We start from the raw sequence: 55616 nt of genomic DNA, 5'->3' as shown, positions 1-55616 counted from the left end.
GCTGTCGAGCCAGGTCTGGATGTTACTGGTGGTCAGGGAACCCAGTTCCTGCATTGAAGACTCGGTGTTGCTGCGCAGGGTCTAGCGCTGGCGGTAGTCGTTGCAGTGAGTTGAGCGACTGCCAGCAAGATAAAGCACGGCAGGGCGGGAACCGGGCGGACATTTTTACTTCTAAGCTCCCAGTAGGCGTCCGTGCCTTGTTCCTGTCCTGGAGTGACTTTCAATGTCGTTGCGTTCCCTCGCCCTGTTGTCGTTGTGTGTATTGCTGACCGCCTGCAACAAAATCAATCAGGAAAACTATGCCAAGCTCAAGACCGGCCAGACCAAGGCTGAAGTCGAGCAGATGCTGGGCGCCCCGAGTGATTGCTCCGGTGCCTTGGGCATATCCAGTTGCACCTGGGGCGACAAGAACAGCTTTATCAGCGTGCAGTACGCCGGTGACAAAGTGTTGATGTATTCGGGGCAGGGCCTGAAATGAAAACAGGCGCGAGCATGGTGCGTTGGCTGGCGGTGGCGTTCGCAAGCGTTGTACTGGTGGGGTGTGCCCATTCGGACGGCGAGCTGATACCGCCCAAAACCGTCGACAGTGTTGACCTCAAACGCTACCAGGGTACCTGGTACGAGCTGGCGCGCATGCCGATGTTATTTCAGCGCAACTGTGCGCAATCCGAAGCCCACTACAGCCTCAAGCTTGACGGCTCGGTGGGTGTGCTGAATCGCTGCCAGACCTTGCAGGGCGAGTGGGAACAAGCCACTGGCACGGCCACCCCGCAAGTGCCGGGCAAGACCGACAAGCTCTGGGTGGTGTTCGATAACTGGTTTTCCTGGGTGCTTCCGGGTGTCGCCAAGGGCGAATACTGGGTGATCTACCTGGGCGACGAATACCAGACGGCGCTGGTCGGCAACCCGAATCGCAAATACCTCTGGCTGCTGTCGCGCAAGCCGCAGGTGCCGGCGCTGGTGCGCGAAGAGCTGCTGGCCAAGGCGCGGCAGCAGGGGTATGACACCACGCGGCTGATCTGGCGGGTGTCGGATCGGGATATTGGCAAGAAGCCGTGATTTTTCCCGCCCGACTGGCTCGGTTGGCACGACTGGCATGACCGTAGGAGCCGGCTTTAGCCGCGATGGGGCGCGTAGCGGCCCCAATCGATGGGCCTGCTTGCGCAGGCCTTCGCGGCTAAAGCCGGCTCCTACAGGATGGGTGGGTGTCAGCCGAGTAGTTGGCGTAGTACTTGGGTAAAGGCTTGGGCGCTTTCCTGCTCACCGGCATGCCGCCCCTCGCGCACCACCCACACACCATTGACCATCACATCCCGCACCTGACGATCCCCACCGGCAAACAACCAGCGGTTCAGGATCGCATCGTCGCTGGCGGTGGCGAGATAGGGGTCGTTGCCATCGAGCACCAGCCAGTCCGCCCGCTTGCCCACTTCCAGCGCACCGACCGGCTGCCCCATCGCCTGTGCGCCACCGGCCAGCGCAGCGTCGAACAAGGTGCGGCCAACCATCGGCTGGTCCTGGCGATAGAGCCGGTTACGGCGCTGGTCGCGCAGGCGCTGGCCGTATTCCAGCCAGCGCAGTTCTTCCACCACGCTCAACGACACATGGCTGTCCGAGCCGATGCCAAGGCGACCACCCTGGGCGATGAAATCCACGGCCGGGAAAATCCCGTCGCCCAGGTTGGCCTCGGTGGTCAGGCACAGCCCGGCCACGGCCCGGCTGCGGGCCATCAGGCTGACTTCTTCGGGGTTGGCGTGAGTGGCATGGACCAGGCACCAGCGCTCATTCACCTCGACATGCTCGTACAGCCACTGCAGCGGCCGGCGACCACTCCAGCTCAGGCAGTCATCGACTTCCTTCTGCTGTTCGGCGATGTGGATATGAACCGGGCAGTGGCGATCACTGTCAGCTAATACCTGACTGATTTGTTCAGGTGTAACGGCGCGCAGCGAGTGGAAGCACAGCCCCAGTTGCTGGGCCGGTTGTGCGGCGATCAGCGGGGCCAGTCGGGCCTGCAACGCCAGGTAGCTTTCAGTGCTGTTGATAAAGCGCCGCTGCCCCTCATTCGGGGTCTGGCCGCCAAAGCCCGAGTGACTGTAAAGCACCGGCAAAAGCGTCAGGCCGATGCCCGCGTCAACGGCCGCCTGGCTGACTCGGTGTGATAGCTCGGCCGGGTCGGCGTAGGCCTTGCCGTGGGTGTCATGGTGCACGTAGTGGAATTCTGCGACCGAGGTGTAGCCGGCCTTGAGCATTTCGATGTACAGCTGGCGGGCGATGACGCCCATCTGCTCCGGGCTGATCTTGCCGACCAGGCGGTACATCAAATCGCGCCAGGTCCAGAAGCTGTCGTTGGGGTTGCCAGCCACTTCCGCCAGCCCTGCCATGGCCCGCTGGAAAGCGTGGGAGTGTAGGTTGGGCATGCCCGGCAGCAGCGGGCCGCTCACACGTTCGGCGCCGTCGGCGCTGGCGTTGGCCTGGATGGCGGTCAAGCGTCCATCGGCGCTGACCTCAAGTCTTACATCATTCGCCCATCCACTAGGCAACAACGCGCGTTCGGCAAAGAAAGCGGGCATCGGTCGGCACCTCATCGTGTTTATTTGTATATACATATACAGACGTTTGCCTGCTGGGTAAACTCCGGCAAGCTATCGATCAAACTTTTCGAACAAGGAATTACCGTGCCGACTCCGCCTGTCGTTTCAGCGCTGGTTGCCCAAATGGGCGATAGTCCGGCGCCCCTGTATGCGCGCGTGAAACAGATGATTGCCCTGCAGATCCAGAACGGCACCTGGCCGCCGCACCACCGTGTGCCGTCAGAGAGCGAACTGGTCAGCCAGCTGGGTTTCAGTCGCATGACCATCAACCGTGCCCTGCGCGAACTCACCGCCGAAGGCTTGCTGGTGCGGATGCAAGGCGTCGGCACCTTCGTGGCCGAGCCCAAGACCCAGTCGGCATTGTTCGAGGTGCACAACATCGCCGACGAGATCGCCTCGCGCGGCCACCGGCATACTTGCAAGGTGGTGCACCTGGGTGAAGAGCCGGCCGGCTCCGAGCGCGCCGTGGCGCTGGACATGCGCGAAGGCCAGAAGGTTTATCACTCCTTGATCGTGCATTACGAAAACGACATCGCCGTGCAAATCGAAGACCGCTACGTCAACGCTCAAGTCGCGCCGGACTACCTCAAGCAGGACTTCACCCTGCAAACGCCGTACGCCTACCTGTCCCAGGTCGCGCCATTGACCGAAGGCGAGCACGTGGTCGAGGCGATCCTGGCCGATCCCGAGGAGTGCAAGCTGCTGCAGATCGAGCGCGGCGAGCCGTGCCTGCTGATCAAGCGGCGCACCTGGTCGGGCCGTCAGCCGGTGATGGTCGCCCGTTTGATCCACCCTGGTTCCCGTCATCGTTTGGAAGGACGATTCAGTAAATGAGCAAATTGAACGTGTTGCGCGCGGCCGATTACCCGCGCATGCCGTGGAAAAACGGCGGTGGCAGTACCGAGGAAATCACCCGCGATGCGGGGCAGGGGCTGGACGGCTTCGGCTGGCGCCTGTCGATTGCCGACATTGCCGAGTCGGGTGGGTTTTCAAGTTTTGCCGGTTACCAGCGGTTGATCACCGTGCTTCAGGGCGACGGCATGACCTTGACTGTCGACGGCCAGGATTCTCGGCCGTTGTTACCCTTTGATGCCTTTGCCTTCAGGGGTGAAAGCGTTGTGTCCAGTACGTTGCTGGGTGGGCCGATTCGGGATTTCAATCTGATTTATTCGCCTGAGCGTTACCGTGCGCGGTTGCAGTGGTTGGACGGTCCGGCGCGGCTGTTCAGCTCGGCGCAGACGGTGCTGGTGTTTGCTGCAGGGGATCAGGTCACCGTCGGCGGTACTTTTGAAGCGCAGCTGGGTAAGCATGATTGTGTGCAGGTCAGCGGTAATGAGCAGTTGATCGAGCTGGTGCTGGATGGGCGTTGCTGCCTGATTGAGTTGTCGCCGCTGTAATCGCTATCGCGAGCAGGCTTTGCTCCCACAGGGTGAACCCCCACAATATTTGTGTGGAGATGTGGGAGCAAAGCTTGCTCGCGATGGGGTCCATACAATCTTCGAAAGATGTACCCGTTTTTCGCACCAACCCCACGCACACTGTTACCGAACGCCCCAATTCAGCGCAATACCCCCCGCTGTCTCTCTGCCGATTCAACTCCACCGATTTTTCTCCTCCCCCGCAAAGCCCTGAAACAAAAGCCCCGAGCCCTTTTCCCCCTGCCAAAACCCTCAAGCGTTTCAAAGTTGGCCGCCCGATTGCATATGCTTGTATGTACAAGTAAAGATGTGTTCGTATGAGTGGCCAGGACAGCCCGCTGTTACCCCCGAATTCGCCTGCGTTGGCAGGCACCACTTGCCCACTGCCTGGGTTGGTTTGGATTGATCGCTGAGGAGTCTTATTCGTGACTGACAATGCCCAACACCTGAACAAATTCCGTGATGTCGAAATCCGTGCCGCTCGCGGTAACACGCTGACCGCCAAAAGCTGGCTGACTGAAGCGCCGCTGCGCATGCTGATGAACAACCTCGATCCGGAAGTGGCTGAAAACCCGAAAGAGCTGGTGGTCTACGGTGGCATTGGCCGCGCGGCGCGCAACTGGGAATGCTACGACAAGATCGTCGAGAGCCTGACCAACCTGAATGATGACGAAACCCTGCTGGTACAGTCGGGCAAGCCGGTCGGCGTGTTCAAGACCCACAGCAACGCCCCGCGGGTGCTGATCGCCAACTCCAACCTGGTGCCGCACTGGGCCACCTGGGAACACTTCAACGAACTGGATGCCAAGGGCCTGGCCATGTACGGCCAGATGACTGCCGGCAGCTGGATCTACATTGGCAGCCAGGGCATCGTCCAGGGCACCTATGAAACCTTCGTCGAAGCCGGTCGCCAGCACTACAACGGCAACCTGCAAGGCAAGTGGGTGCTGACCGCGGGCCTCGGCGGCATGGGCGGCGCCCAGCCACTGGCCGCGACCCTGGCCGGCGCCTGCTCGCTGAACATCGAATGCCAGCAGAGCCGCATCGACTTCCGCCTGAGCAGCCGTTACGTCGACGAGCAAGCCAAGGACCTCGACGACGCCCTGGCGCGCATCGCCCAGTACACCCAGGAAGGCAAGGCCATCTCCATCGCCTTGCTGGGCAACGCCGCCGAGATCCTGCCGGAACTGGTCAAGCGCGGTGTGCGCCCGGACATGGTGACCGACCAGACCAGCGCCCACGACCCGCTGAACGGCTACCTGCCCGCCGGCTGGACCTGGGAGCAATACCGCGACCGCGCCCAGACCGAACCTGCCGCCGTGGTCAAGGCCGCCAAGCAATCCATGGCCGTCCACGTGAAAGCCATGCTCGACTTCCAGAAACAAGGTATCCCGACCTTCGACTACGGCAACAACATCCGTCAGATGGCCAAGGAAGAAGGCGTCACCAACGCCTTCGACTTCCCGGGTTTCGTACCGGCCTATATCCGTCCGCTGTTCTGCCGTGGCATCGGCCCGTTCCGCTGGGCGGCGCTGTCGGGCAACGCTGAAGACATCTACAAGACCGACGCCAAGGTCAAGGAGCTGATTGCGGACGACGCCCACCTGCACAAATGGCTGGACATGGCCCGCGAGCGCATCAGCTTCCAGGGCCTGCCAGCGCGGATCTGCTGGGTTGGCCTGGGCCAGCGCGCCAAGCTGGGGCTGGCCTTCAACGAAATGGTGCGTAGCGGCGAGCTGTCGGCCCCGATCGTGATCGGCCGCGACCACCTCGATTCCGGCTCGGTGTCGAGCCCGAACCGCGAAACCGAAGCCATGCAGGACGGCTCCGACGCCGTGTCCGACTGGCCACTGCTCAACGCCCTGCTGAACACCGCCAGCGGCGCGACCTGGGTCTCGCTGCACCACGGCGGCGGCGTGGGCATGGGCTTCTCCCAGCACTCGGGCATGGTCATCGTCTGCGACGGTACCGACGAAGCCGCGGCGCGGATCGCTCGCGTACTGACCAACGATCCGGCCACCGGTGTCATGCGCCATGCCGATGCCGGTTACCAGATCGCCATCGACTGCGCCAAGGAACAGGGTCTTAACTTACCGATGATCAAAGGCTGAACCCTTTGAATCTCTGCTGATAACGGTGACCGCCGCCACCCCAGGTGGCGGTGCTCGAGGGTAGTTTCATGGCGGATACAACTGACCGTGTTGCAAGCGTTCGATCGAATGCATCCCCGAGGCTAATCCACGTTCATGTTTAGGAGCGTCACAATGAAAATGACAAAGACCCTGCTGACCTTGATGGTTTCCTTCGGGCTGTTGGCAAGTGCTGGCGCCAGTCAGGCGGCAGGCTGGTGCGAGTCTGGCAAACCGGTGAAGTTTGCCGGGCTGAATTGGGAAAGCGGCATGCTGCTCACCGACGTGATGCAGTTTGTGCTGAAAAACGGCTACGGCTGCGAAACCGACAGCCTGCCCGGTAACTCCATCACCATGGAAAACGCCTTGGGCACCAACGATATCCAAGTGTTCGCCGAGGAGTGGGTCGGCCGCAGCGAGGTCTGGAAAAAGGCCGAGGCCGCCGGCAAGGTGGTCGGTGTCGGCTCACCGGTGGTGGGCGCTGTCGAAGGCTGGTACGTGCCCCGTTACGTGATCGAAGGCGATGCCAAGCGCAAGCTCGAAGCCAAGGCACCGAACCTCAAGGCGATTGCTGACCTTGGCCAATACGCCCAGGTGTTCAAGGACCAGGAAGAGCCGAGCAAAGGCCGCTTCTATAACTGCCCGGCCGGCTGGACCTGCGAGCTGGACAACAGCGAAATGCTCAAGAGCTACGGCCTGGACAGCACCTACACCAACTTCCGCCCAGGCACGGGACCTGCGCTGGATGCCGCCGTGCTGTCGAGCTACAAGCGTGGCGAACCCATCCTGTTCTACTACTGGTCGCCGACGCCGCTGATGGGCCAGGTCGATCTGGTCAAGCTGGACGAGAAGCCTGGCGTGGATAAGTCGGTGACCATCAAGGTGGGCTTGTCCAAGACCTTTCACGAGCAGGCGCCAGAACTGGTCGCCGTGCTGGAAAAGGTCAGCCTGCCCATCGACCTGCTTAACCAGAACCTGGCGCGCATGACCAAAGAGCGGATCGAATCGCCCAAGCTGGCCAAGCTGTTCCTCAAGGAGCACCCTGAAGTCTGGCATGCCTGGGTCAGCGAAGAGGCCGCCAAAAAGATCGAAGCAGCACTTTGATTCACGAGGTGGCCCCAGACAGTGAGCAGGGGCCACACCGGTATCTCACTTGATCGAGAGTTTCCTATGTTTCCCGAAAACTTCACGTTCTCCATCGCTGACTGGGTCAACAGCTGGGTCGATGCGCTGGTGACCAACTACGGCGATGTGTTCCGGCAGATATCCGACACGTTGCTGTGGGCCATCGTCAACCTGGAAGGCCTGCTGCGCATGACGCCCTGGTGGCTGATGCTGGCAATCATCGGCGGCATCGCCTGGCACGCCACCCGGCGCGTGCTGCCTACCGTCATCATCGTCGGTTTGCTGTTCCTGGTCGGTGCGGTGGGGCTGTGGGACAAGCTCATGCAAACCCTGGCGCTGATGCTGGTGGCGACCATCATTTCGGTGCTGGTGGGCATTCCGCTGGGCATTCTGTCGGCGCGAAGCAATCGCCTGCGTTCGGTGTTGATGCCGTTGCTCGACATCATGCAAACCATGCCCAGCTTCGTGTACCTGATCCCGGTGCTGATGCTGTTCGGTTTGGGCAAGGTCCCGGCGATTTTCGCCACCGTGATCTACGCGGCGCCGCCGCTGATCCGCCTGACTGACCTGGGCATCCGCCAGGTGGACGGCGAAGTGATGGAGGCCATTAACGCCTTTGGTGCCAACCGCATGCAGCAGCTGTTCGGCGTGCAACTGCCGCTGGCCCTGCCGAGCATCATGGCCGGCATCAACCAGACCACCATGATGGCCCTGTCGATGGTGGTGATCGCCTCGATGATCGGTGCCCGTGGCTTGGGTGAAGACGTGCTGGTGGGCATCCAGACCCTGAACGTCGGCCGCGGCCTGGAAGCGGGCCTGGCCATTGTGATTCTCGCCGTCGTGATCGACCGCATTACCCAGGCGTATGGCCGGCCACGCCATGAGGTGAGCAAATGAGCAGCGCAACCATGAACAAGATCGTCGTCAAGAACGTCTTCAAGATCTTCGGTGCCCGCGCCGACGACGCTCTGGCGATGATTCGCCAGAGCAAGAGCAAAGAGCAGGTATTGGCCGAGACCGGTTGCGTGGTCGGGGTCAATGACTTGTCGCTGTCGATCGGCAGCGGTGAAATCTTTGTGATCATGGGCTTGTCCGGCTCGGGCAAGTCCACCCTGGTGCGTCACTTCAACCGCCTGATCGATCCCACCAGCGGCGAGATCCTGGTCGATGGTGAAGACATCCTGCGCTACGACATGCAGGCCCTGCGCGAATTCCGCCGGCGCAAGATCAGCATGGTGTTCCAGAGCTTCGGCCTGCTGCCGCACAAAAACGTACTGGATAACGTCGCCTACGGCCTCAAGGTGCGTGGCGAAGACAAGGCCCTGTGCACCGAGCGCGCCCTGCACTGGATCAACACGGTGGGCTTGAAGGGCTACGAGAAGTCCTACCCGCATCAGTTGTCCGGTGGCATGCGCCAGCGTGTGGGCCTGGCCCGTGCGCTGGCCGCCGACACCGACATCATCCTGATGGACGAAGCCTTCAGCGCCCTCGACCCGCTGATCCGCGCCGAAATGCAGGACCAGTTGCTGGAACTGCAAAAGACGCTGCACAAGACCATCGTCTTTATCACCCATGACCTGGACGAGGCGGTCCGTATCGGCAATCGCATCGCCATTCTCAAGGACGGCCGCCTGATCCAGGTCGGGACGCCGAAGGAAATTCTTCACCAGCCTGCCGACGACTATGTCGATCGTTTCGTGCAGCGTCGGGTAGCCACTCTATAAGGAAACGCGCGGATGTCGTTTGCCAAGAAAGTCGTGATCGCCGATGCATCGGTGCGTTGGCAGGATGTGGTAGCGGTGGCCCGGCACGGGGCCCTGCTTGAGTTGTCCGCCTCGACCTGGGCGCGGATCGAGAATGCCCAGGCGATCGTGCAGCGCATTGTCGCCAGCGGTGAGCGTGCTTATGGCGTCAACACCGGGCTGGGTGCGCTGTGCAACGTGTCGCTGGAAGATGAACAGCTGAGCCAGCTGTCGCGCAACACGCTGCTCAGTCACGCTTGCGGCGTTGGCCCTGCGCTTGCGGTCGAGCAGACCCGGGCGATTATCTGTGCAGCCATCGTCAACTTCAGCCACGGCCGCTCCGGCGTGCACCGTCGAGTGGTCGAGGCGCTGCTGGCCTTGCTGACCCACGGGATTACACCGCAAGTGCCGTCCCAGGGCTCGGTCGGCTACCTCACCCATATGGCCCACATCAGCATCTGCCTGCTCGGCGTGGGCCAGGTCAGTTATCGCGGTCAGATCGTTTCGGCCCAGCAGGCCTTGGCCGAAGCCGGCCTTGCGCCGGTGCAACTGGGCGCCAAGGACGGGCTCTGCCTGGTCAATGGCACACCGTGCATGACCGGCCTCAGCTGCCTGGCCCTGGCCGACGCTACACGCCTGACCCAATGGGCCGACATCACCGGTGCCATGAGCTTCGAGGCCCTGCGCGGCCAGCTCGATGCCTTTGATGCCGAGATCATCGCGCTCAAGCCGCATCCGGGCATGCAACGGGTCGGCCATAACCTGCGCAGCCTGCTCGACGGTAGTGAGGTGATCGCCAGCAGCCGCGGCATCCGCACCCAGGACGCCTTGAGCATCCGCTCGATCCCGCAGGTGCACGGCGCCGCGCGCGACCAACTGGAGCATGCCGCCCGGCAGATCGAGACCGAGCTCAACTCGGCCACCGACAACCCCTTGCTGCTCGGCACCCCGGATGCCTGGCGGGTGGTGTCCCAGGCCAACCCGCACGGTCAGTCGGTGGCCATGGCAGCCGACCTTTTGGCGATTGCGGTGGCGGAGCTGGGTTCGATTGCCGAACGGCGCCTCGACCGCTTGATCAACCCGTTGGTCAGCGGTTTGCCGGCCTTTCTGGTCAGCGCCCCGGGCGTCAACTCGGGGATGATGATCGTCCAGTACGTGGCCGCCTCCCTGTGCGCCGAAAACCGCCAACTGGCACAACCGGCGGTCATCGACAACTACGTCACCTCGGGCTTGCAGGAGGATCATCTGAGCATGGGCACCAACGCCGCGCTCAAACTCCACCGCGTGCTGGAAAACTGCACCCAGATCCTGGCCATCGAATACCTGCTGGCCGCCCAGGCCTTCGAGTTCCTCAAGGACCGACGCTTCGGCCAGGGCACCGCCCGCGCGTGGCGACTGCTGCGCGAGCGCGTGCCGGCTTACGACCAGGACCGCTGGCTGGCGCCGGACATCGCCAGCAGCGTGAATATTCTCAAGGACGAATCGCTGCTGCACGCGACTTTCGCAAGCCTGCAGTAGCCATCACACCATTCTCGACGGAGCACGAACGTGATTGATTTGACTCTCAAGCCCGGCACCCTGACCCTGGCCCAACTGCGCGCCATCTACCGTCAGCCGGTACAGCTCAAGCTCGATGCCAGCGCCGATCAGCCGATCGATGACAGCGTCGCCTGCGTTGAGCAGATCCTCGCCGAAAACCGCACGGCCTACGGCATCAACACCGGGTTCGGCCTGCTGGCTTCGACCCGCATTGCCAGCAGCGACCTGGAAAACCTTCAGCGCTCGCTGGTGCTGTCTCACGCCGCGGGCGTGGGTGTTCCGATTGATGACGCGCTGGTGCGCTTGATCATGGTGCTCAAGGTCAACAGCCTGAGCCGTGGCTTCTCCGGCATCCGCCGCCAGGTCATCGATGCCTTGATCGCGCTGATCAATGCACAGGTGTACCCGCACATCCCGCTCAAGGGCTCGGTGGGGGCCTCGGGTGATCTGGCGCCGCTGGCGCACATGTCGCTGGTGCTGCTGGGGGAGGGCAAGGCGCGCTATCAGGGCCAATGGTTGCCGGCCACCGAAGCGCTGGCGGTGGCGGGCCTCAAGCCCCTGACCCTGGCGGCGAAGGAAGGCCTGGCGCTGCTCAACGGCACTCAGGTGTCCACCGCCTATACCTTGCGCGGCCTGTTCGAAGGCGAAGACCTGTTTGCCGGCGCGCTGGCCTGCGGTGCGCTGACGGTTGAAGCCGTACTGGGTTCGCGCTCGCCCTTCGATGCGCGCATCCATGCCGCCCGCGGCCAGCGTGGCCAGATCGACGCTGCTGCCTGCTACCGAGACCTGCTGGGTGAGCGCAGCGAAGTGTCCGAGTCGCACCGCAACTGCGACAAGGTCCAGGACCCGTACTCGCTGCGCTGCCAGCCGCAAGTCATGGGCGCCTGCCTGACCCAGTTCCGCCAGGCCGCCGAGGTGCTGGCGATCGAGGCCAACGCGGTGTCCGATAACCCGTTGGTCTTCGCCGCCGAAGGCGACGTGATTTCCGGCGGCAACTTCCACGCGGAACCGGTGGCCATGGCCGCCGATAACCTGGCCCTGGCCATCGCCGAGATCGGCTCGCTGAGCGAGCGCCGTATCTCTTTGATGATGGACAAGCATATGTCCCAGTTGCCGCCGTTTCTGGTCGCCAACGGCGGGGTCAACTCGGGCTTCATGATCGCCCAGGTCACCGCTGCGGCCCTGGCCAGCGAGAACAAGGCCCTGGCCCACCCTCACAGCGTCGACAGCCTGCCGACTTCGGCCAACCAGGAAGATCACGTTTCCATGGCACCGGCAGCCGGTAAGCGGCTGTGGGAGATGGCTGAGAACGTGCGCGGCATCCTTGCCGTCGAGTGGCTGGCAGCCTGCCAGGGGCTGGACCTGCGCGAGGGCCTGAAAACCTCGCCCAAGCTTGAGCAGGCCCGTCAGGCCTTGCGTGCCAAGGTGCCTTACTATGAGAAAGACCGCTTTTTCGCACCGGATATTGAAGCCGCGAGCCAATTGCTGGCCGCTGGCGTATTGAACACGTTGGTGCCGGCACAGGTTCTGCCGAGCCTGTGACCGACACCCTTTTAACAGCGAGAAACCATGGAGCCCCGAATGAAAACGCTCTGGCAAAACTGCCACGTCGCGACCATGGCCAACGGCAGCTACTCGATCATCGAGGATGCGGTCATCGTGACCAGTGGCATCTTCATCGAGTGGATCGGCCCGCGTGGTGGCCTGCCGGCTCTTGAAACCGACGAAAGCATCGACCTGGGTGGCGCCTGGGTCACGCCGGGCCTCATCGATTGCCACACCCACACGGTGTTCGGTGGCAATCGCAGCGGTGAATTCGAACAGCGCCTGCAGGGCGTCAGTTACGCCGAGATCGCCGCCGCCGGTGGCGGTATTGCCAGCACCGTGCGTGCAACCCGGGCGGCCAGTGAGGATGAACTGTTCAGCAGCGCCTCACGGCGTTTGCGCAGCTTGCTCAATGATGGCGTGACCACGGTCGAGATCAAGTCCGGGTACGGGCTGGACCTGGCCAACGAGCGCAAGATGCTCAAGGTCATCCGTCGCCTGGGTGCCGAACTGCCGGTGACCGTGCGCAGCACCTGCCTGGCGGCGCATGCCATGCCGCCGGAGTTCGCCAATCGTGCCGACGACTATATAAGCCACATCTGCAGCGAGATGCTGCCGGCACTGGCCGAAGAAGGGCTGGTGGATGCGGTCGATGCCTTCTGCGAGTACCTGGCGTTTTCGCCGGAGCAGGTCGAGCGCGTGTTCGTCGCGGCCCGCGAGCTGGGCTTGCCGGTCAAGCTGCACGCCGAGCAACTGTCGTCGCTGGCCGGTTCCAGCCTGGCGGCGCGTTACCACGCGCTGTCGGCCGATCACCTTGAATTCATGACCGAAGACGACGCCATCGCCATGGGCGCGGCGGGCACCGTGGCGGTGCTGTTGCCGGGGGCGTTCTATTTCCTGCGTGAAACCCAGCTGCCGCCGATGGATGCCTTGCGCAGGCACGGCGTTAAAATCGCCATCGCCAGTGACCTGAACCCCGGCACCTCGCCGGTGCTTTCGCTACGCCTGATGCTCAACATGGCCTGTACCCTGTTCCGCATGACCCCGGAAGAAGCCCTGGCCGGGGTTACACTGCACGCCGCCACCGCTTTGGGGCTGGGCAACAGCCACGGCTCGCTGGAAGTCGGCAAGGTGGCGGACTTCGTCGCCTGGGACATCGAGCGGCCGGCCGACCTGGCCTACTGGCTGGGCGGCGACGTGCAAAAACGCGTGGTCCAACATGGCGTCACAGTACTGAATCAGGAGGTAATGCGTGGATAAGGTATTCAACTTTCATCAAGGCCGGCTGCCGCTGCTGATCAGCATGCCCCACGCCGGCCTGCGCCTGACGCCGGCAGTCAAGGCCGGGCTGATCGATGAGGCCCAGAGCCTGCCGGACACCGACTGGCATATTCCAGAGCTGTACGATTTCGCCAGGGACCTGGGCGCGAGCATTCTCTCGGCGGACTATTCGCGCTTCGTGATCGATCTCAACCGCCCTGATGACGACAAGCCGATGTACGCAGGCGCAACGACTGGCCTGTTCCCGGCCACGCTGTTTGACGGCGTGCCGCTGTTCCGCGAAGGGCAGGCGCCATCCGCTGAAGAGCGTGCCAACTACCTGAAATACATCTGGGGCCCGTACCACCAAACCCTGCGCGATGAGCTGGACCGCCTGCGCAACCAGTTCGGCTACGCGCTGCTGTGGGATGCCCACTCGATCCGGGCCAACATCCCGCACCTGTTCGACGGCACCTTGCCGGACTTCAATCTGGGCACCTTCAACGGTGCCAGCTGCGACGGGCTACTGGCTGAGCAACTGGAAGCCATCTGCGCCCAGGCACAGGGCTATACCAGCGTGCTCAACGGTCGCTTCAAGGGCGGCCACATCACCCGCCACTATGGCGACCCGGCCCAGCACATCCATGCTGTGCAGCTGGAGCTGGCGCAGAGCACCTACATGGAAGAAGTCGAGCCGTTCTGCTATCGCGAAGACCTGGCGAAGCCGACGCAGGAAGTGCTCAAGACGCTCCTCAAGGCGGTGCTTGAGTGGGGCCAACAACGCTACCCCGGCTGAACAAAAAAACATCAGGCTGAGCAGAGAACCCTGTGGCAGAGAGCCCTGTGGGAGCGGATTTATCCGCGAATGAAGGCACCGCGGTGCATCAGGCAAACCGCGGTGTCTCCATTCGCGGATAAATCCGCTCCCACAAAAAATCCCACTCCCACAAAAAATCCCACTCCACAAAAAATCCCACTCCACAAAAAATCTCACCCCACAAAAGCTGTTCCACTATTGCCCCTGCCCACAAGGGGGGCAGTTTTGCCTTGTGTCGATGCATTCACCGCGTATTCGGGTTTATCATGCCCAACGGCAGAAATAATCCCCCTACGGAGCGCGTAATGCAGACTTTGTACCCGCAGATCAAACCCTACGCCCGGCACGATCTGGCCGTGGAAGAGCCGCATGTGCTGTACGTCGACGAGAGCGGTTCGCCCGAAGGTCTGCCAGTGGTGTTCATTCACGGTGGCCCGGGTGCCGGCTGTGATGCGCAAAGCCGCTGCTATTTCGATCCGAACCTTTACCGCATCATCACCTTCGATCAGCGCGGCTGTGGTCGTTCCACCCCCCACGCCAACCTCGAGAACAACACCACCTGGCGCCTGGTCGACGACCTGGAGCGGATCCGCAAGCACCTGGGGATCGAGAAATGGGTGCTGTTCGGCGGCTCCTGGGGTTCGACCCTGGCGCTGGCCTACGCACAAACCCACCCTGAGCGCGTCCATGGTTTGATCCTGCGGGGCATCTTCCTGTGCCGCCCGCAGGAAATCGAATGGTTCTACCAGGCTGGCGCCAGCCGCATGTTCCCCGATTACTGGCAGGACTATATCGCGCCGATCCCGCAGGACGAGCGCCATGACCTGGTCCAGGCCTTCCACAAGCGCCTGACCGGCAACGACCAGATCGCCCAGATGCACGCCGCCAAGGCCTGGTCGACCTGGGAAGGCCGTACCGCCACCCTGCGGCCCAACCCGCTGGTGGTCGACCGCTTCTCCGAACCGCAACGGGCGCTGTCGATTGCCCGTATCGAGTGCCACTACTTCGTCAACAATGCCTTCCTTGAGGCGGACCAGCTGATTCGCGATATGCCGAAGATCGCCCATTTGCCGGCGGTGATCGTGCACGGCCGCTACGACGTGATCTGCCCACTGGACAACGCCTGGGAACTGCACCAGGCCTGGCCGAACAGCGAGTTGAAAGTGATCCGTGACGCCGGTCACGCCGCGTCCGAGCCTGGCATCACCGATGCCCTGGTACGCGCCGCCGACCAGATGGCACGCCGCCTGCTCGACCTGCCGCTCGAAGAAGCATGAAGGGTTTGTTGCAGCGCGTGCGGGGCGCGCGAGTCGAAGTCGCCGGCAAGATCGTCGGCGCCGTGGACCAGGGGTTGCTGGTGCTGGTCGCCGTCGAACCCGACGATACGCATGCCAGCGCCGACAAACTTCTGAATAAGCTGCTTAACTACCGGGTGTTCTCCGATGAGCAGGGCAAGATGAATCGCTCGCTCAAGGACATCGGCGGCGGTTTGCTGCTGGTGTCCCAGTTCACCCTGGCTGCCGATACCCAGAACGGTTTGCGCCCGAGCTTTTCAACGGCTGCACCGCCGGCACTCGGTGCCGAGCTGTTCGATTACCTGCTGAGTCAGGCTCGATTACTGCATGACCCCGTCGCCAGTGGCGAATTTGGCGCTGACATGCAGGTGCATTTGGTCAACGATGGTCCGGTAACATTTTTGTTACAAACATAAGTGTCGGAAAAACCCCTAAAACCCCAGAAATCGGGGTTTTTTCGTACAAATACTTGGTTGCCCCTGATGCGTTGTAACGCGACCTACTAGATAATCGCGCGCCATGGGGATCGGCGTTCGTTGATCCGTTTTGTTGACACTCGAGCCTTGTCTGGATCCGTATGGGGAATCATTGTGCCCTTTCGGAGTCCGAACAATGCTCGCCAACCCGGCAAACGATAGCTGGCCGTTGGTTCTTTGATCTGTTTTCGGCGAGGGTTGCTCGTGATTGTAAGTCCCTGTAATGCACCAAGAACCCCCGGTAATCGCCTGCGTAACGCCTTGCTGGCGGGGTCCGCACTGTTTTGCCTGTTCGGCGCTGGCCAGCTCTGGGCATTCAACCTCGATGACGTCGCGGCCAAGGCCAAAGACCTCGCCGGGCAGAAGTACGAAGCGCCCAAAAGCAATCTGCCGAGCGAATTTCGTGACATGAAATTCGCCGACTACCAGAAAATCCGCTTCCTGCAGGAAAAGGCCGAGTGGGCCAACGACAAGACGCCGTTCAAACTGTCGTTCTACCATCAGGGCATGCACTTCGACACGCCGGTGAAAATCAACGAAATCACCGCCAGCAAGGTCGAGGAAATCAAGTACGACCCGAGCCGCTTTGACTTCGGCGACGTCAAGTTCGACGCCAAGGCCACCGAAAAGCTCGGCTACGCGGGTTTTCGCGTGCTGTACCCGATCAACAAGGCAGACAAGCAAGACGAAATCCTGACCTTGCTCGGCGCCAGCTACTTCCGCGTGATCGGCAAGGGCCATGTGTATGGCCTGTCCGCCCGTGGCCTGGCCATCGACACCGCGCTGCCGTCGGGTGAAGAGTTCCCGCGCTTCACCGAATTCTGGATCGAGAAGCCCAAGCCTGCCGACAAGCACCTGGTGATCTACGCACTGCTGGATTCGCCGCGCTCCACCGGCGCCTACCGCCTGACCCTGCGCCCTGGTAGCGACGCCATCGTCGACGTCAAATCCAAGGTCTACCTGCGTGACCACGTCAGCCGCCTGGGCATCGCGCCGCTGACCAGCATGTTCCTGTTCGGCACCAACCAGCCGTCCAAGGTGCTGAACTACCGTCACGAGCTGCACGACTCCGAAGGCCTGTCGATCCACGCCGGCAATGGCGAGTGGATCTGGCGCCCGCTGAACAACCCCAAACACCTGGCCGTGAGCCACTTCAGCGTCGAGAACCCGCGTGGTTTCGGCCTGCTGCAGCGTAACCGCGACTTTGGCCGCTTCGAAGACCTCGACGACCGCTACGACAAGCGCCCAAGCGCCTGGATCGAACCGCGTGGCGACTGGGGCCGTGGCACCGTCGATCTGGTCGAGATTCCGACTGCTGACGAAACCAACGACAACATCGTGGCCTTCTGGAGCCCTGAAAAGCTGCCCGAGCCCGGCCAGGAAGTGGAATTCAGCTACCGCTTGCACTGGACCATCGACGAGGCAGCCCTGCACGCGCCTGATCTGGGCTGGGTCAAGCAGACCCTGCGCTCGACCGGTGACGTCAAGCAGTCCAACCTGATCCGTCAGCCGGACGGCAGCGTGGCGTTCCTGGTCGACTTCGAAGGCCCGGTGCTCAAGGCCTTGCCGGAAGACACCGCGGTGCGTAGCCAGGTCAGTGTTGGCGACAACGCCGAGCTGGTTGAAAACAACCTGCGCTACAACCCTGAGACCCAGGGCTGGCGCCTGACCTTGCGTTTGAAGGTCAAGGACCCGAGCAAATCGGTGGAAATGCGCGCTGCACTGGTCAAGGACTTGCCACCGGCAGAGCCTGCCAAGGCAGCTCCGTCCAAGCAGGACAAGGCCGCGGCCAAGCAGGTGGCGGCCAAGGCCGACAAGGCCGAGAAGCCAACCCAGCAGCCTGCCGCCGAGGCTGCGCCAACTTCTGGGGAACCGACGAAGACCGAACAGGTTCTAACCGAGACCTGGAGCTATCAGTTGTCTGCCGATGAGTAATTCTCAAGCACAGCCAGTGTCTCTCAACGAGTACCTGGCACACCTGCCACTGAGCGAAGAGCAGCGGGCGGAACTCGCCAGCTGCAAGTCGTTCAGCGAGCTGCACGCACGGCTGTCTTCACAGCCGTTCAGTGACGAAGCCGACGCCGCCCAAGCGTCGGTGGGCACCCGTCTGACGCTTAACAGCGCTGCCGAACTGGAAGAGGCCGAGATGCTCGACCTCGACGCCAGCGGCCGCGTGCGCCTGAAGGCCGCGCCACCGATTCACCGCACCCGGGTCATCCCGGAGCCATGGCGTACCAACGTCCTGGTCCGCATCTGGCGCCGCCTGACCGGCCGCACCAACGCCCCGGTACCCGAGCGCGACCGCGAGCTGCCGCCAGCACGCTGGCGCTGGGTCGGTTCGGTGCGCCGTTATATCCTGCTGGCCCTGATGATCGGCCAGACCATCGTCGCCGGCTGGTACATGAAAGGCATCATGCCGTACCAGGGCTGGTCGTTCGTCGACCTCGACGAAGTGCTGCATCAGCCGCTGCTGCAAACGGCCCAGCAAGTGCTGCCGTATGCACTGCAAACCAGCATCCTGATCATGTTCGGTATCCTGTTCTGCTGGGTCTCCGCAGGTTTCTGGACGGCCCTGATGGGCTTTCTCGAACTGCTGACCGGGCGAGACAAATACCGTATCTCCGGCGCCAGCGCGGGTGACGAGCCGATCGCGCCGAATGCGCGCACGGCCATCGTCATGCCAATCTGCAACGAAGACGTGCCGCGGGTATTCGCCGGTTTGCGCGCAACCTTCGAGTCGGTAGCCGCCACCGGCGATCTGGACCGCTTCGACTTCTTCGTGCTCAGCGACACCAACGACTCCGATATCGCCGTGGCCGAACAACAGGCCTGGCTGGAGGTCTGCCGCGAGAGCAAGGGCTTCGGGCGTATCTTCTATCGCCGCCGTCGTCGCCGGGTGAAACGCAAGAGCGGTAACCTGGACGACTTCTGCCGCCGTTGGGGCAGTGAATACCGCTACATGGTGGTGCTCGACGCCGACAGCGTCATGAGCGGCGAATGCCTGACCAGCCTGGTCCGCCTGATGGAAGCGACCCCGGACGCCGGGATCATCCAGACCGCGCCCAAAGCTTCGGGCATGGATACCCTGTATGCACGCATGCAGCAGTTCGCCACCCGCGTCTACGGCCCGCTGTTCACCGCTGGCCTGCACTTCTGGCAGCTGGGTGAATCCCACTACTGGGGCCACAACGCGATCATCCGCATGAAGCCGTTCATCGAGCACTGCGCCCTGGCGCCGCTGCCGGGTAAAGGTGCTTTTGCCGGTGCGATCCTGTCCCACGACTTCGTTGAAGCGGCGCTGATGCGCCGGGCCGGCTGGGGTGTGTGGATTGCCTACGACCTGCCGGGCAGCTACGAAGAGTTGCCACCCAACCTGCTTGACGAGCTCAAGCGCGACCGGCGCTGGTGCCACGGCAACCTGATGAACTTCCGCCTGTTCCTGGTCAAGGGCATGCACCCGGTGCACCGTGCGGTGTTCCTGACCGGGGTGATGTCTTACCTGTCGGCGCCGTTGTGGTTCTTCTTCCTGGTGCTGTCGACGGCGCTGCTGGCGGTCAACACGCTGATGGAGCCGCAGTACTTCCTGGAGCCGCGCCAGCTGTATCCGCTGTGGCCACAATGGCACCCGGACAAAGCGATTGCGTTGTTCTCCACCACCATCGTGCTGCTGTTCCTGCCCAAGCTGCTCAGTGTGATTCTGATCTGGGTCAAGGGCGCGACCGAGTTTGGCGGGCGGATCAAGGTGGCCGTGTCGATGCTGCTGGAGATGCTCTTCTCCGTGCTGCTGGCGCCGGTGCGCATGCTGTTCCACACCCGATTCGTGCTGGCCGCGTTCCTGGGTTGGGCTGCGACCTGGAACTCGCCGCAGCGTGACGATGACTCCACCTCCTGGGGTGAAGCAGTGCGTCGCCATGGCCCGCAAACCCTGCTGGGTGCGGCCTGGGCGATTCTGGTCGCGGCGCTGAACCCAAGCTTCCTGTGGTGGCTGGCGCCGATCGTCGGCTCGCTGATGCTGTCGATCCCGGTCTCGGTGATCTCCAGTCGCGTCAACCTCGGCCTGCGAGCCAAGGACGAGAAGCTGTTCCTGATCCCTGAGGAGTACGCAACGCCTCACGAGCTGCTGGCGACCGACCAATACACCCACGAAAACCGTTGGCATGCGCTTAATGACGGGTTCGTCCGGGCCGTGGTCGATCCACAGCAGAACGCCCTGGCGTGCGCCCTGGCCACCGCCCGTCACGGTCAGGCGGAACCGGTGGAATGGCTGCGCGCCGAGCGCATCCGTCATGCTCTGACAGTCGGCCCGCAACAGCTGGAAGGGCCGATTCGCCTGGCCCTGCTCAGCGACCCGGTGGCACTGGCGCGTTTGCACGCGTTGGTCTGGAGCGAAGGGCACGAGGCCTGGCTGAGTGTCTGGCGGCAGTCGATCGAGGAGGACCCGCATTCGCCTCTGTTGCCGCTGCACCCTGAGCCGATGAGATTGCCACCCAAGTTGGTAAACGCCTGAAACCAGCGCCCTTGAGCCTTCGGCCAAGGGCGCTGTGGTTTTTAGGTGATTTTTCCCACTCGGGTTTGGGAAAAATTCCGCTACGAATAAGTAACAAAGTCCCCTCCAGCCCTTGTACTGCTCGGCGAGTACGTTAGCATCGCACCCCGAAACGATGCGCCTGGCGTCTTTGCGCCGGGCCTTTGGCTCTGGCGCCGAGTGGCGGGGAGGCGCGTCCACGATTAGCGCAGTTTTTGCTGGGGATCTGGTGATGATGAAAAAATATCTGTCGATGCTGCTGATGGGCGTGTCCGCCCTGGTCGCCGTGAGCACCGCACAAGCGGGCGCCATTGATGACGCAGTCAAGCGCGGTACCCTGCGGGTGGGCATGGACCCAACCTACATGCCATTCGAAATGACCAACAAGCGCGGTGAAATCATCGGCTTCGAAGTCGACCTGCTCAAGGCCATGGCCAAGTCCATGGGCGTCAAGCTGGAGCTGGTCTCCACCAGCTACGACGGTATTATTCCGGCCCTGCTGACCGACAAGTTCGACATGATCGGCAGCGGCATGACCCTGACCCAGGAGCGCAACCTGCGCGTCAACTTCAGCGACCCCTTCATCGTGGTCGGCCAGACCCTGCTGATCCGCAAGGAGCTGGCAGACAAGGTCAAATCCTATAAAGACCTGAACAGCGAAGAATACCGCATCACCTCCAAGCTGGGCACCACCGGCGAGATGGTCGCCAAAAAGCTGATCGCAAAAGCCAAATACCACGGCTATGACAACGAGCAGGAAGCGGTCATGGACGTGGTCAACGGCAAGGCTGATGCCTTTATCTACGACGCCCCTTACAACGTCGTGGCAGTCAACAAGGTCGGCAACGGCAAGCTGCTGTTCCTCGACAAGCCATTCACCTACGAGCCGCTGGCGTTCGGCCTGAAGAAAGGCGACTACGACAGCCTCAACTGGATCAACAACTTCCTGCACCAGGCCCGTGAAGACGGCACCTACGATCGTATCCATGACAAGTGGTTCAAAGACACCGCCTGGCTCAAGGAAATGGAATAAGGCTCACGCCTGACGCCATGCATTGACGGAAGCTCCCAGTGATCAAACACAAAAAAGCCCAGTGGCCCTGGCACGCGCTGACCGCGCTGGTCCTGATCGGTCTGGCCTTCAGCCTGTATATCGCGACCACCTCGATTTCCTATGAGTGGCGCTGGAACCGTGTCCCGCAGTACTTCGCCTACCAGGCGGAGGAGGCCCAGCGGGCCGTGGGTTACGGAACGGTCGAAGCCATCGTTCAGAAGGGCGCTACCAGCACGGTCACGCTGCGTGACGAAGACGGCGCCCAACAGGTGCTCGACGTCGACACCGCCAGCCTGCAGCTGGCCAAGGGCGACGACGTGGCCGAAGGCGATGTCATCGGTGTGACCCACCACTGGGCTGCCGGCCCGTTGGCCTGGGGCTTGTGGACCACAGTGTGGATTTCCGTCGCCTCCGGCGTGATCGGCTTGCTGATCGGGTTATTTGCCGGCCTTTGCCGGCTCTCCAATAACCCGACGCTGCGAGACCTGTCGACGGTCTACGTCGAACTGGTGCGCGGCACGCCGCTGCTGGTACAGATTTTCATTTTCTACTTCTTCATCGGCACGGTGCTGAACCTGTCCCGTGAGTTCGCCGGGGTGGCGGCGCTGGCGCTGTTCACCGGCGCTTACGTGGCCGAGATCGTCCGCGCCGGGGTGCAGTCGATTGCCCGTGGCCAGAGCGAGGCGGCTCGCTCGCTGGGCCTGAACGCCAGCCAGTCGATGCGCCACGTGATCCTGCCGCAGGCGTTCAAGCGCGTGCTGCCGCCGCTGGCCGGGCAGTTCATCAGCCTGGTCAAGGACACCTCGCTGGTGTCGGTCATTGCCATCACCGAGCTGACCAAGAGCGGGCGCGAGGCGATCACCACGTCGTTCTCGACCTTCGAGATCTGGTTCTGCGTCGCCGGGCTGTACCTGCTTATCAACCTGCCGCTGTCGCATATCGCCAGCCGGCTTGAACGGAGGCTCGCGCAAAGTGATTGAAGTTCGCGATCTGGTTAAAGTCTTCGATACCCGTGGCCAGGTGGTGCGCGCGGTCGACCACGTCAGCACCCACGTGTCCAAGGGCGAAGTGCTGGTCGTACTCGGGCCTTCGGGCTCGGGCAAGTCGACCTTCCTGCGCTGCCTGAACGGCCTTGAGGCGTTCGACGAAGGGTCGGTCAGTATCAACGGGCTTCGGCTCGACGACCCGAAAACCGACATCAATGCCTACCGGCGTGAAGTCGGCATGGTGTTCCAGCATTTCAACCTGTTCCCGCACATGACCGTGCTGGAAAACCTTTGCCTGGCTCAGAAGGTCGTGCGCAAGCGCGGCAAGAAAGAGCGCGAAGACAAGGCCCGGGCCTTGCTGGAAAAGGTCGGTATCGGCCAGAAGGCCAACGAGTTTCCGTCCCGTTTGTCCGGTGGCCAGCAACAGCGCGTGGCCATCGCCCGGGCGCTGGCGATGGACCCGAAAGTCATGCTGTTCGACGAACCAACCTCGGCGCTCGACCCGGAAATGGTTGGCGAAGTGCTGGATGTCATGAAGAAGTTGGCTGAAGAAGGCATGACCATGGTCTGCGTCACCCACGAAATGGGCTTTGCCCGTGAAGTGGCAGACCGGGTGCTGTTCTTCGACCATGGCAAGTTGCTGGAAGACTCGCCGCCCGAAACCTTCTTCGAATCGCCGAAAGACCTGCGCGCCCAGGCGTTTTTGCGGCAGGTGTTGTAGAGGGTGTTTGCGACACCGCGATCAGTCCCCTCTCCCCTTCGGGGAGAGGGTTAGGGTGAGGGGTGAGGGGTGAGGCCAGCTGCTACACCCGAAACCGCCCCACCATCATCTGCAACTGCCCACCCAATCGCTGCAACTCCTCCCCGGCATCTGGATCTGCTGCTGGGCCACTTCGATCTGCCGCAACAGGGTCTCGATCAACGACAGCAGGCGCCGCTGTTCTGCATTTTGCCCGCTCTCGGAGGATGTCAGCAGCATGCGCCGTTCCACGGTCTCGACCGCTTCGGTGAGCTGCTCTTCGCGGCTATCGGGCAGTGCGCGGGTCTGCTCACGCTCGGCGACGTTCTTGTCCAGCGACTGAAAGTCTTGCTTGAACCGTTCCACAACGCTCAGCTTGGACGACAACATCTCCAGGTCCGCCGGGTTGCGAAACCGCCGGCGCAGGTCACCCAGCAGGCTTTCCAGCTCAACGATGGCCTGGGCGATGGCGGCCTTGCTGTTGTCATCATTGAGCACTCGAAAGGTGATGGTGGGAGCAAGGCTTGCCTGCGATGGCATCACCGCGGTGTATCTGATACACCGTATCGCCTGCATCGCGACGGTTCGGCGCCCCGACAAGCTTTGCCCACAGTTGCCCCCAAACATGGGATCTCCCACAAGTCAGATGCGGAACCGCCCGACCAGACCTTGCAAGTGAGTCCCCAACCGCGCCAGCTCGACGCTGGACGCAGCGGTTTCTTCACTGGCGGCGGCGGTCTGATCGGAAATATCGCGCACGTTCATGACGCTGCGGTTGACCTCCTCGGCGACGCTGCTTTGCTGCTCGGCGGCTGCTGCAATCTGTTGGTTCATGGCCTGGATCGCGGACACTGTCTGGGTGATGGTTTCCAGCGCGGTGCCGGCACGGCGGGTCAGGTCGACGCTGCTGTCGGTCAGTTCGCGGCTGCTGTCCATCGCGCTGGCCACTTGTTGGGTGCCGTGTTGCAGGCCGGCAATCAGCTCTTCGATCTCTTCGGTGGATTTCTGCGTGCGCTGGGCCAGGCTGCGCACCTCATCGGCGACCACTGCAAAGCCACGCCCGGCCTCACCGGCGCGGGCGGCTTCGATGGCAGCGTTCAGGGCCAGCAGGTTGGTCTGTTCGGCGACCGACTTGATGACATCGAGCACGCTGCCGATCTTGCCGCTTTCCTGCTTGAGCTGGTTCATGGCATCAGTGGAATGCCCGACTTCAGCGGCCAGGCGCTCGATCTGGCGGATGGCTTCGCTGACCACCTTGTCGCCTTCGCGGGCCTGCTGGTCGGCGGCGACGGCGGCTTCGGAGGCTTCCTCGGCGTTGCGCGCCACTTCCTGCACAGTCGCGGTCATCTCGTTCATGGCCGTGGCCACTTGATCGGTCTCGACCTTCTGATTGTTGACCCCGGCGCTGGTCTGTTCGGTCACGGCCGACAGCTCCTCGGCGGCGCTGGCGATCTGGGTAACGCCATCGCCGATACCGCCAATCAACTCCCGCAGGTTGCGGGTCATGCGCTGGATGCTGTGTTGCAACTGGCCCATTTCGTCACGGCGCTCGACCTTCAGGTCGTGGCTCAGGTCGCCATCGGCTACCCGTTCCACAGCGGTGAGGGTCTGGCGCAGGGGGATGACGATCTGGCGAGTGATGACCCAGGCCGAGACGATACCGAACAGCAGCGCCAGCAAGGTCACCAGGGCAAGCGTGGAACGGGCGCTGGCGGAATCCTCATCGCGCACCTGGGTTTGTGATGTGGTCAGCTCGCTGCTCATCTGCAGCAGCACAGTGCCTTGCAGCTGCATGCGGTTCAGGGCATGGGTGCTCGATTGCTGGGCTTCGCTGTATTGAACGACCGCCTGGCGATAGGCCGTCAGCGCATCTGCGGCGCTGCCGAGGTTGGCAGCGTGCTCGCCCGGTACTTTGCCCGGCAAGGCATCCAGCGCCGCGATGGCTTGATCCACGGCCGCCAGGGCGCCCTGTTCGTACTCGCTGTTGCCGCTGTAGGTGTAGCCGCGGACCTGGTAACGCGCTCGCTGCACCAGCTTGCCCAGTTCACTGATGCTGTTGAACTGGCTCAGGCTTTCACCCTGCAGCAGGGTGTTCTCGATTTGGCTGATCAACGAAACGGCGCGCTCGGCGCTGCTGCCCAGATTGTCGCGGCTGGCTTCGCGGCGGGCAACGGCCTGGGTCAGGTCAGAAAAGGCGCGTCGGTATTCAGCGACGGCGGTTGCCTGTTTGTCGAGGCGGGCAATGTCCTGGGGTTGTTCAAGGCGCAGGCGCAGGCTTTGCAGGCGCTTGTCGAGGTCGTCAAGCACCTTGACCACCGCGTTAGCGGCCTCGGCCGTGCTGTCCTGGGTGTAAGTGAAGCGGTTGATACGCAGCGCCTGGGTCAACTCGCTCAAGCCCGAAATGGCGCCCAGGGTGTCGCCGCGGTTGATCACGCCGCCGAGCCCGAGCCAGCCGGTGGCGGTGATCAGCAGCGTCAATAGCAGGACCAGGCTGAAGCCAAGGCCGAGTTTGAGGTTGACGCTAATGTTTCCAAGCTTTTGGGCGAACCAACGGTACATGGCAGGGCTCCATTGTGCGCAGCCGGCACAAGTGATTGTTTTAATGCCAAGGATGTCGGCTCGCGCGGCTAAAACTGTAGCCGGGCGAGGTGAATTCAGAAGAGTCGGGCGAGCAGGGCGGTGACCGCTGTTTCGACCCGCAAGATACGTTCGCCCAGCTGCACGGGCTGCAAGCCAGCCTTGCCCAGCAAGTCGATCTCGTAGGGGATCCAGCCGCCTTCCGGGCCGATGGCCAGGGTGACCGGCTCATCGAGCCCGCGCGGGCAGGCCGGGTAGTTGCCGGGGTGGCCGACCAGCCCGAGGGTGCCGTCGACCATGGCTGGCAGGCGGTCTTCGACGAAGGGCTTGAAGCGCTTTTCGATCAGCACTTCAGGCAGGCGTGTGTCGCGCGCCTGTTCAAGCCCCAGCACCAGTTGCTCGCGAATGGCCGCAGGCTCCAGAAACGGGGTTTGCCAGAAGCTCTTTTCGACCCGGTAGCTGTTGACCAGCACCAGTTTCGGCACGCCCATGGCCGCCACGGTTTGCAGCACCCTGCGCAGCATCTTCGGCCGAGGCAGGGCCAGCACCAGGGTCAGCGGCAGTTTGGCCGGTGGCGGTTGGTCGAAACTCACCTGCAGCTCGGCTTCATGGCCTTCAAGGCGCAGCACCAGGGCCTGGCCCATCAGACCGTTGAGCTGGCCGACGCGCATCGTGTCCCCGACTTCGCAGCGGTGGACTTCCTGCATATGCGTAAAGCGGCGATCACGCAGGACCACCCGGTCGGCCGCTACAAAGTCGGCCTCCTCGAGTAACAGCAGGTTCACGGTTGAGTTGCTGGCGGCTGCGGGTGGTCAGAGTCAGCGGGCTCGTCGCTGTCGTGTTCGCTGCGCTTGCGGATCAAACCGCCAAACAGCACACCGATCTCGTACAGCAGCCACATGGGCACGGCCAGCAGGGTCTGGGAGAAAATGTCCGGCGGTGTCAGGATCATGCCGACCACGAAGCAGCCGATGATCACATACGGGCGGATCTTCTTCAGGTATTTGACGTCGACCACGCCGATCCACACCAACAGCACCACCGCGACCGGAATCTCGAAGGCCACGCCGAAGGCGAAGAACAGCGTCATGACGAAGTCCAGGTAACTGGCGATATCCGTCATCATCGCCACGCCATCAGGGGTGGCATGGGCGAAGAACTGGAAGATCAGTGGGAACACCAGGAAGTAGGCAAACGCCATCCCGGCATAAAACAGAACGATGCTCGACACCAGCAGCGGCACGGCAATACGTTTTTCATGCTTGTACAAGCCCGGTGCGATAAAGCCCCAGATCTGGTGCAGGATCAACGGAATCGCCAGGAACAGCGCAACCATCATCGTCAGCTTGAACGGGGTCAGGAACGGCGAGGCGACGTCGGTGGCGATCATCGTCGCGCCAGCTGGCAGGTATTCGCGCAGTGGCGCCGACACCAGGGTGTAGATCTGCTGTGCGAAGGAGAACAGCCCGGCGAAGATCAGGAAGATGACCGCAACGCAGCGCAACAGGCGCGTGCGCAGCTCGGTGAGGTGCGAAACCAGCGGCATCTGCTGGTCGTTTTCCGGAATATCGCTCATGGGGCTCGCGGTGGCAGTGGTGTGTCGGAGGGAGAAGGCGTGACGGGCGCCGGCTCGGAAACGTTCGGGGCTGGGGTTGCGACCACCAGCGGCGGCACGGCGGGCGTGCTGTCCTGGCTGATAACGGTGGGCTGCGCCTCGGCCTGCTGCGGGTTGAAGATCTTGCGAGCCTCCTGTTCCATCGACAGGATGTGTTCGTTGTGCAGCTGGCGACGGATCTCGTCAGCGCCGATCTCGCGTTCCACTTCCTGCTTGATGGCATTGAAGCTGCGCTTGAGCCGGCCGACCCACAGGCCGGCCGTACGCGCGGCGCCGGGCAGACGCTCCGGGCCGAGTACCAGCAGGGCCACGAGACCTACGAGCAGCAGTTCACTGAAGCTGATCCCGAACATTTATCAGTCTTTCCTGATCGGCTCTTCGACCTTGTGCGCCTGACCTTCAATGGTCTGAGGCTGGTTCAGCGGCGAAGTGGCCTGTGGGTTGACCGGCTGCACCGGCTGTACCGGTTGCACGGGCGGTTCGGCGGGCTTTTCGTCATCGTTCATGGCCTTGCGAAAGCCCTTGATCGACTCACCGATATCGGTACCGAGGTTCTTCAGCTTTTTGGTGCCGAACACCAGTACCACGACAACCAGAATGACGACCCAGTGTTTCCAGTCAAAAATACCCATGCTGCAACTCCTCGTGACGTTTATTGGGTCTGGCGCGGATCAGGGCTGACGCGCTGCCTTCTCGGCGTGCCCGGAGAGGCCGAAGCGGCGGTCCAGCTCGTCGAGCACGGCCTGCGGATTCTGGCCCAGGGCCGATAGCATCACCAGGCTGTGGAACCACAGATCGGCGGTTTCATAGATGACGTCGCTGCAGTCACCGCTGATGGCGGCGTCCTTGGCAGCGATGATGGTTTCGACCGACTCTTCGCCGACCTTTTCCAGAATTTTGTTCAAGCCCTTGTGGTACAGGCTGGCCACATAGGAGCTGTCGGCGGCGGCGCCTTTGCGCGCTTCCAGCACTTCGGCCAGACGGGTCAGGGTGTCACTCATGTCAGTGTCCTGCGCAGTAGATGGCGTGCGGGTCCTTGAGGACCGGGTCGACGGTTTTCCATTCGCCGTTCTCGTGGACGCGATAAAAGCAGCTTTCGCGGCCGGTGTGGCAGGCAATATGGCCAACCTGTTCTACCATCAGAATGATCACGTCGGCATCGCAATCCAGGCGCATTTCATGCAAATGCTGCACATGTCCGGACTCTTCGCCCTTGCGCCACAGTTTGCCACGCGAGCGTGACCAATAAATGGCGCGGTTCTCGGCGGCGGTCAACGCCAGCGCTTCGCGGTTCATCCAGGCCATCATCAGTACGCGCCCGGTCTTGTGATCCTGGGCAATGGCCGGGACCAGGCCATTTTCATCCCATTTGATCTCGTCCAGCCAGTCTCTCATCTTTGACTCCGAAACCGAGTTCGATCCTGTGCCGAACTCTTGCCCTAGTGTGCCAGCCGCAGGGGCAACTGGCTATCGACGCGCGATCAGATAGACGCCTGCGCCCAGCATCACCCAGGCCGGCCATGCGGCCATTGTGGTGGCCGCGCCGCTGGTCGCCGCGACCGTGGCGCCGGCTGCCATCAACACCCCGCCCAACAGGCGCAGGGCACGGCTGTCACCGGATTGCTTCCGGGGCGGGGGCTGATCTTCGGCATGGGGTTGCGACAGGCGTTCGAGCAGATCGCGGGTCATGTTGGCCAGGCGAGGGAGTTGCTCGACCTGGCTCTGTACATTTTGAAACAACGATTTTGGGCTGACCCGGTCGCGCATCCAGCGTTCCAGGAACGGCTGGGCGGTGCTCCACAGGTCCAGGTCCGGGTACAGCTGACGGCCCAGGCCTTCGATATTGAGCAGGGTTTTCTGCAGCAGCACCAGCTGTGGCTGCACTTCCATGTTGAAGCGCCGGGCGGTCTGGAACAGGCGCATCAGCACCTGGCCGAAGGAAATGTCCTTGAGCGGCTTCTCGAAGATCGGCTCGCACACGGTGCGGATCGCCGCTTCGAATTCGTTGAGCCTGGTTTCCGCCGGCACCCAGCCTGAATCGATGTGCAGCTGCGCCACGCGCCGGTAGTCGCGCTTGAAGAAGGCAAACAGGTTGCGTGCCAGGTAGTCCTGGTCCTGCGGGGTCAGGCTGCCGACGATGCCGCAGTCGATCGCAATGTACTGCGGGCTCCAGGGCTGCACGGTGCTGACGAAGATGTTGCCGGGGTGCATGTCGGCGTGGAAGAAGCTGTCCCGGAAGACCTGGGTGAAGAAGATTTCCACGCCGCGTTCGGCCAGCAGTTTCATGTCGGTGCGCTGGTCGGCCAAGGTCGCGAGGTCGGTCACCTGGATGCCGTAGATACGCTCCATGACCAGCACTTTGGGACGGCACCAGTCCCAATACACCTGTGGCACGTACATCAGCGGCGAGCCCTCGAAGTTGCGCTTGAGCTGGCTGGCGTTGGCCGCCTCGCGCAACAGGTCGAGTTCGTCGTAAATGGTTTTTTCGTAGTCCAGGACCACTTCCACCGGGTGCAGCAGGCGGGCGTCGGCCGACAGCCGCTCGGCCATGCGCGCCAGCAGGAACAGCCAGGCCAGGTCCTGGGCGATGATCGGCTTGAGGCCCGGGCGGACGACCTTGACCACCACTTCTTCACCGCTCTTGAGCTGCGCGGCGTGAACTTGCGCCACCGACGCCGAGGCCAGCGGCTCGACATCGAAGCGGCTGAATACCTCGTTGACCGGCGCCCCCAGTTGTTCTTCGATCAGCTTGACCGAGAGTTTCGGGTCGAACGGTGGCACCCGGTCCTGCAGGCGCATCAGCTCATCAGCGATGTCGGCCGGCAGCAGGTCGCGGCGGGTCGAGAGCAGTTGGCCGAACTTGATGAAGATCGGCCCCAGGTCCTGCAAGGCCAGTCGCAGGCGTGCGCCACGGGTGAGCTCCAGCGGTTTGCGCGGCAGCCAGCGCCAAGGCATGGTAAAGCGTATCGCCATCAGCCACCAGGGCAGGGGCAGGGCGAACAGCAGGTCATCAAGGCGGTAGCGGATCACGACGCGCTGGATGCGCAACAGACGGCGGACGGCAAGCAGCTTCATGCGTTATCGCTGGATTCAAGGGATCGGGCAAGGCGCTCAATACGCGCCTCAAGGCGTTCTACATCAAGTTTGAGCTGATCGAGCTCGCTGAAGCGCACTTCCGCTTCACGTTGGCCGACCAGGGTCCGGGCTTCTTCGCTGAGGTACTCGGACAGGTTCTGGTTGAGGCTGGCCAGGCTTTGCCGGGTCCAGTTGGCGCGGCTGCGCACCTGGCTGCTGAACAGCTGCGTGGCGATCGGGCCGATCCAGCGTGACAGCTCGTATTCCCAGTCCAGCTCCAGGTCCTGGAGTATCGCGACCAGGCCCAGCAGCACCGCGCTGTCGCCTTCAAGCTCGACCTGCGGGCTATGCAGCACGGCGCTCTTGTCCTGGCTCAGGGCCAGTTGCAACAGGCTGGCAGCCGGTGCGCGCAGGGTGCAGTCGGAGTCGGCGGCCCAGTGGCCGGCCAACAGCAGGCCGTCGTCGCCGGGCAGGATGAACACCTGCAAGGACGGGTTGCGGCAGTCGATCGCAATCACCTTGCCGTCCAGCGCCTGCAGGCGCTGGATGGCGGTGCTGTCCAGCCGCAGAACACGGTTCAGACCGTGTTCGACGCCGGCGAGGATGCCGCCCAAGAGCATCAGGGCTTGATACCGCGGTGCAGGGCGACAATGCCAGAGGTCATGTTGTGGTAGGTCACACGGTCAAAACCGGCGTCGACCATCATGGCCTTCAGGGTCTCCTGGTCGGGGTGCATGCGAATCGATTCGGCGAGGTAACGGTAGCTCTCCGAGTCGTTGGTAATCAGCTTGCCGGCCAGCGGCATGAAGGCGAACGAGTAAGCGTCGTAGACCTTGGACATGAGCTTGTTGGTGGGCTTGGAGAATTCCAGCACCAGCAGCCGGCCACCCGGCTTGAGTACGCGCAGCATGGAGCGCAGCGCGTCTTCCTTGTGGGTCACGTTGCGCAGGCCGAAGGCGATGGTCACGCAGTCGAAATGGTTGTCCGGGAACGGCAGCTTTTCGGCGTCAGCCTGGACGAACTCGATATTGCCGGCCACGCCGACGTCCAGCAGGCGGTCACGACCGACCTTGAGCATGGAGGCGTTGATGTCAGCCAGCACCACCTGACCGGTCGGGCCGACCAGATGGGAGAACTTGCGGGCCAGGTCGCCCGTGCCACCGGCGATGTCCAGGACCCGATTGCCCGGGCGTACGCCCGACAGCTCGATGGCAAAGCGCTTCCAGAGCCGATGCATGCCGCCGGACAACACGTCGTTCATCAGGTCGTACTTGGCGGCGACCGAGTGGAACACCTCGGCGACCTTTTCGGCCTTCTGACTTTCCGGCACGTTCTTGTAGCCGAAGTGAGTGGTGGGTTCGGCATTGCTGCCTTTGCGCTGATCGTTCATATCGCTTCACCGGAAAAAATTACCGGCCATTCTAATCCCGGTGGCCGTCTTTGTCTTGGCGGATGGCTCGCCGAACGTTCCGGGCTACTATAGGCCGCATAAAGCATCACTTTTAATCAGGATACCGTGCATGACCCAGATTAGCGTCGAACGCAAACACAGCCTCGGCCGCGAGGCCGCCCGCCAGAAAGCCGAGGTGCTGGTGGAAAAACTGTCGAAGCAATATGACCTCAAGGCTCATTGGAACGGCGATACGCTCGAGGTCAAGCGCAGCGGTGCCAACGGCACCATTCAGATTGGCGAGGACAGTATCAAGGTCGAGCTGAAGCTCGGGATGATGCTGTCGATGATGGGCGGCACGATCAAGTCAGAGATCGAGCGGGCCCTGGACAAGGTCCTGGTTTAACGCCGACCTTAGGGTGTCCATTCTAATTTTTGTCATTAACCTGTGCTTCAAGCCTCGGATATCAAGAGGCCGTTCCTCAATATCTTCCCTAGCGTGAGGTGCAAGGCATGGCCAAGGTTTCTCTGAAAAAGACTATCAAAGCGCCGACCGGCGCCATCGGTGAGGTGCGTTCATACGCGCGTCGTATCTGGCTGGCAGGTCTGGGCGCATACGCCCGCGTTGGTCACGAAGGCGCCGAATACGTCAGAGAGCTGATCAAGACCGGAGAAGCGGTCGAGCAGCAAGGCAAGCAGCGCATCGACCACGAGCTTGATGCGGCCAACAACGAAATCGAATCGGTAAAAAGCACCGTGACCAGCGTCAAGGGCAAGGTCGAAGTTCAACTCGACAAGATCGAAAACGCCTTCGACAACCGCGTGGCCAGTGCCTTGAATCGCATCGGAATTCCATCCAGGCATGACGTTGAGACACTCTCTGCTAAGCTCGATGAGCTGACGGCATTGCTCGAACGTGTCGCGGACAAACAGTAAGGAGAGCGGGATGGCTGGCAAAAAGAATGTAGAGAATGAAAGCAGCTCGTGGGTGGGTGAAGTTGAAAAATACTCCCGCCAGATCTGGCTTGCCGGTTTAGGCGCCTATTCGAAAGTCAGCAAGGACGGCAGCAAGCTGTTCGAAGCGCTGGTCAAGGATGGCGAAAAGGCCGAGAAAGCCGCCAAGAGCGAAGTTGAAGACAGCGTTGATGCCGTCAAGTCGTCGACCAAGTCGCGTGTCAGCGGGGTCAAGGACCGTGCGCTGGGCAAGTGGAGCGAGTTGGAAGAGGCCTTCGACAAGCGTCTTAACAGCGCCATTTCGCGTCTGGGCGTGCCGAGCCGCAACGAGGTCAAGGCACTGCACCAGCAGGTTGACACGCTGACCAAGCAGATCGAGAAACTGACCGGTCAATCGGTTACTCCGATCAGCAGGGCCAAGCCTGCTGCTGCCAAGACCAAGACCGCTGCGGCCAAACCGCTGGCCAAGGCGGCCAAGCCTGCAGCAAAAACCGCGGCCGCCAAACCGGCAGCAGCCAAGCCTGCCGCAGCGAGAAAGCCTGCGGTGAGAAAACCAGCCGCGGCCAAGCCAGCGGTAAAACCGGAGGCACCAGCGGCTTCGGCAGCCCCGGCGTCCAGCGCTGCACCGGCTGCCTCCCCGGCACCGACCCCATCGGCAGCCCCGGCTTCGCCTGCAAGCCAGTCCTGATTCCATCAGGCAAAACGAAACGCCCGGCCCCCAAAGGCCGGGCGTTTTCGTTTCAGGGATTTATCGGTGGGGGGAAATGAATTCAAAGTAAACGCTGACCTCTGTGGGAGCAAAGCTTGTCGGGGCGCCGAACCGTCGCGATGCAGGCGCTGCGGTGTATCTAACTAGACCGCGGCGATGCTATCGCGGGCAAGCCTTGCTCCCACACCGGTCTCCATTCCTCCCACACCGATCTCCATTCCTCCCACAGTGTCGCGACGGGTTACTGCTCCAGATACTTGAGCGCCAGCTGCTCCGCCGCATGCCGCGACTCGTTCTGCAAGTGCGGTGCCACCAGCATCATGACCTGATACACCACCACACCCACTTCACCCTCGCGCGCCACAATCCGTTGGTAATCCAGCGAGAACAGAAGCGTCATGGTGATCTGTTCCACCAACTGGCCCAGCGTCCGCGTGTCGCTCACCACCTGGCCCTGGGCTTTCAGGGCAGAGAGCAACGCTGCCAGCGTGCGCTTGAGGGCACTGAGCAGATTGCGGATACCCCGCGCCAGCTTTGGCAGGCGGCCGCTCAGGTTGGAAAGGTCCTGGAACAGGAACCGGTATTGCGCCATGCGCTCGACGATCAGGTGCAGGAACAGCCAATAGTCCTCGGCCTCCAGGCGCACGTTCGCCGGCGGGTCGAGCAGAGGTGTCAGTTCATCTTCGAAACGCTCGAACAGCCCGAGAATCAGTGGCTCCTTGCCATGGAAGTGGTAGTAGAGATTGCCTGGGCTGATGCCCATTTCATTGGCAATCTCCAGTGTCGAGACGTTCGGTTCGCCCTGCTGGTTGAACAGCTGCAGGGCGCATTCGAGGATACGATCGCGGGTTTTCATCCGGTCTTCTTGGTCTGCTCAGCGTATATGTACGTAGGTGCCCGGTGCAGCTTCCATCGGTGGGTAGTTCTGGTTGCCGACGGCCATCACGGTTTCACGCTGGACGCCTGAGCGCTCCTGAATCCAGCTCAGCCACTGCGGCCACCAACTGCCCTCCACCTTTTGCGCATCGAAATACCAGGCGCGTGGGTCGCTGCTCAGTTTGGGGTTGTCGATGTAGTTGGCCTTGGGATTGCCTGGCGGGTTGAGGATGCTCTGGATATGTCCGCTGTTGGCCAATACGAAGCGCTTGTTACCACCCAGCAACAGGGTCGATCGGTACACCGCATCCCAGGGGGTGATGTGGTCGTTGATGCCGCCAACGCTGAAGCTGTCCACCGTGACCTTTTGCAAGTCGATCGGCGTGCCGCAGACCTCCAGCCCACCCGGATGGGTGAGCGGGTTGTGCTTGAAGAAATCCAGCAGGTCGCCGTGCAGTGCCGCCGGCAAGCGGGTGTTGTCGTTGTTCCAGAAAAGGATATCGAAGGCCGGTGGCGACTTGCCGAGCAAGTAGTTATTGACCCAGTAGTTCCAGATCAGGTCGTTGGGGCGCATCCAGGCGAACACCCTGGCCATGTCCTGACCGCTGAGCACGCCTTGCTGGTAGGACCGGCGCTTGGCCGCTTCCAGGGTTTGCTCGTCGACGAACAGAGTGGCCGGGCTGTCGATCTGGCTGTCGAGCAAGCTGACCAGATAGGTGGCACTGCTGATGCGGCGCAGTTGGCGCTTGGCCTGCAGATGACCTTGCAGTGCGGCGATGGTCAGGCCACCGGCGCAGGCCCCCATCAGGTGGACCTCGCGGCTGCCGGTGATTGCCCGGCAGACGTTCATGGCTTCTTCCAGTGCCTCGACGTAGGTGGACAGCCCCCACTCGCGATGCCGCGGATCCGGGTTGCGCCAACTCACCATAAACGTTTGCAGGCCGTTCTTCAGGGCGTACTGAACGAAGCTGTTGGACGGGCTCAGGTCGAAGATATAAAACTTGTTGATTTGCGGCGGCACCACCAGCAGCGGCCGGGCGTATTGTTTTTCGCTCATGGGCTTGTACTGGATCAGCTCCAGCAGTTCGTTGCGAAATACCACCGAGCCCGGCGTGGTGGCCAGCGACCTGCCAACCTCGAAGGCTTGCTTGTTGACCTGGCTTGGCAAGCCGTGGTTGTGACGCAGGTCGTCGAGCAAGTGGGTGAGACCTTTCACCAGGCTCAGGCCGCCGGAGTTGAACAGTTCCTTGACCGCCATCGGGTTGAGCAGGGAGTTGGTCGGCGACAAGGCGTCATTGATCAGTGTAAACACGAAGTGCGCCCGGGCCCGGTCATCCTCGCTCATCTTGCTTTCGTCGATCCATTGCCGGGTGTGTTTCTGCCAGCTCAGGTAGGCCTGCAGGCCCCGCCGGTAAAACGGGTTGAGCGACCAGGCCGGGTCGTTGAAACGATTGTCATGGGCGTGGGGCTTGTGCAGCGTGTCGCCGATCAGCACACGACCCAACTGCCCGCCCAGGGCCAGGGCGTGGCGAGCGGTGTGCACCGGGTGGCGCAGGCCATGGCGGGTGACGGTACGTAACGTCGAGATCAGGTCACGCCCGCGCAGGCCCGTGATTGCGCTTTGTACATTGATGAAGGTCGCAGGCGAGGGCGGTGACCCCTTCGCGGGTTTGTCTTTCATGGGGCAACACTCCGTCGTCAAACCATCAACAAACTATTCGATACAAGACAGACACCATAGTCGGCCTTGCGCTGCATTGCCCGGAACCGAGGCAATGCCATGCCAAACCTCAGGCGCCGCCGCTGGGCGGTGGCCGTGGGTGCATCACCGCGCGTAGGCGTTCCTGCTCGAGGAATTTCATGATGATCGGCGCGACGGCCTCGGCCCGGGTAATCAGGAACAGATGGCCGTCGTCGATGATGTGCAGTTGTGCATTGGGAATTCGCCAGGTCAACAGACGCATGTTGACCAACGGAATCAGCGGGTCATCGTCGCCAGCCAGGACCAGGGTCGGCTGCTGGAGCTTGTGCAGCCAGTGCACGCTGGTCCAGCCCAGGCCTGCGAACAGCTGCCAGTAGTAGCCCAGCTTGCCGCCGGAGCGCACCTTGGAGGCATGCGCCATGGCCAGGTCCGGGTCGCGGCGGAAGGCGCCGCCATAGATCTGCGGGGCAATGCGGATCACGTGGGACGGCTGGACATAGCGACGCGGGCTTGCCATCAACCACAGCACCTTGGGTTTGCCTGGCACCATTACCATGCCGGCAGCGGTGGCTGCCAGCACCAGCTTCTTGCAGCGCTCGGGAAAGTCGTGGGCAAACTGCTGGGCCAGTGCGCCGCCCCACGACACGCCGATAACATTGACCTGGCCGTAGTCCAGATAATCGAGCATTCGCGCGGTGAGCCTGGCAAGGCCAGGGAAGCGGTACGGTCGACTTGGGGTGGATGAGCCACCTACACCGGGAACATCGAAGGCGATCACTTCCAGGTCCGGGTCCAAGGCCTGGATAAACGGAAACACCAGCTCCAGGTTGGCGCCGATGCCGTTGAAAATCAGCAAGGGCGTCAGGTGCGGCTTGCCCGGGCGCACGGCAGTACGAATGGTTTGGCCATCCAGGTCCACGGTGCGGAAGATGTACGGTTGCGGCATGCGCTGGGCCCTGTGAGTGAAACGCAAGGCGTGCGACCCGGCGGGGCCGCGCGCCTTCTGTCAACGTTCGTGAACGTACGTGCCAGGCGACGCTTCGGCAGCCGGGAAGGCCTTGTTGCCGAGGCTGGCCGGAGCCTTTTTCAGCTTGCCCGAGCGTTCGGCCTGCCAGGCTTGCCAGTACAGCCACCAGGAGTCGGTGTGCTTGTTGGCGTTTTCCTGCCATTCGGACGGTTTCGAGGACATTTCCGGGTTGGTCAAGAACCTCGCCTTGGGGTTGCCCGGCGGGTTCAGGATGCTCTGGATATGGCCGCTGTTGGACAGTACGAACTCGACCTTGCCACCGAACAGCTGGGCCGACTTGTAGCAGGACGGCCAGGGCGTGATGTGGTCGTTGGTGCCGGCCAGGCTGAAGATATCGGTGGTCACTTGCTTCAGATCGATCGGCGTGCCGCACACTTCCAGTGCATCGGGCCGGATCAAAGGGTTGTTCTTGAACATGTCAATCAGATCGCCGTGGAAGGCGGCTGGCAGGCGCGTGGTGTCGTTGTTCCAGAACAGGATGTCAAACACCGGCGGCTCGTTGCCGAGCAGGTAGTTGTTCACCCAGTAGTTCCAGATCAGGTCGTTGGGCCGCATCCAGGCGAATACCTTGGCCAAGTCGCGGCCTTCGAGCACCCCGGCCTGATAGGAGTGGCGCTTGGCCGCTTCCAGGGTCTGTTCATCGACGAACAGCGCGACCTGGGTATCGACCGTGGTATCAAGCACGCTTACCAACAGGGTCAGGGCGTTGACCTTCTGCTCGCCCAGTGCTGCATAGTGGCCCACGAGTGCGGTGCAGGTGATGCCGCCCGAGCAGGCGCCGAGCATGTTCAAATCCTTGCTGCCGGTAATTGCCAGCACCACATCGACCGCTTCCTTGAGCGCATCGATATAGGTCGACAGGCCCCACTCGCGCTGGGCCTTGGTCGGGTTGCGCCAGCTGACAATGAAGGTCTGTACCTGGCTGCGCAGGCAGAAGCGCGCCAGGCTCTTGTCCGGGCTCAGGTCGAACACGTAGAACTTGTTGATCTGCGGCGGCACCACCAGCAGGGGGCGCTCATGCACCTGCTCGGTCATAGGGCTGTACTGGATCAGCTCCAACACGTCGTTGCGATACACCACCGAGCCTTCAGTGGTACCCAGGTTCTTGCCGACTTCGAAGGCATCCATGTTGACCTGGCTTGGCATGCCGCCGTTGTTGACCAGGTCCTTGGCCAGGTGCGAAAGACCATCGAGCAAACTCTTGCCACCGGTTTCGAAGAAGCGTTTGACCGCTGCCGGGTTGGCCATGGTGTTGGTTGGCGCCATGGCTTCGGTCAACAGGTTGATCACGAACTGACCGCGGCTGATGTCCTGGGGCGACAGGTTGCTTTCGCCGATCCAGTCATGCAACTCCTTGCGCCAGGCCAGGTAGGTTTGCATGTAGCGTCTGTACAGCGGGTTCTGGGCCCAGGCCGGGTCGTTGAAACGGCGGTCGTCGCTCTCCGGCTTCAGGCTCGATTTGCCGAACAGGACGTTCTTCAATTCAAGGCCGAAATGGGCAACGTGCTTGGCGCTGTGAATAGGTTGTTTGATGGCCTGGCGTAGTACCAGTCGAGCAGAAGTTAGCAAATCCTTACGGCGCAAGCCCACCACCGGGTTCAATCCCAGCGTATGTTCAGAGGCTTGGCGCGGCAGGTCTTCGTTCTTGTTACTCATCTACGACGCTCCGTTGTCCACGGACAATACCTGCGCCGCTGTGAGTAACACAGACGAACGCCTGGCACTGCTCGGGGGTGACCATTGATGACGAACCGCGTGTTCCTGGTCGAATGAAAACGTCGTCGAGCTTACCTTGGGTGCCGGGCAACAAAGCAACCTGCAATCACTCGCGACATCAACATTCTGACCCGCCCTGCATGAACCCGATGCAGGTAACTTGCCAGCTTCATCTGTTACGCGACTTTATCGGAATTCGCAAGCGGGCCCTCGGCTCCAGCTGCTTGAAGCATTCAAACAGATTGAATTAGAAAATGCGTTCTAAACGGTGTAATCGCCGGGTCAGAGCATCAGCTTGACGATGGATTCGGACGGGTCTCGCGACTTGCCGGCAACCCGCAGTTCGTCAAGGTAATCAGCCCACAGCTGTTCCTGGCGAACGCCCAGCTGGTAGAGGTATTCCCAAGTGAACAGGCCGCTGTCATGGCCGTCGTCGAAGGTCAGTTTCAGCGCGTATTGGCCGGCCGGTTCGATCCTGGTCAGGCCGACGCCGATCTTGCCAAACTGCAGGATGGGCTTGCCATGGCCCTGGACTTCAGCGGAGGGGGAATGCACACGCAGGAATTCGGCGGGGAGGTGATGGACTTCACCGTCCGCGTACTTGAGGGTGAGGGTTTTCGAGGCTTTGTGCAGCTCGATGGCGGTGGGCAGTTTTGTCGTCATGGTGTTCAGGGCCGCGAACGGCCCTGCCTGTAAATAGGGTGTGGCTTACAGGATATAACGGGACAGGTCTTCGTTCTGCGCCAATTCGCCCAAGTGGCTGTTGACGTACTCGGCGTCGATGCGGATCGGCGTTTCGTCGTGGGCGCTGGCCAGGTCACCGGCGCTGAACGACACCTCTTCGAGCAGGCGCTCGAGCAGGGTGTGCAGACGACGGGCACCGATATTCTCGGTCTTCTCGTTCACCTGCCAGGCGATCTCGGCCAGGCGCTTGATGCCATCTGGCGCGAATTCGATGTTCAGGCCTTCGGTTTTCAGCAACTCGCGGTATTGCTCGGTCAACGAGGCGTGCGGCTCGCTGAGGATGCGCTCGAAGTCTTCCGGGCTCAGGGCCTTGAGTTCGACGCGAATCGGCAGACGGCCTTGCAGCTCGGGCACCAGGTCGCTTGGCTTGCTCAGGTGGAAGGCACCGGAGGCAATAAACAGGATGTGGTCGGTCTTGACCATGCCCAGCTTGGTGTTGACGGTGCAGCCTTCGATCAGCGGCAGCAGGTCGCGCTGCACGCCTTCACGGGACACATCAGCGCCGCCGACGTTGCCGCGCTTGGCGACCTTGTCGATTTCGTCGATGAACACGATACCGTGCTGCTCGACCGCTTCCAGGGCCTTGGCCTTGAGCTCTTCGTCGTTGACCAGGCGCCCGGCTTCTTCTTCACGGACCAGCTTGAGCGCTTCCTTGACCTTGAGCTTGCGGCTCTTGCGCTTGCCCTTGCCCATGTTGGCGAACAGGTTCTGCAGCTGGTTGGTCATCTCTTCCATGCCTGGCGGCGCGGAGATATCGACCCCCATGGACTCGGCCACTTCGATCTCGATTTCCTTGTCATCGAGCTGGCCTTCGCGCAGGCGCTTGCGGAACAGCTGACGGGTGTTGGAGTCGTTGCTCGGTGCCTGGTCTTCGTTGAAGCCGACGCGCGCCGGTGGCAGCAGGGCATCAAGGATGCGGTCTTCGGCAGCGTCTTCGGCGCGGTGACGCACGCGGACCATTTCCTGCTCGCGCAGCAGCTTGATGGCGGCATCGGCCAGGTCGCGAATGATCGACTCGACGTCACGGCCGACATAGCCGACTTCAGTGAACTTGGTCGCTTCGACCTTGATGAACGGAGCATTGGCCAGCTTGGCCAGGCGACGGGCGATTTCGGTCTTGCCGACACCGGTCGGGCCGATCATCAGGATGTTCTTGGGGGTGACTTCAACGCGCAGTTCTTCGGGCAGTTGCATCCGGCGCCAGCGGTTGCGCAGGGCAATGGCGACAGCGCGCTTGGCGTCGTCCTGGCCAATGATGTGACGGTTGAGTTCGTGAACAATTTCGCGGGGAGTCATGGGCATGGTGTAGGCGGTCCTCTAGCGACAATATAAGCGTGGAAAAGCCCGGCGGTCGGCCGGACGCCAGAACAGCTCGTTATTGCGCGAGGTCCTGTTCCTCGATAGTGATGTTGTGGTTGGTGAACACACAGATGTCGGCTGCGATGCCCAGGGCGGTTTCGGTGATTTCACGTGCCGACAGGTCGGTCTTGTCCAGCAGGGCGCGAGCCGCGGCCTGGGCGTAGGCACCACCGGAGCCCATGGCGATCAGGCCGTCTTCGGGTTCGACCACGTCACCGTTGCCGGTGATGATCAAGGACGCATCCTTGTTGGCGACTGCAAGCATGGCTTCCAGACGGCTCAGGGTGCGGTCGGTACGCCATTCCTTGGCCAGTTCCACGGCAGCGCGGATCAGGTGGCCCTGGTGTTTCTCCAGTTGCCCTTCGAAGCGTTCGAAGAGGGTGAAGGCGTCGGCGGTGGCACCGGCGAAACCGGCGATAACCTGCCCGTGGTACAGGCGACGGACTTTTTTGGCGTTGCCTTTCATCACGGTGTTGCCCAGAGAAACCTGGCCGTCGCCGCCCATGACGACTTTGCCGTGGCGGCGGACTGAAACGATGGTGGTCAAGGGAGAGTCTCCACGCAGCGGGGCGAAAATGCCCTGATGAAAACCCATATGGGGGTGGCCGGCGGTATTTCAACCGCAGGGGACGAGCGGCAAAAGCTTCGCGGATAAATCCGCTCCCACATTCCCCGCTCAAATCATGTGTACGGGCTGTTGTGGGAGCGGATTTATCCGCGAATTGGTCCGTCAGTACGGCGCATCCCCCAGAATGGTCGCCCGATGCATCACCCGTCGCTGCGGTCGGTAATCATCCACTGCGTAATGCTGGGTCACGCGGTTATCCCAGAACGCCACGTCGTTCTCCTGCCAGCGCCAGCGCAGGGTAAATTCCGGCCGGGTCGAATGCTTGAACAGCAACGCCAGGATCGCCTCGCTTCCCGCCGCTTCCAGCTCATTGATGCGGGTGGTGAAGCCCTCGTTGACGAACAGCGACTTGCGCCCGCTGACCGGGTGCGTGCGGATCACCGGGTGCGACAGCGGCGGGTTGTTGCGGCTGATCTGTGCACCCAGGGCCGGGCTCAAGGGAGTGATGGTCAGGCTCATGCTTTATCTCGTTCGTGGCAGCGTCGAAGTGTCGACGTGGTCAGTTCGGGTTCTTCACAGCAATCAATGACTTTGCCCGTGCCAGGGCACCAGCTTGCGTTGCAGGGCGCGCAGGCCCATCTCCAGGGCAAAGGCGATCAGCGCGATGACGAGGATGCCGAGCACCACCACATCGGTGACCAGAAATTGCGCCGCTGACTGCACCATGAAACCCAGGCCGCTGGTGGCGGCGATCAGCTCGGCGGCCACCAGTGTCGACCAGCCCACGCCCAGGCCAATGCGCACACCGGTGAGGATGTCCGGCAGGGCACTGGGCAGAATCACGTGGCGGATCAACTGTGCGCGGCTGGCGCCCAGCGATTGCGCGGCGCGCAGTTTGGCCGGGTCGACAGTGCGCACACCGGTGGCCGTGGCGATGGCGATCGGGGCGAAGATCGCGAGGAAAATCAGCAGCACTTTCGACAGCTCGCCGATGCCGCACCAGATCACGATCAGCGGCAGGTACGCCAGCGGTGGGATGGGCCGGTAGAACTCGATCAGCGGGTCGAAGATGCCCCGGGCGATGCGGTGGGTGCCGATGGCAATGCCGATCGGAATCGCCGTCAGAATGGCGAAGCCCAAAGCCAGGCCAATGCGTGACAGGCTCGCGCCCAGGTGTTGCCACAGGGTCGACTCCATATAGCCCTGGGTCAGCAGTAACCAGGCCTTGGCCAGCACGTCGGCGGGCGAAGGCAAAAACAGCGGCTCGATCCATTCGGCGGCGGTGACCAGCCACCAGGCGGCGAGCAATGTCAGCAGCGTCAGGACGCTGATCACGCGGGTGCTGATAGGGCGTCGCAAGCGCTTTTGCGGGGGTGGGGTTGCAGCGGATCTGGCCGCTGCACCGATCTCAAGGCTGCTCATGCGAATTCCTGCCGCACGGCGGCGCTGCGTTGGGAAAAGACCCGGGCCAGAACGTGCTCGCGGGTTTCGATAAAGCGTGGGTCGGACTTGATCGCACGGGCCGACTCACCGGCGGCGTAGCGCTGGCCGAAGTCCAGGCTCAGGCGCTCGACGACCTGGCCCGGATTGGGCGCCAACAGAATCAGGTCGGTGGCCAAAAACACGGCTTCTTCAATGTCATGGGTGATGAGAAAGACCGGCTTGGCGGTGCGCTGCCAGACTTGCAATAACAGCTCCTGCATCTGTTCGCGGGTAAAGGCGTCCAGCGCGCCGAACGGTTCATCCATCAGCAGCACTCGAGGGTCGGCGGCCAGTGCCCGGGCCAGGCCCACGCGCTGTTTTTGCCCACCGGAGAGTTGCCAGATACGGCGGCTGCCAAAGTCGGCCAGGTCCACCAGCTTCAGCATCTCCTGCGCCCGGCGTTCACGCGGTTCGCGCGCCATGCCGGCCAGTTCCAGGCCGAAGCCGACGTTGGCGAGCACGTCCTGCCAGGGCAGCAGCGCGTCGTTCTGAAACACCACGCCGCGTTCGGCGCCTGGTCCTTTGACCGGGATGCCGTCGAGGGTGATCCGGCCGGCGCTCGGCTCGACAAAACCGGCGATCAGGTTCAGCAAGGAGGTCTTGCCGCTGCCCGACGGGCCAAGGGCGACCAGCAGTTGCTGGGGCCCGAGGGTCAGGGAAATGTCCGACAGCACCGGCTCACTTGCGCCAGGGTACTGTGCGCTGATGCGCTCCAGTTGTAACAGGGCCATGAGCAGACTCCGCTGAATCAGTGAGTGATGTACTTGGCGCTGACGTACGGCGCGTAGTCAGGCAGTACCGCGTCGACCTTGCCCTGCTGCTTGAGGAAGGTGGCCGTGTCGGTAATCGCCTTGGTGGTCGGTGCGCCCAGTTCGCTGATTTGCTCGGCCGCCAGCGGGAACACGTTGCCCTGCAGCAGCGCCGGAATGTCCGCGGCCTTGGCGCCGGAGAGCTTCACCAGCTTGTCGACGTTGGCGCTGTCAGCCAGCCAGGCTTTTGGGTCTTTGCGGTAATCGGCGTAGGCATCCAGGGTGACCTTGGCGAACGATTTGACGATCTCCGGGTGCTTGGCGGCGAAGTCCTTGCGCACGATCCAGACGTCGAAGGTCGGGGCGCCGACCTTGGCCAGTTCCCCCGAGGTGATCAGCACCTTGCCGTTTTCCCTGGCCACGCCCAGGGCTGGGTCCCAGACGTAGGTGGCGTCGATGTCGCCGCGCTTCCAGGCCGCGATGATGGCCGGTGGCGCGAGGTTGAGAATGGTGACTTTGGCCGGGTCGATGTTCCACTGCTTGAGGGCGGCGAGCAGGCTGTAATGGCCCGTGGAAACGAAGGGAACGGCAATCTTCTTGCCGATCAGGTCCTGCGGTGAATTGATACCGGTGCCTTCACGGGCCACCAGCGCTTCAGCGGCGCCGATCTGCGTGGCGATCAGAAAGGTCTCGACCGGCAACTTGCGGGTGGCGGCGGCCGCCAGAGGGCTGGAGCCCAGGTAACCGATCTGCACGTCGCCGGAGGCCACGGCAGTGATCACATCGGCGCCACTGTCGAATTTGCGCCAGGCAATGTCGGCCTTGCTGGCCTTTTCATAGTCGCCATCGACCTGGGCCACCTTGGCCGGGTCAACGGTGGTCTGGTAGGCGACGGTCACGTCGGCGGCCTGAACCAGAAAGCTGGCGCCGGCCAGGGACAGCGCGGCAAGCAGACGAAGCGGGGCGAATGGGGTCATCGTGAAGCTCCTTGTCAGGCGACCGGGATCGGGTGACAAGAAGACTAAATGATCTAAAAATTGCAAAATAAATAACTTTTAAGCATGAGCTTAGGCGTGATCGAAGCAACGCCTGGACGGTGTAGGAGCTGAGCTTGCTCGCGATGGGGCGCGCAGCGCCCCCCCAGGGCCCATCGCAGGCAAGCCTTGCTCCTACAAAGGAATTTACCGCCCCATGGCTCTGATCTTCAAAAGATGAAACGTTTGCGTAGTGCAAAGCGTTATTCCATAATCGTCTGAAAAATAAAGAAACAATTCTTTTTAGGTTTATATCGAATTCATTATTCTGCAAACCCTTTGAAACGTTCGGCTTAGACCAAAGTCTCGAAACGGTCAGAAACAATTGACCTGATTGTCACAATTTGGCGCTAATCGCGCATCTCGCGCAGGGGACAAAGATCCCGAAGCCAGAACACAAGAATTAGAAACGAGAGGAGCAAAACATGTACAAGTCCAGCCTGGCACTCGCCGTGGCCTTTGGGGTGTTGACCCAGCAAGCAAACGCTGCTGGTTTTATCGAAGACAGCAAGGCTGCGGTCAGCTCGCGCACCATGTATTTCAACAACGACACCCGCGAACAGCGCGCTGGCGCGATTGATCAGCGTGAAGCGGCTCAAGGCTTCAAACTGGACTACATCTCGGGCTTCACCGAAGGCCCCGTCGGTTTCGGCGTTGATGCTCAGGCCGTCTGGGGTATTCACCTGGATGGCGGCCGTGGTCATCGCCAGAACGCTGACAACTCCTTCTTCCCAAGCGACAGCGACGGTTCGGCTGTCAGCGACTGGGCTCGCATCGGCGGTAACGCCAAGGCTCGCTTCTCCAAGACCGAAGCTCACGTAGGTAGCGCGCTGGCGCCTAACCTGCCGATCCTGGTTGCCAACGACGGTCGTCTGCTGCCGCAAACCTTCGAAGGTGGCATCGTCACCTCCAAGGAAATCGACAACCTGACCCTGACTGCCGGCCAGCTGGAACACGCCATGGGCCGTGCTTCGAGCAACCGGACCGGCCTGGCAGTGGCTGGCGGCTTCCGCGACAGCAACAAGTTCCAGTTCGGCGGCGCTGATTGGAAAGTCACCAAAGAACTGACCCTGCAGTACTACTACTCGAACCTCGAGGACTACTACAAGCAGAACTTCCTGGGCCTGGTGCACGTATACCCGATCGACAAGGACCAGTCGTTCAAGACTGACATCCGTTACTTCGACAGCAGCTCCGATGGCAAGAACGGCCAGACCGGCTATGCCTTCAACAACAACGGCGGCTATGCCAAGAACGCAGGCGAGGTCGATAACAAGACCTGGAGTGCGATCTTCACTTATACCCTGGGTGGAAACGCCTTCCTGCTGGGCCATCAGCGCGTCAGCGACGACGGCGGCTTTGTCTGGGTGAACCAGGGCAGCGTGCGCAAGGACGGCTCGACTTCCTCGCTGGAAGGCGCAGGCGGATCGAGCTTCTATCTGTTCACCGACGCCATGGTCAACCAGTTCGCCCGTGCCGGTGAAAACACCACCTTCGGTCAGTACTCCTACGACTTCTCTCGTGTGGGTGTGCCAGGCCTGAAGTTTGCGCTTGCGTACCTGCGTGGCGATGACATTCGCTTCAAGAGCGGTAACGGCAGCTACTCCGAGTGGGAACGCGATGCGCGTATCGACTACGTCTTCCAGGAAGGCGTGTTGAAAGGCTTCGGCGCCACCCTGCGTCACGGCTCGTTCCGTGCCGGTGGCGGTACCGAAGGCAGCGCCGATCAGGATCAAACCCGCGTGATCTTCAACTACACCTACAGCTTCCTGTAAGGCGTAGTCCAAGAAGCCCCGCCGTCGTGCGGGGCTTTTTTACACCCTGAATTTCATATCTCTTTCCGATCTAAATAAATCGATATTTATTCTTTTTAATTTATTTGCGCAACGGGCACAGTGAGCTCAACCAATACCTAGAAAGGAGCCCCACCATGAGCCTGAGACTTGGCGACATCGCCCCCGACTTCGAGCAGGATTCCAGCGAAGGCAAGATTCGCTTCCACGAATGGCTGGGCGACAGCTGGGGCATCCTGTTTTCCCACCCGGCGGATTTCACCCCGGTGTGCACCACTGAACTGGGCTTTACCGCCAGGCTCAAGGATGAGTTTGCCCAGCGCGGCGTCAAGGCCATCGCCCTCTCCGTAGACCCGGTCGACTCGCACCACCGCTGGATCGAAGACATCAACGAAACCCAGGGCACCGCCGTCAATTTCCCGATCCTGGCCGATGCCGACCGCAAGGTGTCCGACCTCTACGACCTGATCCACCCCAACGCCAACGACACCCTCACCGTGCGTTCCTTGTTCGTGATCGATCCGAACAAGAAAGTCCGCCTGACCATCACTTACCCGGCCAGCACCGGTCGCAACTTCCACGAGATTCTGCGCGTGGTTGACTCGCTGCAGCTGACCGACAACCACAAGGTCGCGACGCCGGCCAACTGGCAGGACGGCGATGAGGTGGTGATCGTGCCGTCGCTCAAGGATGAAGCCGAGATCCAGCAGCGCTTTCCCAAGGGCTATCGCGCCGTGAAGCCGTACCTGCGCCTGACGCCGCAGCCGACTCGTTGAAGGCGGGCCCACAAGCTTCGCGGGCAAGCCCTGCTCCCACAAAAGCCCTACACATCGGGAGGGGGGAATGTAGGAGCAGGGCTTGCCCGCGATTGGGGCCCGAAAGAACACCGCTATAGCCATGCAGGGTTTTGGGCCGCTTAAAACGGCCCATTTTTTTGCCCGGAGAAAATGGGCACACATAGTCATTTAAGGAATAAACAAATAAAAAAATATGATTTATAGATATATAAGGTTGCTGTTAATGTCTGTCCATTCCCGGCGAGATATCAGGCTCGCACATTCGTTGACCTTTTGAAGGAAACGCTTGAATGCTGGTCGTATCCATCGGTGGCAGCCCCAGTCTTCGTTCTCGTTCCGGCGTGTTGCTGGAACGGTGCAAGCATTGGCTGCAAGGGCAGGGCGTGGAGGTGGTGACGTTTCAGGTACGGGACTTCCCGGCCGAAGACTTGCTGCATGCACGCTTCGACAGCCCGCAAATACTGCATTTTCTTGAACTGGTCGAGCAGGCCGATGGCCTGGTGGTCGCTACCCCGGTGTACAAGGCGTCGTTTGCCGGTGCCCTGAAGACCCTGCTTGATCTGCTGCCCGAGCGCGCGTTGAGCCACAAGGTGGTCTTGCCGATCGCAACCGGCGGCAGCATCGCCCACATGCTGGCCGTGGACTACGCGCTCAAGCCCGTCCTGTCGGCACTCAAGGCCCAGGAAACGCTGCAGGGGATCTTTGCTGACGACAGCCAGATCGCCTACGGCGAAGGCGGCGCCGCCGCGCAACTGGCGCCGGCCCTGCAGCAACGTCTTACCGAGTCGCTGGAGCTGTTTCACAGTGCCTTGGCCAGGAGGCCGAAACCGCTGGACCCTAGTGTGTTGAACGAACGCCTGCTCACTGCTCGCTGGAGCATCTGAGCCGCTACACCCCATCTCTGAAGTACTGGCCTTACTCGCCCGCCAACGGGCAAGCAGGTGCAGCCTGAACCCCTACAGCTTAAGGAGAGCGCTATGCGCACTGTCTTTTTGCGTCGTGGTCTGGTCGCTCTGTTTGCTGCGGCCGTGTCCTTTGGCGCCATTACTCAAGCCCAGGCCCAAAGCCTGCGCATCGGTTATCAGAAATACGGCACCCTGGTGCTGCTCAAGGCCAAGGGTTCGCTGGAAAAGCGCCTGGCTGCCCAAGGCGTGCAAGTCCAGTGGACCGAGTTCCCCGGCGGTCCGCAGCTGCTGGAAGGCCTGAACGTCGGCTCGATCGATTTCGGCGTCACCGGCGAAACCCCACCCGTCTTTGCCCAGGCGGCTGGCGCCGACCTGCTGTACGTCGCCTATGAGCCGCCGGCTCCCCACAGCGAAGCGATCCTGGTGCCCAAGGGCTCGACGATTCAGTCGGTCAAGGACCTCAAGGGCAAGAAGGTCGTGCTTAACAAAGGCTCCAACGTTCACTACCTGCTGGTCCGTGCGCTGGAAGACGCCGGTCTCGAGTACAGCGACATCCAGACCGTGTTCCTGCCACCGGCCGACGCCCGTGCCGCATTCGAACGCGGCAGTGTCGATGCCTGGGTCATCTGGGACCCGTACCAGGCCGCTGCCGAACAGCAGCTGCAAGCGCGCACCCTGCGTGACGGCAAAAACCTGGTCGACAACCATCAGTTCTACCTCGCGACCAAGCCCTACACCCAGCAGCACCCTGAGGTGATCAAGGCGCTGGTCGAAGAAGTGCGCGCCGTTGGCGAGTGGTCCAAGGCCCACCCTGAAGACGTGACCCAGCAAGTGGCGCCGCTGCTCGGCCTGCCGGCCGACATCACCCTCACCTCGGTCAAGCGCCAGGGCTACGGTGCGCACTTCCTCACCCCAGAGGTGGTCAGCGCCCAGCAGAAAATCGCCGACAGTTTTTATCAGCTCAAGCTGATTCCCAAGCCCTTGAGTATCAAGGATGTGATCTGGACGCCGCCGGCCAAGGTCGCGAACGCCAACTGACGTTTTTTTTTTGCGCCGGGGCGCCGCCCCGGCCTGAGCCACCCTTAGGAGTCAACTCCAATGAGCCTTAATATTTTCTGGTTTCTTCCCACCCACGGTGACGGCCATTACCTTGGCACTGCCGATGGCGCTCGTGCGGTCGATCACGGTTACCTCCAACAGATCGCCCAGGCCGCCGACCGGCTGGGCTTTGGCGGTGTGCTGATCCCCACCGGGCGCTCCTGCGAAGACTCCTGGCTGGTGGCAGCCTCGCTGATTCAAGTGACCTCCAGGCTCAAATTCCTGGTGGCACTGCGTCCTGGCATCATTTCGCCGACCGTGGCCGCGCGCCAGGCCGCGACCCTGGACCGGCTGTCCGGTGGCCGCGCACTGTTCAACCTGGTGACCGGGGGCGACCCGGAAGAGCTTTCTGGTGACGGTCTGTTCCTGAGCCATGAAGAGCGCTACCAGGCCTCGGTGGAATTCACCCGGATCTGGCGCCGCGTGCTCGAAGGCGAAACCGTCGACTACGACGGCAAGCACATCACCGTCAAAGGCGCGAAACTGCTCTACCCACCGATCCAGCAACCGCGTCCGCCGCTGTATTTCGGCGGTTCGTCCGATGCGGCTCAGGACCTGGCCGCCGAGCAGGTCGAGCTGTACCTGACCTGGGGCGAGCCACCGGCCGCAGTGGCTGAAAAGATCGAATCCGTGCGCGCCAAGGCCGCCGCCCAGGGCCGCAGCGTACGTTTCGGCATCCGCTTGCACGTGATCGTGCGCGAAACCAATGCTGAGGCCTGGCAAGCCGCCGAACGCCTGATCTCGAATCTGGACGACGACACCATTGCCCGTGCCCAGGCATCCCTGGCGCGCTTTGATTCGGTCGGCCAGCAACGCATGGCAGCCCTGCACGGCGGCAACCGCGACAACCTGGAAGTCAGTCCGAACCTGTGGGCAGGCGTAGGCCTGGTGCGTGGCGGTGCCGGTACGGCGCTGGTCGGCGATGGCCCGACCGTGGCCGCGCGGGTCAAGGAATACGCGGACCTTGGCATCGACACCTTTATCTTCTCCGGCTACCCGCACCTGGAAGAGTCCTACCGGGTGGCCGAGCTGCTGTTCCCGCACCTGGATGTGCAGCGCCCGGAACTGCCGAAATCGACCGGTTATGTGAGCCCGTTCGGCGAGATGGTCGCCAACGACATTTTGCCCAAAGCCACATCACAGAGCTGAGGACAGGCGCATGAGTGCTACTTCAAATACGTACGTGCACAAGCTGGCGCCCTGGGCCCTGCCGGTGCTGTTGCTGGCGGTCTGGCAACTGGCGGTGAGCGCCGGTTGGCTGTCCACCCGCATCCTGCCGGCACCCAGCGCGGTCATCGCCGCGGGCGTCGAGCTGGTACGCAGCGGCGACATCTGGACCCACCTGGCAATCAGCGGCTGGCGCGCTGGCATCGGCTTTCTGATCGGTGGCGGCATTGGCCTGGCACTGGGCTTTATCACCGGCCTGTCGAAGTGGGGCGAGCGCCTGCTCGACAGCTCCGTGCAGATGATCCGCAACGTGCCGCACCTGGCGCTGATCCCGCTGGTGATCCTGTGGTTCGGCATCGACGAGTCGGCGAAGATTTTCCTGGTGGCCCTGGGCACCCTGTTCCCGATTTACCTGAACACCTACCACGGCATCCGCAATGTTGACCCGGCGCTGGTGGAAATGGCGCGCAGCTATGGCTTGTCCGGCTACGGGCTGTTTCGCCAGGTGATCCTGCCCGGCGCACTGCCTTCGATTCTGGTCGGCGTGCGCTTTGCGCTGGGCTTCATGTGGCTGACGCTGATTGTGGCGGAAACCATTTCCGCCAGTTCCGGCATCGGCTACCTGGCGATGAACGCCCGGGAATTCCTGCAGACCGACGTGGTGGTGCTGGCAATCGTGATGTACGCCCTGCTCGGCAAGCTGGCCGACCTGGCGGCCCGTGGCCTGGAGCGTGTCTGGTTGCGCTGGCACCCGGCTTATCAAGTCAAGGGAGGTGCGGCATGACCGTCCTCAAGGAACAACCGCCGCACCTGCTGCGCGGTATCCCGTTGGCCGTGCGCAAACTGCACAAGGCGTTCGGTGAACGTGAAGTGCTGAGAAACATCGACCTGCACATTCCGGCTGGTCAGTTCGTCGCCATCGTCGGTCGCAGCGGCTGCGGCAAGAGCACCTTGTTGCGCTTGCTGGCGGACCTGGATCAACCCAGCTCCGGTCAATTGCTGGCAGGTTCTGCAGCGCTGAGCGAAGCCCGTGAAGACACCCGCTTGATGTTCCAGGAAGCGCGCTTGCTGCCCTGGAAAAAGATCATCGACAACGTCGGCCTGGGCCTTACCGGCAACTGGCGCCCACAAGCCTTGCAGGCCCTGGAAGCGGTCGGCCTGGCCGAGCGTGCCGACGAGTGGCCGGCGGCCTTGTCCGGTGGCCAGAAACAGCGGGTGGCCCTGGCTCGCGCCCTGATCCACAAGCCGCGTCTGCTGCTGCTCGATGAACCATTGGGCGCTCTCGATGCGCTGACCCGGATCGAAATGCAACAACTGATCGAACGGCTCTGGCAGCAGCATGGCTTTACCGTGTTGCTGGTGACCCATGACGTTGCCGAGGCGGTCGCCGTGGCTGACCGGGTGATCCTGATTGAAGACGGCCAGGTCGGCCTCGATTTGCTGGTGGACCTGCCACGCCCGAGAGCCCGTGGCTCGCATCGCCTGGCGGCGCTGGAAAGCGAAGTGCTGCATCGCGTCCTGGCCCTGCCGGGCACGCCGCCCGATCCCGAACCTGTTGCACCCCTGCCTACGCAATTGCGTTGGGCGCATTGATCTCTACTCAAACGAAGGAATGAAGACCATGACCATCAAAGCCATCAACGTTCGCAACCAGTTCAAAGGCACCGTGAAGGAGATCGTCGAAGGCGACGTGCTGTCGGAAATCGACGTGCAGACCGCTTCCGGCATCGTGACGTCGGTCATCACTACCCGTTCGGTCAAAGAGCTGGAATTGGCGGTGGGTAGCGAAGTGATCGCGTTCGTGAAGTCGACCGAGGTGTCGATCGCCAAGCTCTAAACCTTGATCTGGAACCCCCTCACACAAATGCTGGGGGGTTTAAAACAATGTGGGAGCGGATTTATCCGCGAATGCAAGCGCTGCGATGTATCAGACACACCGCGTCGTCTTTATTCGCGGATAAATCCGCTCCCACATGGGGTTCCTGCAGGGGTGTCAGCCCAGGTTCTTGCCCAGCAACGCGTGATACAGCTCGCTGTCGCCGAGAATCCCGACCACTTTATTGTCTTCCTGCAGCACCAGCTTGTTACCGGTCTGGTAACGAATCTGCAGCGCTTCGCGCATGCCGATGTTGGCACCGACCACGGTCGGGCGACGGCCCAGTGCTTCAACCGCTTGCCCAGGCACCCAGCTCTGCAGATCGAGGCTGGCGACGCCCTGGCGTGCGCCCTTGATGGTGTTGCCTTCGGCCAGATCCAGCCAGGAATCGCCGCCCGGGTCCAGACACACCGAACCGTTGATCCGCTTGCAGTTGTCCAGAGTGCGCATCAGGCTGCGACCGCACAGCACATTGAGCGGGTTGGTGTGGGCCACGAAGGTCCGCACGTAGTCATCGGCCGGGTTGAGCACGATCTCTTCAGGCTTGCTGTACTGAATGATCTTGCCGTCTTTCATGATTGCGATGCGGCTGCCGAGCTTGAGCGCCTCATCCAAGTCGTGACTGACGAACACGATGGTCTTGGCCAGCTTGCGTTGCAGCTCCAGCAACTCGTCCTGCAGGCCCTGGCGGATCAGCGGGTCGAGGGCGGAGAAGGGTTCGTCCATCAGCAGAATGTCGGCGTCCATCGCCAGCGCACGGGCCAGACCGACCCGTTGCTGCATGCCGCCAGACAGCTCGTCGGGCTTCTTGTTGCGCCATTGGGTCAGGCCCACCAGCTCGAGTTTTTCATCCACCAGCTTGCGCCGCTCTTCGGCCGGGCGGCCTTGCATCTCGAGGCCGAAGCTGATGTTTTCGCGCACCGTCAGCCAAGGCATCAGGGCGAACTTCTGGAACACCATGGCGATGCGCTTGGTGCGCATCATTTTCAGCTCTGCCGGCGTGCAGGAAGCGATGTCGATCTGCGAGCCTTCATGCTCGATGAACAACTTGCCGCGGCTGACCGTGTTTAGGCCGTTGATGCAACGCAACAGGCTGGACTTGCCGGAGCCGGACAGCCCCATCAGCACGCAAATCTCGCCTTTGTTGATGTCCAGGCTGGCTTTTTCGACACCCACCACCAGGCCGGTTTTCTTCAGGATCTGGTCGCGCGTAAGGCCTTGGTCCAGCAGCGAGAGGGCCTCACGCGGGGATTTGGAGAAGATAACGTCAACCTTGTCGAAGCGAATTATGCTCATGCGTCACCCCTTACTGGCAGATCGGGTTGTTTGCAGATACGGTCGAGCATGATCGCCAGCAGTACGATCGCCAGGCCTGCTTCGAAGCCCAGAGCGATATCAGCAGTGTTCAGTGCGTTGACCACAGGTTTGCCCAGGCCATCGGCACCCACCAGCGCCGCAATCACCACCATCGACAGCGACAGCATGATGCATTGGGTCACACCGGCGGCGATGCTCGGCATGGCATGGGGAAGTTCGATGCGCGAGAGCAGTTGGCGACGCGAGCAACCGAAGGCCTTGCCGGCATCGAGCAGCTCTTGAGGCACGTCGCAGATGCCCAGGTATGTCAGGCGGATCGGCGCGGCGATGGCGAACACCACCGTCGAGATCAGCCCCGGTACCACCCCCAGGCCAAACAGGGTCAGGGTAGGGATCAGGTACACGAAGGTCGGTACGGTCTGCATCAAGTCCAGCACGGGCCGCAACACGGTGTAGAACATGGGCTTGTGCGCGGCCACGATCCCCAGGGGGACGCCGATGGCCACGCAGACCATGGTGGCGAATAGCACCTGGGCCAGGGTTTCCATGGTTTCCTGCCAGTAGCCCAGGTTCAGGATCAGCAGAAACGACAGGGCGCAAAAGGCGGTGAGCGCCCACTTGCGTTGGATCAAATGGGCAATGGCGGCTATCAGGCCGATCAGCACGAAGGGATTGAACCAGGTCAGGGCGCCGGTCACGCCGTGAATCATGAACTCCAGTCCTTCGGCGAATGCGTCGAAGTAGTTGGCGCCGTGTTGCGTCAACCATTCCACGAATGCAGCGATGTACTGGCCCAGAGGGATTTTTTGATCGATCAGCATGATAGCGAGCGTCCCCATGCAAACGTTGATTACGACATCAGGCCGGTGGCCCCGCCTGACGTCAATGATTACTGCGTGAGCTTGGCCTTGGCGGCCTCAAGGCCCGGTTTGCCGTCAAGGGTGGTGACTCCGGCGAGCCAGGTGTCGAGCACTTGCGGGTTTCTCTTCAGCCATTCCCTGGCGGCGGCCTCAGGCTTCATCTTTTTGTCCAGGACGTCGCCCATGAGCGAGCTTTCCATGTCCAGCGTGAAGGAGAGGTTCTTGAGCAACTGGCCGACGTTTTTGCATTCGTCGGTGTAGCCTTTGCGGGTGTTGGTGTAGACGGTGGCCTGGCCGAAATTGGGGCCGAAGAAGTCATCGCCACCGGTGAGGTAGTTCATCTTGAAACGGGTGTTCATCGGGTGCGGCTCCCAGCCCAGGAACACCACTTCCGTGTCGCGGCGCGCTGCACGATCGACTTGCGAGAGCATGCCCGCCTCACTGGACTCGACCACCTTGAAGCCGGCGTCCTTGAGGCCAAAGGCGTTCTTGTCGATCATGCTCTGGATCATGCGGTTGCCGTCGTTGCCCGGCTCGATCCCGTAGATCTTGCCGTCCAGTTCCTTCTTGAATTTCACGATGTCGGCGAAGTCTTTCAGGCCCTTGTTATAGAGCGCTTCGGGGACGGCGAGGGTGTACTTGGCGTTTTCGAGGTTGGCGCGAACGGTCTCCACGGTGCCGGCATCACGGTACTGCTTGATGTCGTTTTCCATGGTCGGCATCCAGTTGCCGAGGAAGATGTCCATGTTCTTGCCGTCGGCCAGCGACTTGTAGGTCACCGGCACCGAGATCATGGTGGTGCGGGTTTTGTAACCGAGGGATTCGAGGACCACACTGGTCACCGCTGTGGTGACGGTGATGTCGGTCCAGCCAACATCGGAGAAGTTGACGGTGGAGCACTGGGCCGGCTCTGCAGCCTGTGCCAGCAGCGGCAAACTCAGTGCGGCGGCCAGCAACAACGAGGGTGTGGCTTTCATGAATA

Annotated in this window: 55 protein-coding genes and 2 pseudogenes; 30 read left to right on the top strand and 27 right to left on the bottom strand. The window is 61.9% G+C overall.

Annotated elements, in window-relative coordinates; genetic code table 11:
* Positions 1–223 precede the first annotated feature (223 nt).
* Both GUY40_RS03910 and GUY40_RS03905 read left to right on the top strand, forming a co-directional pair.
* Positions 224–478 carry an outer membrane protein assembly factor BamE gene (locus GUY40_RS03910; protein ID WP_166567632.1) on the top strand — a complete coding sequence of 85 codons (255 nt, stop codon included), beginning with the start codon at positions 224–226 and terminating at the stop codon, positions 476–478.
* Between the two features lie 14 nt (positions 479–492).
* A complete protein-coding gene (locus GUY40_RS03905) occupies positions 493–1059 on the top strand; it encodes a lipocalin family protein (protein WP_166567631.1) in 567 nt (188 codons plus the stop codon).
* A 149-nt stretch (positions 1060–1208) separates the two neighbouring features.
* Here GUY40_RS03905 and GUY40_RS03900 read toward each other — a convergent pair whose 3' ends face one another.
* Positions 1209–2573, bottom strand: coding sequence for a formimidoylglutamate deiminase (locus GUY40_RS03900; protein WP_166567630.1), 1365 nt, complete (start codon positions 2571–2573; stop codon positions 1209–1211).
* A gap of 144 nt (positions 2574–2717) precedes the next feature.
* On the opposite strand from GUY40_RS03900, the gene hutC reads away from it, so the two are divergent.
* The 17 genes from hutC to GUY40_RS03815 all read left to right on the top strand — a co-directional run bounded on the left by hutC (position 2718) and on the right by GUY40_RS03815 (position 23226).
* Positions 2718–3428, top strand: a complete 711-nt coding sequence (gene hutC / locus GUY40_RS03895) for a histidine utilization repressor (RefSeq protein WP_166567663.1) — start codon at positions 2718–2720, stop codon at positions 3426–3428.
* Positions 3425–3991 (top strand): HutD family protein, encoded by a 567-nt coding sequence (locus GUY40_RS03890; protein WP_166567629.1) that lies wholly within the window; start codon positions 3425–3427, stop codon positions 3989–3991. Before hutC ends, GUY40_RS03890 begins: the two co-directional genes overlap by 4 nt.
* A 446-nt stretch (positions 3992–4437) precedes the next feature.
* Positions 4438–6123, top strand: coding sequence for a urocanate hydratase (gene hutU, locus GUY40_RS03885; protein ID WP_166567628.1), 1686 nt, complete (start codon positions 4438–4440; stop codon positions 6121–6123).
* 153 nt (positions 6124–6276) lie between these two features.
* Complete coding sequence (locus GUY40_RS03880) at positions 6277–7245, top strand: ABC transporter substrate-binding protein (RefSeq protein ID WP_166567627.1); 969 nt, start codon at positions 6277–6279, stop codon at positions 7243–7245.
* A gap of 66 nt (positions 7246–7311) precedes the next feature.
* Positions 7312–8163, top strand: coding sequence for a proline/glycine betaine ABC transporter permease (locus GUY40_RS03875; RefSeq protein WP_166567626.1), 852 nt, complete (start codon positions 7312–7314; stop codon positions 8161–8163).
* Entirely contained in the window at positions 8160–8990 is an 831-nt protein-coding gene (locus tag GUY40_RS03870) for a glycine betaine/L-proline ABC transporter ATP-binding protein (RefSeq protein WP_166567625.1), read from the top strand. The genes GUY40_RS03875 and GUY40_RS03870 overlap by 4 nt, the downstream gene beginning before the upstream one ends.
* Before the next feature lie 12 nt (positions 8991–9002).
* Positions 9003–10526 carry a histidine ammonia-lyase gene (hutH, locus tag GUY40_RS03865; protein WP_166567624.1) on the top strand — a complete coding sequence of 508 codons (1524 nt, stop codon included), beginning with the start codon at positions 9003–9005 and terminating at the stop codon, positions 10524–10526.
* Positions 10527–10559: 33 nt separating this feature from the next.
* Positions 10560–12089: a histidine ammonia-lyase gene (gene hutH, locus GUY40_RS03860; RefSeq protein ID WP_371924703.1), complete on the top strand. Its 1530-nt coding sequence runs from the start codon at positions 10560–10562 to the stop codon at positions 12087–12089.
* Between the two features lie 39 nt (positions 12090–12128).
* Entirely contained in the window at positions 12129–13352 is a 1224-nt protein-coding gene (hutI, locus tag GUY40_RS03855) for an imidazolonepropionase (RefSeq protein ID WP_166567622.1), read from the top strand.
* Complete coding sequence (gene hutG / locus GUY40_RS03850; RefSeq protein WP_166567621.1) at positions 13345–14148, top strand: N-formylglutamate deformylase; 804 nt, start codon at positions 13345–13347, stop codon at positions 14146–14148. Before hutI ends, hutG begins: the two co-directional genes overlap by 8 nt.
* Positions 14149–14474: 326 nt before the next feature.
* Positions 14475–15446 carry a prolyl aminopeptidase gene (gene pip, locus GUY40_RS03845; protein WP_166567620.1) on the top strand — a complete coding sequence of 324 codons (972 nt, stop codon included), beginning with the start codon at positions 14475–14477 and terminating at the stop codon, positions 15444–15446.
* On the top strand, positions 15443–15880 hold the full coding sequence (gene dtd, locus GUY40_RS03840) for a D-aminoacyl-tRNA deacylase (protein ID WP_166567619.1): 438 nt from the start codon (positions 15443–15445) through the stop codon (positions 15878–15880). Before pip ends, dtd begins: the two co-directional genes overlap by 4 nt.
* A gap of 264 nt (positions 15881–16144) precedes the next feature.
* Entirely contained in the window at positions 16145–17875 is a 1731-nt protein-coding gene (locus GUY40_RS03835) for a glucan biosynthesis protein G (RefSeq protein WP_166567618.1), read from the top strand.
* The gene (mdoH, locus tag GUY40_RS03830; RefSeq protein WP_166567617.1) at positions 17868–20447 is read left to right on the top strand and encodes a glucans biosynthesis glucosyltransferase MdoH; all 2580 of its coding nucleotides are present in this window, start codon (positions 17868–17870) and stop codon (positions 20445–20447) included. Before GUY40_RS03835 ends, mdoH begins: the two co-directional genes overlap by 8 nt.
* A gap of 253 nt (positions 20448–20700) precedes the next feature.
* A complete protein-coding gene (locus GUY40_RS03825; RefSeq protein WP_166567662.1) occupies positions 20701–21498 on the top strand; it encodes a transporter substrate-binding domain-containing protein in 798 nt (265 codons plus the stop codon).
* A gap of 38 nt (positions 21499–21536) precedes the next feature.
* Positions 21537–22499, top strand: coding sequence for an amino acid ABC transporter permease (locus GUY40_RS03820; RefSeq protein WP_166567616.1), 963 nt, complete (start codon positions 21537–21539; stop codon positions 22497–22499).
* Positions 22492–23226, top strand: a complete 735-nt coding sequence (locus GUY40_RS03815) for an amino acid ABC transporter ATP-binding protein (protein WP_166567615.1) — start codon at positions 22492–22494, stop codon at positions 23224–23226. The genes GUY40_RS03820 and GUY40_RS03815 overlap by 8 nt, the downstream gene beginning before the upstream one ends.
* Positions 23227–23331: 105 nt before the next feature.
* Here GUY40_RS03815 and GUY40_RS03810 read toward each other — a convergent pair whose 3' ends face one another.
* The 12 genes and pseudogenes from GUY40_RS03810 to ubiE form a co-directional block, all read right to left on the bottom strand.
* Positions 23332–23784, bottom strand: a complete 453-nt coding sequence (locus tag GUY40_RS03810; RefSeq protein WP_166567614.1) for a methyl-accepting chemotaxis protein — start codon at positions 23782–23784, stop codon at positions 23332–23334.
* 102 nt (positions 23785–23886) lie between these two features.
* Positions 23887–24600 (bottom strand): methyl-accepting chemotaxis protein, encoded by a 714-nt coding sequence (locus GUY40_RS28675; RefSeq protein WP_371924702.1) that lies wholly within the window; start codon positions 24598–24600, stop codon positions 23887–23889.
* 141 nt (positions 24601–24741) lie between these two features.
* A pseudogene (locus GUY40_RS28670) lies at positions 24742–25803 on the bottom strand (methyl-accepting chemotaxis protein); the annotation flags it as partial.
* Positions 25804–25898: 95 nt separating this feature from the next.
* The gene (locus tag GUY40_RS03800; protein WP_166567612.1) at positions 25899–26606 is read right to left on the bottom strand and encodes a 16S rRNA (uracil(1498)-N(3))-methyltransferase; all 708 of its coding nucleotides are present in this window, start codon (positions 26604–26606) and stop codon (positions 25899–25901) included.
* Positions 26603–27397: a twin-arginine translocase subunit TatC gene (gene tatC, locus GUY40_RS03795; protein ID WP_166567611.1), complete on the bottom strand. Its 795-nt coding sequence runs from the start codon at positions 27395–27397 to the stop codon at positions 26603–26605. The genes GUY40_RS03800 and tatC overlap by 4 nt, the downstream gene beginning before the upstream one ends.
* Positions 27394–27789, bottom strand: a complete 396-nt coding sequence (tatB, locus tag GUY40_RS03790; protein ID WP_166567610.1) for a Sec-independent protein translocase protein TatB — start codon at positions 27787–27789, stop codon at positions 27394–27396. Before tatB ends, tatC begins: the two co-directional genes overlap by 4 nt.
* A gap of 3 nt (positions 27790–27792) precedes the next feature.
* Positions 27793–28068 carry a twin-arginine translocase TatA/TatE family subunit gene (locus GUY40_RS03785; RefSeq protein ID WP_166567609.1) on the bottom strand — a complete coding sequence of 92 codons (276 nt, stop codon included), beginning with the start codon at positions 28066–28068 and terminating at the stop codon, positions 27793–27795.
* 39 nt (positions 28069–28107) lie between these two features.
* Positions 28108–28437 carry a phosphoribosyl-ATP diphosphatase gene (locus GUY40_RS03780; protein ID WP_166567608.1) on the bottom strand — a complete coding sequence of 110 codons (330 nt, stop codon included), beginning with the start codon at positions 28435–28437 and terminating at the stop codon, positions 28108–28110.
* A gap of 1 nt (position 28438) precedes the next feature.
* Positions 28439–28831 carry a phosphoribosyl-AMP cyclohydrolase gene (gene hisI / locus GUY40_RS03775; protein WP_166567607.1) on the bottom strand — a complete coding sequence of 131 codons (393 nt, stop codon included), beginning with the start codon at positions 28829–28831 and terminating at the stop codon, positions 28439–28441.
* Between the two features lie 72 nt (positions 28832–28903).
* Positions 28904–30511 (bottom strand): ubiquinone biosynthesis regulatory protein kinase UbiB, encoded by a 1608-nt coding sequence (gene ubiB, locus GUY40_RS03770; protein ID WP_166567606.1) that lies wholly within the window; start codon positions 30509–30511, stop codon positions 28904–28906.
* Positions 30508–31131: an SCP2 domain-containing protein gene (locus tag GUY40_RS03765; RefSeq protein ID WP_166567605.1), complete on the bottom strand. Its 624-nt coding sequence runs from the start codon at positions 31129–31131 to the stop codon at positions 30508–30510. The genes ubiB and GUY40_RS03765 overlap by 4 nt, the downstream gene beginning before the upstream one ends.
* Positions 31131–31901 (bottom strand): bifunctional demethylmenaquinone methyltransferase/2-methoxy-6-polyprenyl-1,4-benzoquinol methylase UbiE, encoded by a 771-nt coding sequence (ubiE, locus tag GUY40_RS03760; protein ID WP_166567604.1) that lies wholly within the window; start codon positions 31899–31901, stop codon positions 31131–31133. Before ubiE ends, GUY40_RS03765 begins: the two co-directional genes overlap by 1 nt.
* A 130-nt stretch (positions 31902–32031) precedes the next feature.
* Here ubiE and GUY40_RS03755 point away from each other — a divergent pair, with 130 nt between their 5' ends.
* The 3 genes from GUY40_RS03755 (at position 32032) to GUY40_RS03745 (ending at position 33543) form a co-directional block, all read left to right on the top strand.
* Positions 32032–32307, top strand: a complete 276-nt coding sequence (locus tag GUY40_RS03755; RefSeq protein ID WP_166567603.1) for a polyhydroxyalkanoic acid system family protein — start codon at positions 32032–32034, stop codon at positions 32305–32307.
* A 107-nt stretch (positions 32308–32414) separates the two neighbouring features.
* Positions 32415–32837, top strand: a complete 423-nt coding sequence (locus GUY40_RS03750) for a phasin family protein (protein WP_166567602.1) — start codon at positions 32415–32417, stop codon at positions 32835–32837.
* Positions 32838–32847: 10 nt separating this feature from the next.
* A complete protein-coding gene (locus tag GUY40_RS03745; protein WP_166567601.1) occupies positions 32848–33543 on the top strand; it encodes a phasin family protein in 696 nt (231 codons plus the stop codon).
* Between the two features lie 262 nt (positions 33544–33805).
* Here the strand turns inward: GUY40_RS03745 and GUY40_RS03740 are convergent, their stop codons facing one another.
* The 11 genes and pseudogenes from GUY40_RS03740 to tauA form a co-directional block, all read right to left on the bottom strand.
* A complete protein-coding gene (locus GUY40_RS03740; protein ID WP_166567600.1) occupies positions 33806–34420 on the bottom strand; it encodes a TetR/AcrR family transcriptional regulator in 615 nt (204 codons plus the stop codon).
* 18 nt (positions 34421–34438) lie between these two features.
* Entirely contained in the window at positions 34439–36121 is a 1683-nt protein-coding gene (gene phaC, locus GUY40_RS03735) for a class II poly(R)-hydroxyalkanoic acid synthase (RefSeq protein WP_166567599.1), read from the bottom strand.
* A gap of 109 nt (positions 36122–36230) precedes the next feature.
* Positions 36231–37088, bottom strand: a complete 858-nt coding sequence (gene phaZ, locus GUY40_RS03730) for a poly(3-hydroxyalkanoate) depolymerase (RefSeq protein WP_166567598.1) — start codon at positions 37086–37088, stop codon at positions 36231–36233.
* A 60-nt stretch (positions 37089–37148) separates the two neighbouring features.
* Positions 37149–38825, bottom strand: coding sequence for a class II poly(R)-hydroxyalkanoic acid synthase (gene phaC, locus GUY40_RS03725; protein ID WP_166567597.1), 1677 nt, complete (start codon positions 38823–38825; stop codon positions 37149–37151).
* A gap of 342 nt (positions 38826–39167) precedes the next feature.
* A complete protein-coding gene (locus GUY40_RS03720) occupies positions 39168–39548 on the bottom strand; it encodes a gamma-butyrobetaine hydroxylase-like domain-containing protein (RefSeq protein ID WP_166567596.1) in 381 nt (126 codons plus the stop codon).
* Between the two features lie 45 nt (positions 39549–39593).
* Positions 39594–40931 (bottom strand): ATP-dependent protease ATPase subunit HslU, encoded by a 1338-nt coding sequence (gene hslU, locus GUY40_RS03715; RefSeq protein ID WP_166567595.1) that lies wholly within the window; start codon positions 40929–40931, stop codon positions 39594–39596.
* 73 nt (positions 40932–41004) lie between these two features.
* Positions 41005–41535: an ATP-dependent protease subunit HslV gene (gene hslV, locus GUY40_RS03710; RefSeq protein ID WP_166567594.1), complete on the bottom strand. Its 531-nt coding sequence runs from the start codon at positions 41533–41535 to the stop codon at positions 41005–41007.
* 183 nt (positions 41536–41718) lie between these two features.
* Positions 41719–42018: pseudogene (locus GUY40_RS03705) on the bottom strand (TauD/TfdA family dioxygenase); the annotation flags it as partial.
* A gap of 120 nt (positions 42019–42138) precedes the next feature.
* Positions 42139–42978, bottom strand: coding sequence for a taurine ABC transporter permease TauC (gene tauC, locus GUY40_RS03700; RefSeq protein ID WP_166567593.1), 840 nt, complete (start codon positions 42976–42978; stop codon positions 42139–42141).
* Positions 42975–43769 (bottom strand): taurine ABC transporter ATP-binding subunit, encoded by a 795-nt coding sequence (tauB, locus tag GUY40_RS03695; protein WP_166567592.1) that lies wholly within the window; start codon positions 43767–43769, stop codon positions 42975–42977. The genes tauC and tauB overlap by 4 nt, the downstream gene beginning before the upstream one ends.
* A gap of 17 nt (positions 43770–43786) precedes the next feature.
* A complete protein-coding gene (tauA, locus tag GUY40_RS03690) occupies positions 43787–44764 on the bottom strand; it encodes a taurine ABC transporter substrate-binding protein (RefSeq protein ID WP_166567591.1) in 978 nt (325 codons plus the stop codon).
* 482 nt (positions 44765–45246) lie between these two features.
* Here tauA and GUY40_RS03685 point away from each other — a divergent pair, with 482 nt between their 5' ends.
* The 8 genes from GUY40_RS03685 to GUY40_RS03650 all read left to right on the top strand — a co-directional run bounded on the left by GUY40_RS03685 (position 45247) and on the right by GUY40_RS03650 (position 52418).
* On the top strand, positions 45247–46596 hold the full coding sequence (locus GUY40_RS03685) for an OprD family outer membrane porin (protein ID WP_166567590.1): 1350 nt from the start codon (positions 45247–45249) through the stop codon (positions 46594–46596).
* 155 nt (positions 46597–46751) lie between these two features.
* Positions 46752–47390, top strand: coding sequence for a peroxiredoxin (locus tag GUY40_RS03680; protein ID WP_166567589.1), 639 nt, complete (start codon positions 46752–46754; stop codon positions 47388–47390).
* A gap of 311 nt (positions 47391–47701) precedes the next feature.
* A complete protein-coding gene (gene ssuE / locus GUY40_RS03675; RefSeq protein WP_166567588.1) occupies positions 47702–48295 on the top strand; it encodes an NADPH-dependent FMN reductase in 594 nt (197 codons plus the stop codon).
* Positions 48296–48388: 93 nt separating this feature from the next.
* Positions 48389–49354: a sulfonate ABC transporter substrate-binding protein gene (locus GUY40_RS03670; protein ID WP_166567587.1), complete on the top strand. Its 966-nt coding sequence runs from the start codon at positions 48389–48391 to the stop codon at positions 49352–49354.
* Positions 49355–49414: 60 nt separating this feature from the next.
* The gene (ssuD, locus tag GUY40_RS03665) at positions 49415–50563 is read left to right on the top strand and encodes an FMNH2-dependent alkanesulfonate monooxygenase (RefSeq protein ID WP_166567586.1); all 1149 of its coding nucleotides are present in this window, start codon (positions 49415–49417) and stop codon (positions 50561–50563) included.
* 10 nt (positions 50564–50573) lie between these two features.
* Positions 50574–51365, top strand: a complete 792-nt coding sequence (gene ssuC, locus GUY40_RS03660) for an aliphatic sulfonate ABC transporter permease SsuC (RefSeq protein ID WP_166567585.1) — start codon at positions 50574–50576, stop codon at positions 51363–51365.
* Positions 51362–52174, top strand: a complete 813-nt coding sequence (ssuB, locus tag GUY40_RS03655) for an aliphatic sulfonates ABC transporter ATP-binding protein (RefSeq protein ID WP_166567584.1) — start codon at positions 51362–51364, stop codon at positions 52172–52174. Before ssuC ends, ssuB begins: the two co-directional genes overlap by 4 nt.
* Before the next feature lie 28 nt (positions 52175–52202).
* Positions 52203–52418 (top strand): molybdopterin-binding protein, encoded by a 216-nt coding sequence (locus GUY40_RS03650; RefSeq protein ID WP_166567583.1) that lies wholly within the window; start codon positions 52203–52205, stop codon positions 52416–52418.
* A 156-nt stretch (positions 52419–52574) separates the two neighbouring features.
* Here the strand turns inward: GUY40_RS03650 and choV are convergent, their stop codons facing one another.
* The 3 genes from choV to GUY40_RS03635 all read right to left on the bottom strand — a co-directional run bounded on the left by choV (position 52575) and on the right by GUY40_RS03635 (position 55611).
* On the bottom strand, positions 52575–53753 hold the full coding sequence (gene choV / locus GUY40_RS03645) for a choline ABC transporter ATP-binding protein (RefSeq protein ID WP_166567582.1): 1179 nt from the start codon (positions 53751–53753) through the stop codon (positions 52575–52577).
* On the bottom strand, positions 53750–54598 hold the full coding sequence (gene choW, locus GUY40_RS03640) for a choline ABC transporter permease subunit (RefSeq protein WP_371924701.1): 849 nt from the start codon (positions 54596–54598) through the stop codon (positions 53750–53752). The genes choV and choW overlap by 4 nt, the downstream gene beginning before the upstream one ends.
* A 65-nt stretch (positions 54599–54663) precedes the next feature.
* Positions 54664–55611, bottom strand: a complete 948-nt coding sequence (locus GUY40_RS03635; RefSeq protein WP_166567580.1) for a choline ABC transporter substrate-binding protein — start codon at positions 55609–55611, stop codon at positions 54664–54666.
* Positions 55612–55616: the final 5 nt, after the last annotated feature.

Origin of the sequence: Pseudomonas sp. R5(2019) (assembly GCF_009905435.1) — a bacterium.
In the GTDB taxonomy this organism is placed as follows: domain Bacteria; phylum Pseudomonadota; class Gammaproteobacteria; order Pseudomonadales; family Pseudomonadaceae; genus Aquipseudomonas.
This window is presented reverse-complemented; position numbering and strand designations above follow the sequence as displayed.

What these genes read in the sequence shown, in the direction of transcription:
- hutH (WP_166567624.1), top strand. Translation starts at nt 9,003, where the DNA reads ATGTCGTTTGCCAAGAAAGTCGTGATCGCCGATGCATCGGTGCGTTGG.
- GUY40_RS03905 (WP_166567631.1), top strand. Translation starts at nt 493, where the DNA reads ATGGTGCGTTGGCTGGCGGTGGCGTTCGCAAGCGTTGTACTGGTGGGG.
- GUY40_RS03755 (WP_166567603.1), top strand. Translation starts at nt 32,032, where the DNA reads ATGACCCAGATTAGCGTCGAACGCAAACACAGCCTCGGCCGCGAGGCC.
- GUY40_RS28675 (WP_371924702.1), bottom strand. Translation starts at nt 24,600, where the DNA reads ATGAACGAGATGACCGCGACTGTGCAGGAAGTGGCGCGCAACGCCGAG.
- GUY40_RS03685 (WP_166567590.1), top strand. Translation starts at nt 45,247, where the DNA reads ATGTACAAGTCCAGCCTGGCACTCGCCGTGGCCTTTGGGGTGTTGACC.
- GUY40_RS03900 (WP_166567630.1), bottom strand. Translation starts at nt 2,573, where the DNA reads ATGCCCGCTTTCTTTGCCGAACGCGCGTTGTTGCCTAGTGGATGGGCG.
- GUY40_RS03720 (WP_166567596.1), bottom strand. Translation starts at nt 39,548, where the DNA reads ATGACGACAAAACTGCCCACCGCCATCGAGCTGCACAAAGCCTCGAAA.
- GUY40_RS03750 (WP_166567602.1), top strand. Translation starts at nt 32,415, where the DNA reads ATGGCCAAGGTTTCTCTGAAAAAGACTATCAAAGCGCCGACCGGCGCC.
- hslU (WP_166567595.1), bottom strand. Translation starts at nt 40,931, where the DNA reads ATGCCCATGACTCCCCGCGAAATTGTTCACGAACTCAACCGTCACATC.
- hutI (WP_166567622.1), top strand. Translation starts at nt 12,129, where the DNA reads ATGAAAACGCTCTGGCAAAACTGCCACGTCGCGACCATGGCCAACGGC.
- GUY40_RS03810 (WP_166567614.1), bottom strand. Translation starts at nt 23,784, where the DNA reads ATGCCATCGCAGGCAAGCCTTGCTCCCACCATCACCTTTCGAGTGCTC.
- GUY40_RS03745 (WP_166567601.1), top strand. Translation starts at nt 32,848, where the DNA reads ATGGCTGGCAAAAAGAATGTAGAGAATGAAAGCAGCTCGTGGGTGGGT.
- hutC (WP_166567663.1), top strand. Translation starts at nt 2,718, where the DNA reads ATGGGCGATAGTCCGGCGCCCCTGTATGCGCGCGTGAAACAGATGATT.
- tauB (WP_166567592.1), bottom strand. Translation starts at nt 43,769, where the DNA reads ATGGCCCTGTTACAACTGGAGCGCATCAGCGCACAGTACCCTGGCGCA.
- GUY40_RS03635 (WP_166567580.1), bottom strand. Translation starts at nt 55,611, where the DNA reads ATGAAAGCCACACCCTCGTTGTTGCTGGCCGCCGCACTGAGTTTGCCG.
- ubiE (WP_166567604.1), bottom strand. Translation starts at nt 31,901, where the DNA reads ATGAACGATCAGCGCAAAGGCAGCAATGCCGAACCCACCACTCACTTC.
- GUY40_RS03780 (WP_166567608.1), bottom strand. Translation starts at nt 28,437, where the DNA reads ATGAGTGACACCCTGACCCGTCTGGCCGAAGTGCTGGAAGCGCGCAAA.
- tatC (WP_166567611.1), bottom strand. Translation starts at nt 27,397, where the DNA reads ATGAGCGATATTCCGGAAAACGACCAGCAGATGCCGCTGGTTTCGCAC.
- GUY40_RS03680 (WP_166567589.1), top strand. Translation starts at nt 46,752, where the DNA reads ATGAGCCTGAGACTTGGCGACATCGCCCCCGACTTCGAGCAGGATTCC.
- GUY40_RS03875 (WP_166567626.1), top strand. Translation starts at nt 7,312, where the DNA reads ATGTTTCCCGAAAACTTCACGTTCTCCATCGCTGACTGGGTCAACAGC.
- GUY40_RS03670 (WP_166567587.1), top strand. Translation starts at nt 48,389, where the DNA reads ATGCGCACTGTCTTTTTGCGTCGTGGTCTGGTCGCTCTGTTTGCTGCG.
- mdoH (WP_166567617.1), top strand. Translation starts at nt 17,868, where the DNA reads ATGAGTAATTCTCAAGCACAGCCAGTGTCTCTCAACGAGTACCTGGCA.
- pip (WP_166567620.1), top strand. Translation starts at nt 14,475, where the DNA reads ATGCAGACTTTGTACCCGCAGATCAAACCCTACGCCCGGCACGATCTG.
- choV (WP_166567582.1), bottom strand. Translation starts at nt 53,753, where the DNA reads ATGAGCATAATTCGCTTCGACAAGGTTGACGTTATCTTCTCCAAATCC.
- ssuD (WP_166567586.1), top strand. Translation starts at nt 49,415, where the DNA reads ATGAGCCTTAATATTTTCTGGTTTCTTCCCACCCACGGTGACGGCCAT.
- GUY40_RS03870 (WP_166567625.1), top strand. Translation starts at nt 8,160, where the DNA reads ATGAGCAGCGCAACCATGAACAAGATCGTCGTCAAGAACGTCTTCAAG.
- GUY40_RS03785 (WP_166567609.1), bottom strand. Translation starts at nt 28,068, where the DNA reads ATGGGTATTTTTGACTGGAAACACTGGGTCGTCATTCTGGTTGTCGTG.
- GUY40_RS03880 (WP_166567627.1), top strand. Translation starts at nt 6,277, where the DNA reads ATGAAAATGACAAAGACCCTGCTGACCTTGATGGTTTCCTTCGGGCTG.
- ssuE (WP_166567588.1), top strand. Translation starts at nt 47,702, where the DNA reads ATGCTGGTCGTATCCATCGGTGGCAGCCCCAGTCTTCGTTCTCGTTCC.
- GUY40_RS03910 (WP_166567632.1), top strand. Translation starts at nt 224, where the DNA reads ATGTCGTTGCGTTCCCTCGCCCTGTTGTCGTTGTGTGTATTGCTGACC.
- phaC (WP_166567597.1), bottom strand. Translation starts at nt 38,825, where the DNA reads ATGAGTAACAAGAACGAAGACCTGCCGCGCCAAGCCTCTGAACATACG.
- tauC (WP_166567593.1), bottom strand. Translation starts at nt 42,978, where the DNA reads ATGAGCAGCCTTGAGATCGGTGCAGCGGCCAGATCCGCTGCAACCCCA.
- phaZ (WP_166567598.1), bottom strand. Translation starts at nt 37,088, where the DNA reads ATGCCGCAACCGTACATCTTCCGCACCGTGGACCTGGATGGCCAAACC.
- GUY40_RS03650 (WP_166567583.1), top strand. Translation starts at nt 52,203, where the DNA reads ATGACCATCAAAGCCATCAACGTTCGCAACCAGTTCAAAGGCACCGTG.
- hisI (WP_166567607.1), bottom strand. Translation starts at nt 28,831, where the DNA reads ATGAGAGACTGGCTGGACGAGATCAAATGGGATGAAAATGGCCTGGTC.
- ssuC (WP_166567585.1), top strand. Translation starts at nt 50,574, where the DNA reads ATGAGTGCTACTTCAAATACGTACGTGCACAAGCTGGCGCCCTGGGCC.
- GUY40_RS03825 (WP_166567662.1), top strand. Translation starts at nt 20,701, where the DNA reads ATGAAAAAATATCTGTCGATGCTGCTGATGGGCGTGTCCGCCCTGGTC.
- phaC (WP_166567599.1), bottom strand. Translation starts at nt 36,121, where the DNA reads ATGAAAGACAAACCCGCGAAGGGGTCACCGCCCTCGCCTGCGACCTTC.
- GUY40_RS03765 (WP_166567605.1), bottom strand. Translation starts at nt 31,131, where the DNA reads ATGCTCTTGGGCGGCATCCTCGCCGGCGTCGAACACGGTCTGAACCGT.
- ubiB (WP_166567606.1), bottom strand. Translation starts at nt 30,511, where the DNA reads ATGAAGCTGCTTGCCGTCCGCCGTCTGTTGCGCATCCAGCGCGTCGTG.
- ssuB (WP_166567584.1), top strand. Translation starts at nt 51,362, where the DNA reads ATGACCGTCCTCAAGGAACAACCGCCGCACCTGCTGCGCGGTATCCCG.
- GUY40_RS03740 (WP_166567600.1), bottom strand. Translation starts at nt 34,420, where the DNA reads ATGAAAACCCGCGATCGTATCCTCGAATGCGCCCTGCAGCTGTTCAAC.
- tatB (WP_166567610.1), bottom strand. Translation starts at nt 27,789, where the DNA reads ATGTTCGGGATCAGCTTCAGTGAACTGCTGCTCGTAGGTCTCGTGGCC.
- dtd (WP_166567619.1), top strand. Translation starts at nt 15,443, where the DNA reads ATGAAGGGTTTGTTGCAGCGCGTGCGGGGCGCGCGAGTCGAAGTCGCC.
- GUY40_RS03890 (WP_166567629.1), top strand. Translation starts at nt 3,425, where the DNA reads ATGAGCAAATTGAACGTGTTGCGCGCGGCCGATTACCCGCGCATGCCG.
- tauA (WP_166567591.1), bottom strand. Translation starts at nt 44,764, where the DNA reads ATGACCCCATTCGCCCCGCTTCGTCTGCTTGCCGCGCTGTCCCTGGCC.